This window comes from Micromonospora sp. NBC_00421, from assembly GCF_036017915.1.
Lineage (GTDB): Bacteria > Actinomycetota > Actinomycetes > Mycobacteriales > Micromonosporaceae > Micromonospora.
Map to the genome: position 1 here is coordinate 2,445,172 of NZ_CP107929.1, position 57,342 is coordinate 2,502,513.

Consider the following 57,342-nt stretch of genomic DNA (forward strand, 5'->3'; position numbering starts at 1 on the left):
GTCGGGACCCCGGACGCGACGATCGTCCACGGCCCGCCGGAGATCAGAGGAGAGGTACATGGCCAGGCCAATGCGGAAGAATTCCGTCCTCAAGCTCGGCGGAGTGGGCGCCCTGGCGGTGCTGCTCCTGGGTGGCGGTCTGCAGCTCGCCTCCGCTGCCGAGAACACCGGCAGCACCGCCGCGCAGACCGTGAACTGCCCCACCGTGCGGGACAAGTTGCCGGCGGTTCCGGCCGCGGCGGCCGCCGGGGTGGAGCGGGAACTGGCCAACCTGGACGAGGAGATCGCCCGGCAGAACGAGCGGCTGGCCAAGCAGGCGGCCAACCCGCAGGGCGGCGCGAACTTCATCAACAACGCCATCCTCGGCCCGCTGAAGAGCAAGCGCGTCGCGGTGCTCGACCGCATCGAGATCAACTTCAACCGGGTCGGCGCGCAGCGCCCCGACCTGGACAGCCTGGCCACCTGCGGGCTGAACGCCCCGGGCGTCGCCAGCGCGCTGAACAGCTCCGTCAAGGCCGGCAACGCCGGTAACGCCGGCACGGGCGCGAACACCACGGGCGGCGCGCAGACGGTGAACTGCCCGACGCCGCAGATCCCCGCCGTACCGGCCCAGGCCGCCGCGAACGTCCAGGCCGAACTGGCCAACCTGGACAAGCAGATCAGCGAGGCCAACGCCCGCCTCGCCCAACAGGCCGCCAGCCCCCAGGGCGGCGCCAACTTCATCAACAACGCCATCCTCGGCCCACTGAAGGACAAGCGCCAGGCCGCCCTCGACCGCATCGAGATCGCCTTCAACCGCGTCGGCGCACAACGCCCCGACCTCGACAACTTCGCCACCTGCGGCCTCAACGGCGCGGGTGCCGGAAACGCGGGCGCGGGCAACGCCGGTGCCGGCAATGCGGGCGCCGGAAACGCTGGCGCGGGCAACGCGGGTGCCGGAAACGCCGGTGCGGGTGCCGCCCGGACGGTGAACTGCCCGACGCCGCAGATCCCCGCCGTGCCCGCCCAGGCCGCCGCGAACGTCCAGGCCGAACTGGCCAACCTCGACAAGCAGATCAACGAGGCCAACGCCCGCCTCGCCCAACAGGCCGCCAACCCCCAGGGCGGCGCCAACTTCATCAACAACGCCATCCTCGGCCCCCTCAAGGACAAGCGCCAGGCCGCCCTCGACCGCATCGAGATCGCCTTCAACCGCGTCGGCGCACAACGCCCCAACCTCGACAACTTCGCCACCTGCGGCCTGAACTGACCCCCTCGCCCACGGACGGCCCGGCGGATGATCCGCCGGGCCGTCCGGCTTTCCGGCCCGCCCGGTGCCCCTCGGTGGGCCGTCGGCTCAGTGACCCTCGGTGGGCCCGGTCTCGGCCAGGTAGTCGTACAGCGCGGCGGAGGCCCGCAGCCGGCGCAGGCTGCGGCGGTGCAGGTCCTGCTCCCGCCGGGCCAGCTCCGCCCGGACCCGGTCCGGCCGGCCGGTGCTGCGCAGTTCGGCGAGGACCGCGGTGATGATGTCGAACGGGTAGCCGCCCCGGCGCAGCAGCGCCACGACCTGCGCCGCCCGCCACTCGGCCACGTCGTACACCCGGTAGCCGGTGCCGCGTTGCCGGTGCGGGCGGAGCAGGCCACGTTGCTCCCACAGGCGCAGCTGCGAGGTGCGCACGCCGACCTGGGCGGCCACCACACCGATCCGGGCGTCCCGGCGGGGCACGGCCGCCGCAGGGCTGGCCAGCACCGTGGTGAAGGCGCCCAGCACCCGGGCGATCTCGGCCCGTTCACGGTCCAGCTCGGCATGCCCGGCGTCGAGCGCGGCGAGCGCCGTCGGCAGCTCACCCCGGTGCACGGCGGCCAGCACCTCCCGGGTACGCGACCAACCGTGCCCCTCGGCCATCAGGCGGGCCACCGCGAGGGCCCGGACGTGCCGCCCGGTGAACATCCGGTAGCCGCTCGGGGTGCGGTCGGCCGGTGGCAGCACCCCGTCGGCCAGATAGTTGCGCACCTGCTGGGTGGAGATCCCCGCGCTGGCCGCGACGTCGATCATCCGCCACCGCCGCTCCCCCACCCGCTCAGCTTACCGGTTGTCATGTGGTTTGAGACTTTCCGCCCAGCTCTCTCCCCACCAGCGCGGCGGCTGCCGGCAGAAGTCTCAACAGGATCATGAATGAGAAAATCGAAGGTATGGAGCAATCAGCGAAGTCCGCCGACCACCACGACGTGATCGAGGTACGGGGAGCCCGGGAGAACAACCTGACCGGGGTGTCCGTCGACATACCCAAGCGGCGGCTCACCGTCTTCACCGGGGTCTCCGGTTCGGGGAAGTCGTCCCTGGTGTTCGGCACCGTCGCCGCCGAGTCCCGCCGTCTGATCAACGAGACGTACAGTGCCTTCCTCCAGTCGTTCATGCCGAACCTGTCCCGGCCCGACGTCGACTCACTGCGGAACCTGACCCCGGCGATCGTGGTCGACCAGGAACGGATGGGGGCGAACTCCCGCTCCACAGTGGGCACCGCGACCGACGCGTACGCGATGCTGCGGATCCTGTTCAGCCGGCTCGGCGAGCCGCACGTCGGCGGGGCCGGGGCGTTCAGCTTCAACCTCGCCGAGGGCATGTGCCCGACCTGTGAGGGGCTGGGCCGGGTCTCCGACCTGGACGTGTCGGCGATGGTGGACGTGGAGCGCTCGCTCAACGACGGGGCGATCCTGGTGCCGAACTTCGCCGTGGACTCCTGGTACTGGCAGACCATCGTCGGGTCCGGCCTGTTCGACCCGGACGTCAAGCTCCAGGACTTCACCGCACAGCAGTGGGCGGACTTCCTGCACAAGCCGGCCACGAAGATCAAGGTGGGTGCCAACAACTGGACGTACGAGGGCCTGATGGTGAAGGTCCGCCGGCTCTACCTGACCAAGGACCGGGAGTCGATGCAGGCGCACATCCGCGCCTTCGTGGACCGGGCGGTCACCTTCACGACCTGCGCCGCCTGCGGCGGGGCCCGCCTCAACGAGGCGGCGTTGTCCTCGCGGATCGCCGGGCGCAGCATCGCGGAGTGCGCGGCCCTGCAGATCAGCGACCTGGCGCAGTTCGTCGGCGGGATCGACGCCCCGTCGGTGGCGCCGCTGGTGGCCGACCTGCGCGAGACCCTGGACTCGCTTGTGGAGATCGGGTTGGGCTATCTCAGCCTGGACCGGGAGTCCGGCACCCTCTCCGGCGGCGAGGCGCAGCGGGTCAAGATGGTCCGTCACCTCGGGTCCAGCCTCTCCGACGTGACGTACGTCTTCGACGAGCCGACGGTGGGGCTGCACCCGCACGACATCGCCCGGATGAACGACCTGCTGCTGCGCCTGCGCGACAAGGGCAACACGGTGCTGGTCGTGGAGCACAAACCGGAGACCGTCGCGATCGCCGACCACGTGGTCGACCTCGGCCCGGGTGCCGGGTCGGCCGGCGGCCGGATCTGCTACACCGGAGACGTGGCCGGGCTGCGCCGCTCCGACACGCTCACCGGTCGGCACCTCGACCACCGGGTCACCCTGCGGACAGCCGTCCGCCGGCCCACCGGTCACCTGTCGATCCGCGGTGCCGACCTGCACAACCTGCGCGACGTCGACGTCGACCTGCCGCTGGGGGTGCTGACCGTGGTCACCGGGGTGGCGGGCTCGGGCAAGAGTTCGCTAATCCACGGCTCGCTGCCCCGTCGGGACGGGGTCGTGGTGGTCGACCAGGCCGCCATCCGGGGCTCCCGGCGCAGCAACCCGGCGACCTGGACCGGCCTGCTCGACCCGATCCGTACCGCGTTCGCCCGCGCCAACGGGGTGAAGGCGGCGCTGTTCAGCGCCAACTCCGAGGGCGCCTGCCCGACCTGCAAGGGGATCGGGCTGGTCTACACCGACCTGGCGACGATGGCCGCCGTCGCCACCGTCTGCGAGGCGTGCGAGGGGCGGCGCTACACCCCCGAGGTGCTGAGGTACACGCTGCGCGGCCGGAACATCAGCGAGGTGCTCGGCATGTCGGTCACCGAAGCCCGGGACTTCTTCCCGTCCGGGCCGCCCCGGGTGGTGCTGGACCGGCTGGCCGAGGTCGGTCTCGGCTACCTGACCCTGGGGCAGCCACTCACCACGCTCTCCGGCGGGGAACGCCAACGGCTCAAACTCGCCGTACACATGGCCGAGAAGGCCGCCACCTACGTGCTGGACGAGCCGACCACCGGCCTGCACCTGGCCGACGTGGACCAACTGCTGGCGCTGCTGGACCGGCTGGTCGACGCGGGCAACACGGTGGTCGTCATCGAGCACCACCAGGCGGTGATGGCGCACGCGGACTGGATCGTCGACCTGGGCCCCGGCGCCGGGCACGACGGTGGCCGGGTCGTCTTCACCGGCACCCCCGCCGACCTGGTCGCGCACGCCGACACAGTGACCGCCCGCCACCTGCGCGAGTACGTCGCACCCCGGTAACCGACAGGTCGCGCAGCTCGGCCCGGCATGGCGGCGGCGTCGGTCGTCATCGCCCCGGCCGGCAGGCGGGACCGGTCGCGCGGGACCGGCAGGCGGGACCGGTCGCGCGGGACCGGCAGGCGGGACCGGTCGCGCGGGACCGGCAGGCGGGACCGGTCGCGCGGGTCTGGGCGAGAGCGGTCAGCGGTCCGGGAGCCGCCGCAGCCAGACGCGCTGCCAGGGGGTCTCCACGGCCTTCGGGTGGTAGCGGTCGCGGACCCAGCCCACCGCCTGCCGGGCCGGCAGCCCGTCGAGGATCGCCAGGGCGGCGAGGGCGGTGCCGGTCCGGCCGATCCCGCCCCGGCAGGCCACCTCCACCCGACCACCGTCGTGCGCGCGGCGCAGTGCCTCGCGGAGCGCGTCCAGGGCGTCCGCGCGGTCGAGGGGCAGCCAGAAGTCGGGCCACCGGATCTGCCGGTAGGGCCAGGCCGGGGCCGGGCCGGGTGCCAGGATCAGGGCGAAGTCGGCGGGCGACACCACGTCGGCCACCCGTCGCCCGCGCACGGTCGCACCGCTGGGCAGGGTGACCACGCCGGTCGAACTGGACCAGTCCACACCCTGAATTCTGCCCGGTACGGACACAGCGCGCCGCCCCCGACCCTGGTGGGTCGGGGGCGGCGCGTGTCGATGTGCGGGTCGCCTCTCGGCGCGTGGCGCGACGCGGCTCCAGCCGAACGGAACTCCGCGACGGCATTTCAGGTGAGGCCCGGGGACACCGAACACACCGACACCCTGCACAACGCGGGGCCCCTCGCGCTCCTTCCCCGCCCTGCAGTGACCCCCGTCACTCTCCTCTGTCCGCCTGGCCCGCCGGCATCGGGTTGGCCGAGACAGCCGCCCGCGCCGGCTACGACCACGGGGCTGTGGATGAGGATCACCGAGGCGACGCGGGCCTGTGTGGAGAGTTGTGGTGCCGGGGGCAGGCCGGGGGCAGCAACAACTCTCCACGATCCCTTGCCGCTCCCGCCGGCCTGCCGGTCAGCCGGCGCGGCGACCTGCCGATCTGCCGGCGGTCGGTGCACATACCGTTGGCCGGCACCCCGGGCGGGGTGCCGGCCAACGGCGTCATGTGCGGGTGGGTCAGCTGTTCCAGTGCTCGGCGACGAGGTCGGCGGCCTGCTGCTCCCACTGGGCGTAGTGGTCGGGGTAGGCCGAGACCTGGACGGTCTGGGCGGCCTTGGTCAGCGGCATGTCCTGCCAGCCGTCGACCTGCTTGAGGCCCTTGAGGAACGCGGTGGTGGCGTACTCGGGGTCGGTGATCTGCTCGACCGTGCCCCAGCCGGACGACGGGCGCTGCTGGAACAGGCCCTGCGAGTCGTGGTCGTTGCGGTCGCCCAGGTGGCCCAGGTTCTCCAGCTTGGACTCCTGGAGGGCGGTGGCGATGGAGATGACCGCGGCCCGCTCGTCCAGGCCCGACTTCTTGGTCGCGGCGATGATCGCCCTGACGTTGGCGGTCTGCTCGTCGTCCAGGTCGATGCGGGACTGGTCGCCCTGCACACCGTGCGGGATCAGCCTGCCCTTGTCCACCGCCGGCTTGTCGGCCTGGACGGTCACGGCGACCGGGCGGGTGTCGGTGGTGGCGTGGGCGTGGGTGGCGGGGCCGGCGAGGATGCCGCCGGTGAAGGCGAGGCCGGCGATACCGAGAGCGGTCTTGCGCAGGATGGTGGTGTTCATGGGGGTAGCTCCTTCGGAGGGTTGACGCCCTGGCCGACCAGGGGGTCGGGTGCCCGTCGGGGGACGGCTCGCAGGGCGTGGGCACCACGTCGGGCGCTCATGCGGGGAAAGAAACTCAGGGGTCTCCGGCGGGGCTTGCCGCTGGCGGGACTCGCCGCTGGGCGGGGGTGCCACTCGGGCCGGGGTCAGGTGTAACGACCGGCGTCCCGGGGCCATTCCCCGGAGGTGCAGACCGCGTCCCGGGCGCGCGAGCGGGGGCTCGCGGCACCGGACGCCGGGGCACCGGACCAGGTGTAACGACTGACGGGGGCAGAACGGACGCGGCGGACGATCGACGCGCGCCCACCGACACCGCACCCACCCATCGGGTGCCGAAGGCGTCACGGGGTGATCCGGGACTCGACCTTCGCCGCGCAGGCGGTCACCACCGACCGGGCGTCCAGGCCCAGACTCTCGATGGCGACCAAGGCGGTGAAGACCACGTCGGCCAGCTCGGCCGCCACCTCTTCGTGACTGTGCGTCACGCCCTTGCGGGGGTTCTGGCCCAGCACACCGATCCACGCACCGGCCGCCTCGCCGGCCTCCTCGGTGAGCTTCAGGATTCGGCAGGTAAGCTCGCCCTGGTCGGTGCCGTTGGCGGCGTCCAGCCAGGCGCGGGCGGACCGGGCAGCGCTCCAGATCAACTCGTCCACTCCTCCAGTGAACCGGACAGGGGTGACGATCCGTATCCGGGGGCGGTCGGTGGCGCACACCAACGACGGTGTGGCGCCGAGGCCGCACCGCGACGGGAAGGGACGTGACCGCAATGGCGGAGGCCGCCGAGTCGGTGTTCACCCGCGTGGTCGGTCGGAACCCGGGTGAGCCGGAGTTCCACCAGGCGGTACGGGAGGTGCTGGAGAGCATCGGCCCGGCCCTCGCCCGCCACCCCGAGTACGGGCACGCCCACATCCTCGAACGGATCTGCGAGCCGGAACGGCAGATCATCTTCCGGGTGCCCTGGGAGGACGACCACGGGCGGGTCCGGGTCAACCGGGGTTTCCGGGTGGAGTTCAACAGCGCGCTCGGCCCGTTCAAGGGCGGCCTGCGCTTCCACCCGTCGGTCTATCTGGGGATCGTCAAGTTCCTCGGTTTCGAGCAGATCTTCAAGAACGCGCTGACCGGGCTGCCGATCGGCGGTGGCAAGGGTGGCGCGGACTTCGACCCGAAGGGCCGCTCGGACCGCGAGGTGATGCGGTTCTGCCAGAGTTTCATGACCGAGTTGTACCGGCACATCGGCGAACAGACCGACGTGCCGGCCGGCGACATCGGCGTCGGCAGCCGGGAGATCGGCTACCTGTTCGGCCAGTACAAACGAATCACCAACCGGTACGAGTCGGGCGTGCTGACCGGCAAGGGCCTGTCGTACGGGGGTGCACAGGCGCGCACCGAGGCGACCGGGTACGGGGCGGTGTTCTTCGCCGAGGAGATGCTGAAGCAGGCCGGGGCCACCCTGGACGGCAAGCGGGTGGTGGTCTCCGGTTCCGGCAACGTGGCGACGTACGCGATCGAGAAGGTGCACCAGCTCGGTGGCACGGTGGTGGCCTGCTCCGACTCCGCCGGGTACGTGCTCGACGAGAAGGGCATCAACCTGGAGCTGCTTCGGGAGCTGAAGGAGACCCGCCGGGCCCGCCTCGACGACTACGTGCGGCACGTGCCGCACGCGGTGGCGGTCAGCGACCGTACCGTCTGGGAGGTGCCCTGTGACCTGGCCCTGCCGTGTGCGACGCAGAACGAGATCGGCGGCGCGGAGGCCGCGGCGCTGGTCGCCGGCGGCTGTGTCGCGGTGGTCGAGGGGGCGAACATGCCGACCACCCCGGAGGCGGTCCGCATCCTCGGCAGGGCCGGGGTGAAGTTCGCGCCGGGCAAGGCGGCCAACGCCGGTGGGGTGGCGGTGAGCGCGTTGGAGATGCAGCAGAACGCCAGCCGGGACTCGTGGACGTTCGCCCATTCGGAGCAGCGGCTGCGGGAGACGATGCGGGACATCCACGCCCGCTGCTGGTCCACCGCCGAGGAGTACGGCCTACCGGGCGACTACGTGGCGGGGGCGAACATCAACGGCTTCCGCCGGGTGGCCGAGGCGATGCTGGCGCACGGGTTGGTGTGACCGACCGGACCACTGCGGCCCGCCGACGGCGGGCACCCACCGGCCTGGGCGCACGGCAGGTGCCCGCCGGACCGATGGTCCGACGGGCACCTGTGCGTACCGGTGTGATCCGGATCAGCGGGTCATGCCGAACCGGTGGCGACGCCGCCAGCCGAAGGCGGTGAGCATCAGCACCACACCGGCGCCGACCAGCCCGCCGCCGACCTTCAGCGGCGTGCCCAGGTTGTCACCGGTCACCGGCAGGTGCGGGTGCGGCTTCTTCTTCGGCAGCACTGTGATCGTCGTGCTGGCCGTACGGCCCGAGGTGCGCCCGGTCGCGGTGAAGGTGAGCCGCCCGATGTCGCTCGGCCGGTAGCTCACGGTGAAGTTACCGTTCGCGTCGGTCTGCGCCGTGAAGTGCCGCGGCGCGGGCTGCGGCTGCGAATAGTCGACCTTCACCATGGCGACGGTGGTGCCGTCGCTGCGCCGGGCCGGCGCCTGCCCCGGAACGGCCGCGGCGAGGGGCGCCACGGTGACGTCGATGTCGACGATCTCGTTCGGTCCGAAGCCGGTGCCGGTGAGGACCACCGTCTCGCCGATGACGATCGTCGTCGGGTTGGCCGTCAGCGACGGCGTGGTGGGTGGATAGTCCGGTGGCGGCTGCGGGGTGCTGGTGGTGGCGGGTGGCTGCGGCTGAGCAGCCCCCGCGGCGGTCGGCACGGCCACGATGGCCAGACCGACCGTCAGCGCCGTGAGAATGCGGGATAGCCGCATGATGGTCTCCTCCTACTGTTTGCAGCTAGGTGCGGGAACTACTTGGGTGGTCCATGGGGTGGCGGTCGGTGTGTGCCAGAGTTCGGGGGTGCCGGTGGTGTTCCTGCCGGTCAGCAGGTCCACGTCGAGGGTTCGGGTGGCACCGGGGGCGACGTCGACGGTGGCGATGACGACCTGCCGACGACGCTCGACCCCGCTGCCCAGCGGGGTCGGTTTCCCGTCCAGCCGGGCACCGAGCACCGTCCCGCCGGCCGGGCTGTAGATGGAGATCAGGGTCCGGGCGGTGTACGGATCGCCCGCCTTGCCGAGGCCGAGCACCGACTTGGTGAGACCCGAGTCGGGGGCCGAGGAGTGCAGGGTGAACCGCAGCCGGAGCTGCCGCCGCCCCTCGTCGGCGCAGTCGCCGACGGTGAGGGCCGCCGTCGGCCGCAGGTAGTAGCCGAGCTTGGCGCCGCTGCCGTCGTTGAGGAAGACCCCGACGGTCGGTGCGGACTCCTGTTCAGGGAGCGCACCGGCGAGCCGGGTGTCGGCGAACGTCCGCTGTTCCGTGGATCGGGCACTCCAGAACAGTATCCGCCTTTCCGTGATGGAGCGGTCTAAAGCCGACAAAAGCACTCTTGGGTTGACCTTCTTCGTGAGGAAGGCGTCGAAGACGGCGGACGCGGACGCGGCGAAGAAGGCGTCCTGCCCGTTGTCGTCCCGCCCCTGGTAGGCGTCGCTGAGCAGGGTGCGCACCACCTGGCTGCTGACCAGGGTGGCGTCGCCCGGCACCGGCACCGGCCCGGTGGCCTGGAGCAGATAGGACAGCATCACCGGGTCGACCGTCAGGACCCCGTCGACGGTCACGCCGCTGTGCCGTCGGTACATCTCCCGGTAGAGCTTCGCCGCGGTCGGGAAGTTCGGCGTGAGGTTGACGTCGGCCGGATAGATGCCCGGCAGGTCGGTGTAGATCCGGCGCACCTCGTCGTCCACCCGCAGCGCCGGGGTGAAGCGGCCGAACTGGGCGCTGGTGCCCTGCTCGCGCATCCGGATCCGCCCGTCGTCGGCGTGGATCACCGCGTACGCGCCGAACATGCCACCGGTGGCGCGCAGTTCGGCGAGGTTCTGCGACAGCAGCAGGTAACTGCGCGGCCCGTCCGCCCCGAGCAGGGCGGGCAGCACCCGGGCGCCCCGGTCGGCCGCCCCGGTCAGTCCGGCCAGCCGGTCGATCTCCGTACGCAGCTCCGCCAACGCCGTGCCGAGCTGACTGACCAGGTCGTCGGCGGGCACCGCGTCGAGGCCGGCCCGGGACCTGCGGACGGCGGCGTCCGCCGCGGTCAGGTCCGCCGAGGCGGCCCGCAACCGGGCCAGGTCCAGCCGCCCCTCGGTCGGCACCAGCGTGGTCAGGTCGGTGCGCAGCAACGCCGGGAACGCCTGTCGGGCCAGGTCGTCGATGGCCACCGCGATGGTGCGTACGGCCGCCACGTCGTCGCCGGCGTACGGGGCGTGGCGGGCGAGCCCCCAACCGGGATCACTGGTGGCGGTCCGGGCCGCACCGGCCTGTTCCTGCAACGCCGCCAGCGTGCGCTGGGCACGGTCGAGGTCACCGCCGAGCACCTGGGTGCTCAGCTCCCGGGCGAGCCCGGCCGCGTTGACCAGGTGGGCATGCGCCTGCCAACCGCGGAACCCCACCCAGCCGACCGCGCCGAACAGCACCGCACCGACGACCAACCCGATCAACAGGGCCCGCCGGATTCGCCGCCGGGTCCGCCGCCGCAGTCTTCGTCGGCCGCTGCGCGATCCACCGCTCTCCGCCACGCCGTACTCCGCTCTCGCCTCGGGCGATATGACCATTAGTGGGTTTTGTAGCATGATTGACGGCACTCTGATCTCATTATGGCCTTTTAAGGAGTCAGTGCGCGGGCACCCACTCGTCAGCGGCCAGCCGCGATCTCCCCCAGCAGCGCCTCGATCCGGTCCACCCCGGCCCGCAGCGACATCTCCCGCAGGTACGTCTCCCGTCCTCGCCGACCCATCTCGGCCCGTGCCGGCGGCGGGATCGTGGTGGCCAGCCAGAACCGGTCGGCCAGCGCGGCCCAGTCCTCGGGCGGACAGGAGAGCCCGGCCCGGGCCCGCTCCACCAGGGCCGCGGTGTCGCCGCCGGCGGAGGCCACCATCGGGGCGGCGCAGGCCAGCGCGGACTGCACCTTGCTCGGCACCGTCCCGTGCAGCTCGGGAAGGTCGCGCAGGGTCACCAGCTGGTAGTCGGCGGCGGCGTACAGCTCGGGCATGTCCAGCGGCGACCGCCGCGCGAGGAAGCGGACGTTGTCGGCACCCAGCTCGGTGGCGAGCCCCCGGACCCGCCGTTCCTGCGCCCCGGAGCCGACCAGCACCAGATCCATCCGGTCGTCGAGCGCCGCCGCCGCCCGTACCGCGGTCTCCAGGCCCTGGCGTACGCCGATCGTGCCGGCGTGCATGACCACGCAGCGGGCGTCCCGGCGCACCAGCGCCCAGGCTTCCCGGCCAGGGCGCACCGGTTGGAAGATCCGCTCGTCGGTCCAGTTGAGCACCGTGCGCACCCGCGCCTCGGCCACCCCGCCGGCGACCACCAGGTCCCGCATGGACGGGGCGGTCACCGCCACCGCGTCGGCCTCGCGCAGCACCCGTCGCATGGTGCTGGCGATCCGGCCGGGCCGGTCCGGCGCGGCCTCCCCCGGAGCGACCTCCCCGGTCCAGAGATCCTGCACGTGCAGGACGGTGGGCACCCGGCCGAGCAGCCGCAGCAACCCGGCGGTGGCGAAGGTGGTCGCGGGGAACTGGAAGACGTACAGCACGTCGACGTCGGCCAGGTAGCGCCGGCCCGCCAGCGCGGCACTGCCGGCGAAGGAGAGATAGCCGGCCATCCGGGCGGCGGGCGAGGCGTCCCCGCCGGCATAGCGGGGCACCCGGCGCACCGTCAACCGCTCGCTGTGGGTCAGGTGCCGCCAACGCTGCCGCCAGCCCGGATAGACCTGGCCACCGGGATAGTCCGGAAAGCCGGTCAGCACCCGCACCTCGTGTCCGCGCCGGGCCAGCTCCTCGGCGAGGCTGCCGGGGATGAACGCCGGTTCCGGCGGGAAGTGGTACGACAGGATCCCGACCTTCATCGTCGCGCTCCCCCGCCCGACGTCGTCCCCACCAATGCCGGGCGGGAACCGCGCCGCATCCTGCGCGTACCGCCGACGCCGGGTCGTCCGCCGGCCGGCCCGCGCACGCGATCGTCGGCCCGCGCCGGGGGGCGGCGGCGAACCGCCGCCCCCGACGCGGAGGATCCGCGTGCTGCCGTCGCCGGCCCGCCCGAGGGCGGCACGGCCGGACCCGGAGCTGCGCTCATAGTGGCAGCCGGGTGAGTTCCTGCGTACGGTCGCCGACGGGGGGCAGCCCCTGGTCGCCGCGCTGGGCGGCGGTGGCGCGGTCGGCCGGGACCGACGGCCCCGCAGTGGTGGCGATCCGGTACGCCTCGTACTGGTAGGCGTCCGCGCGGGCCACCTTGGCCATGTTGAGCACGCAACCGAGCAGCCGCACCGACACGGAGTGCAGCGAGCGGGCCGCCGCGGCGGCCTGGGCGCGTGAGGTGCGCCCCTGCTGGGTGACCAGCAACGCGCCGTCGGCCTGCACGGCGACCACCACGCCGTCGGTGACGGCCAGCAGTGGCGCGGTGTCGATCACCACGATGTCGGCGGACTCGCGGAGTGCGAGCAGCAGGTCCGCCATCGCCTTCGAGCCCAGCAGTTCGCTGGGGTTCGGCGGGGTCGACCCGCTGGGCAGCACCAGCAGCGACTTGTCGCCCCAGCGCTGCACCACGTCGCCGACCTGGACGTCGCCGACGAGCACGTCGGTGAGGCCCACGCCGCCGTCGACCCCGAGGTAGTCGGCGATCTTCGGGCGACGCAGGTCGGCGTCGACCAGCAACACCCGCCAACCCGCCTCGGCCAGCGCGATAGCCAGGTTGCAGGACAGGGTCGTCTTCCCCTCCCCCTGCAACGCGCTGGTCACCGCGATCACCCGGGCGGGCTCGTGCACGTCCACGAAACGCAGGTTGGTCCGCAACTTCCGGACCGCCTCCGCGCGGGCAGAGGTCGCCGCCTCTCCGACGATCAACGGCGCCGCCTTGGCACCCGGATCGAAGGGGATGTCGCCGAGCAGCGGGCTACCGGTGGCCCGTTGCAGGCCGGCGGCGTCGCGCAGCCGCACGTCGACCATGCCCCGCAGCACGGCGAGCGCCACGCCGAGCAGGAGTCCGACCAGGACCCCGAGGGCGAGATTGCGATTGGGCTGCGGGGAGACCGGGCTGGCACTGACCCGGGGGCCACCGACCACCTCGATCCGGGTGGGCCCGGCCTTGCCGTCCGAGGTGGTCTCGATCTTCTTGACCAGCTCGACGAACTTCGCCGACAGGGCCTCGGTGACCTTCATGGCCCGGGCCTGGTCGGTGTCGGTGACGGTGGCGCGGAGCAGCACGGTGCCCGGTTCGGTCGAGGTGGCGACCAGCCGCTGGACGTCGTCGGCGGTCAGGCCGAGGGAGGTCTCAGCGACCATGGCCTGCGCCAGGCGGTCACTGCGCAGCAGGTCGGCGTAGGACTTCACGCGCTGCTGGAGGAAGAGTTCGCCTTGGTAGGCGTTGCTGACGCCCTGGTTGGGGGCGGTGACGAAGAAGGTCACCGAGGCCACGTAGCGGGGTGCCGTACGGACCGTGACCAACGCCGCCGAGCCGACCGTGAGCATCAGCGTGACCAGGACGATCCACCAGTGTCGGCGGACCAGGCGCAGGCAGGTGCGGACGTCCATCACACCCTCCGTTCCGGCGGAACGACCAGCTGGTGAAAAAGCACGAAATCTCCCTAGGTTCCTATAAGCGCATGAGAGTATCTAAACCCACCAAGTAGCCCGTTAGGCAGTAAAAACAACGTATACGATGCAAACCTCTCCACAGTGCCGAATCCTCGCAATAACGAAACAAAACGCAGAGGACGCCAATGAACCACGTAGACCCCCTGCCCGACGACGACCCCATCCAGCGGCGCGATTGGGTCACCCGACGCGCGAAGGCCCTCTCCTTGCTAACGCTCGACACCGCTTCCTGGTGCGCGGGCTTCCTGATCGCCTCCTGGGCCCGCTACGAGTTCGGCATCACGCCCCGGCAGTGCGCGCTCACCCTCGGGGCTGCCGGCGTGTGCGCGGTCATCCACGCGGCGTTCGAACAGGTACGGTTCACCGCCCGTGGCCGGCATCCGGTCGGCAGCGTCGGCGAGGCCCGCGACCTGGGTGGGACGGTGGTGCTGGCCGCCGCCGTGGCGCTGGCCGCGCTGCTACCGATGACCGAACGACCGATCCCGGCCAGCGTGCCGGTCCTCGGTGCCGCCGTCGCGCTGCTGATGATGGGGGCCGGCCGGGTCACCTACCGGTGGCGACGCGACCGGGACGCCCGACCGGCCCGCTCGGCCGACCGGACCCTCATCTACGGGGTCGACGCGGCCAGCGAACGCCTGGCCCGGGTGCTGCTCGGCGACCCGACCAGCGGGTACCTGCCGGTGGGACTGCTCGACGACGACCCCGACAAACAGGGGCTGCGGATGGCCGGGCTCCGCGTGCTCGGCGGCCGGAAACAGTTGGTCCAGGCGGTCCGGGACACCCGGGCCGGCACGGTGATCTTCTCGATCAACGGCTCGGACGCGGCGTTGATGCGCGACGTCCGCAGTCGCACCCTGCAGGCCGGCGCCGCGTTCAAGGTCCTACCGCCCGTACGGGAACTGCTGGACCGCCCGGTCACCGCCGACGCCGTACGCGACCTGCAACTCACCGACCTGCTCGGCCGGGCCCAACGGGTGGCCGAACTGACCGTGGAGCGCAACGGACTGGCCGGACGCCGGGTCCTGGTCACCGGGGCCGGTGGCTCGATCGGCTCGGAGCTGTGCCGGCAGATCGCCCGCTGTGACCCCGGTGAGCTGATGATGCTGGACCGGGACGAGTCCGCGCTGCACGCGCTGCAGATGTCCCTGCACGGCCGGGCGCTGCTGGACGGGCCGGAGCTGATCCTCGCCGACATCCGCGACGGTGACGGCATCGCCCGGGTGATCGCCGACCGACGGCCCGACATCGTCTTCCACGCCGCCGCCCTCAAGCACCTCACACTGCTGCAACGGCATCCGGGCGAGGCGGTCAAGACCAACGTCCAGGGCACCCTGAACGTGCTGGAGGCATGCCGCGACGTCGCCGAGTTCGTGAACATCTCCACCGACAAGGCGGCCAACCCGATCAGCGTGCTCGGCTACTCGAAGCGGATCACCGAGCGGCTGATGGCGCACTACGCCGACCGGTACGGCGCGGCGTTCCTCAGCGTCCGCTTCGGTAACGTGCTCAGCAGCCGCGGTTCGGTGCTCACCGCCTTCCAGGCCCAGGTCCGGGCCGGACTCCCGATCACCGTGACCCACCCGGACGTGACCCGGTACTTCATGACCGTGCAGGAGGCGGTGCACCTGGTGCTCCAGGCCGCCGTGCTGGGCCGGGGCGGCGAGGCGTTGGTGCTGGACATGGGCGAGCCGGTCCGCATCGCCGAGGTGGCCCAGCGGTTGGCCGCCGAGGCGTCCCCATCACCCGAGATCGTCTACACCGGTCTGCGCCCCGGGGAGAAGTTGCACGAGGACCTGTTCGGCGTCGACGAGATCGACAGCCGTCCGCTGCACCCGCTCATCTCCCACGTACGGGTGCCCGCGCTGGCCCCCGCGGAGCTGGCCGGACTCGACCCGTACGGCGACCCGGACGAGTTGATCAAGCGGTTGGCGGCGTGCTGCGACGACGACCTCGCCCGGCTCGGCGACTCCGCCCGGCTCTCGTCCCTGCCCTCACCCCGCTGAGCCCACCGTCCGCCTGAGCCCACCGTTCGTCTGAGCCCACCGTTCGTCTGAGCCCACCGTTCGTCTGAGCCCACCGTCCGTCTGAGCCCACCGTCCGCCCGGTGCCGTCCCGCAGGTGGGGCCACCGGGCGGACGGTGGTGGTCGGTCAGCGACGTCGGTGCGCCGGGCGGTCCCGCTCGTCCGGCTCGGTCTCCTCCAGCGCCTCGGCGACCGGCTCGGTCAGGTCGTCGCCCGGCACCGCGACCACCTCGGCCAGGTCCTGTTCGTCGGGGCGACCGCCCGCCGGGGGCTGCGGGGCGGTGGCCCCGCCCGCGAAGGCGTACTCGTTCGGCTCGTCGTGCCGGCTCATAGGGGAATCCTTCCCGTCACATCCGGTTCGTGCCCTGCTGACCCCCGGTCGGGGTGTGATCGGCTTACCCACCCCCGGGGGTCGGTAGTCAGCGACGGGTCGGTGGTCGGTGGTGGCGGGGATGACGGCGGGCCCAGGCCGGCCCAGAGCAGCCGGCGCAGCGCGATGATCGCCGCCGCCGTCGCCAGCGCCGGCCAGCTCCGCCCGCCCAGCAGCCGGAGCAGACCGGCGGCGACCAGCAGTTCGAGCAGCACCCGCAGGGCGGTCCGCCAGGACCGGACGGTCAGCAGCACCACACCACCGACACCGAGGGCGAGCGCGCTCACCACTGTGGCGAGGAAGACCGCGACGCCGCTCATCCGGGCGGCCCGCCGTGCCCGCCCCCGGTCGGCGGGCCCGGGGGTGCTCGACCACCGGCGTCCGCGTCGGCGCGCACCTGCCGCTGCTCCTGGGCGATCTCCCGGCGGAGGACGATGTTCAGCGCGGTCCGGATGGTGGCGATCGCGGCCAACTGACCGAGCTGGGCGAAGCTCGGCGACACCGCGGTACGCAGGATGTCCGCCGCCAACTGGAACTCCAGGCCGAGGGTGAGGAACCGGCCGAGGGAGAGTCGGATCGGGGTGAACACGGCGGCGCTGCGGTGTCGCAGCCCCTCGACCACGAACCGCAGCGCCGCCCAGAGCGCACCGACGACGATGACCGTCGCGCCGAGGGTCTCCACCACCCCCACCACGACCATGTCGCCGTGGCGCAGCAACTCGTCCGCCCTCACCGGGAGGCGTTACCCGCCCCCGGATCAGCTAGTCGGCCGTCAGGACAGCTCCCGCACCGCCTCCAGGATCAGCCACAGGCCGCAGATGGCGAAGAGCACCGCCGCGCCGTACCGGATGGTCCGCTCCGGCAGATGGCGGCCGAGCATCCGGCCGACCAGGATGGCCAGGGCGTCGGCGGCCACCATGCCGAGGGTCGAGCCGAGCCAGGTGCCGAACCAGCCGTACTTGGTGGCCAGGGTGATGGTGGCGAGCATCGTCTTGTCGCCCAGCTCGGCCAGGAAGAACGCGACACCGACGGCGAAGACGGCGGACTTGCCGGTCTTCTCCGCCTTGCGCTTCTCCTCCTCGGTGAGCTTGTCCCCGCGCAGCGTCCAGGCGCCGAAGCCGAGGAACGCCAGGCCGGCGACCAGGGAGATCCATTCGGTGGGCAACGCGGCGTTCAGGCCGACCCCGATGGCCACCGACGCCAGGTGCACGATCGCGGTGGCGACGGTGATGCCGATCAGCACCGGTACGGTCTTGAACCGGGTGGCGAACGTGAGCGCCATGAGCTGGGATTTGTCCCCCAGCTCGGCGACGAAGATGACGCCGAAGCTGACCACCAGCGCGACGAGGAAACCGTCCATGAGAACCTTCCCGATCAGGCCGGGAGGAGGTATGGGGCGCCCTCGACCCGGCTGTGACAGCCTGAGTCGAAGGTCTCGCCCGCCTCACCGTGAGGTGGGGCCGCGTGGCCGGGTGCGGTGCACACCAGTATGTCGACCACGACATTGGGGGCTACTCCCCTTCGCGTCCGCCAGCCTAGCCGACCGTCCCGCCCGCCGGGGTGTCCGGGTGCACCTCGTCACCCGGACCCTCCGTCGGCGGCGCGGGCCGGGCTGCTCCGGACGGGCGTCACCCGGAACAGCCGGCACGGGTCAGGCCGCCTGGGCCAGCGTCACCCCGAACAGGCCGTCCGGGTCGGTCCAGAACTGCGCCGGACGGAAGCCGGCCGCCGTCAGCTCCGCCGCGATTCCCGCTGGCCGGAACTTCGCCGACACCTCCGTGCGCAACTCCTCGTCGGCGGCGAAGTCGACAGTCAGGTCGAGCGCACCGACCCGTGCCCGCATGGGCCGGCGGGCCCGCAGCCGCATCTCGATCCACTCCTGTTCGGGGTCCCAGCGGGCCACATGGGCGAACGCGTCCGGATCGAAGTCGGCGTCCAACTCCCGGTTGATCACCCGGAGCACGTTGCGGTTGAACTCGGCGGTCACCCCGGCCGCGTCGTCGTAGGCCGGCACGATCACCGCCGGGTCCTTGACCAGGTCGGTGCCGATCAGCAGGTGATCGCCCGGCTCCAGGGCCGCCCGCATGGCGGCCAGGAAGCCGGCCCGCTCGGCCGGCAGCAGATTGCCGATGGTGCCGCCCAGGAAGACCACCAGCCGCCCGCCACCGGTCGGCAGCCGGTCCAGGTGACGGGTGAAGTCACCGACGATGCCGCGTACCCGCAGCGCCGGGTAGTCGGTGGCGATCTGCGCGGTGGACTGCCGCAGCGCGCTCACCGACACGTCCAGCGGCACGAAGGTGCCCAGCCCGCCGTGCCGGGTGAACGCGTCCAGCAGCAGCCGGGTCTTCTCCGACGAACCCGAGCCCAGCTCGATCAGCGTCTTCGCCCCGGTCGACCCGGCCACCTCGGCCGCCCGCTCGGCGAGCACTGCCCGTTCCGCCCGGGTCGGGTAGTACTCCGGCATCCGGGTGATCTCCTCGAACAACTCGCTGCCCCGGGCGTCGTAGAACCACTTCGGTGGCAGCCACTTCGGGTCGGCGGCCAGGCCGGTCCGCACATCGGACCGCAGGGCCCGGTCGAGGTCCCGCTCCTCCAGATAGATCTCCAGCGGTTCCGCGCTCATCAGATGTCCTCTCCTGCACCACAATCGTCCAGTTCCGCACGGTCACCCCAGCTCGCCGAGGTGCACCCCGCCCGGCCCCGCCCGCACCCACTGCCGGTCGGGCACCTGCTGCCAGTCGGGTGTGTCGTCCACCGGCTCGGAGGCCAACAGCACCGCGTCGCCGGTGACGCGCACCGACAACGCGTGGTCCCACACGCTCGCCACCACCGACACCCCGTCGGTGAGCAGCAGGTTCAACCGTGATCCCGGGGCCACGGCGGCGACCTCCCGCACCGTCGCGGTGACCGCCTCCGTCACTGACGCGCCGGCCCGCAACCGGTGCCGCACCAGTGCCCACAGCAATGCCGAGTCGGTCGGCGCGTCGAGGGTGACCAGGTCCCGCACCGGCAGCCCGCCGGCCAGCGCGAGGATCGAGTCCGGCCAGCCGCGCACCACCCCGTTGTGGCTGAACAGCCACCGCCCCTCGGCGAAGGGCGCGGCGGCGCTCTCCTGCACCGGCATGCCGACCGTCGCGGAGCGCACCGCCGCCAGCACCGCGCCGGAGAGGGTCACCCCGGCCAGCTCGGGCAGGGTCGGATCAGACCAGATCGGCCCGGCCCGCCGGTACCGCACCGGGCTCCCGGTGCCGGGATACCAGCCGACGCCGAAGCCGTCCGCGTTGACCGTCCCGCCGCCGCGCATGTCCCGCGGCGCCCAGGACTGCCGCACCAGCGAATGCGGCGGGTCGTACAGCAGCGTCCGCAGGGTCACCGGGGGGCCGAGGTACGCCAGGTGCCGGCACATCAGGCGACGCCGCCGATCACCCGTGGACCTCCTCGGGCCGGGCGTCACGGGCACAGCGGAAGCCGCTGAAGATCTGCCGCCGGATCGGGTGGTCCCAGTTGCGGAAGGTGCCCCGGCAGGCCGACCGGTCGGTGCCGAACGAGCCACCGCGCAGCACCCGGTAGTCGCCGCCGAAGAACACCTCCGAATACTCCCGATAGGGGAACACCGCGAATCCGGGATGGCCGTGGAAGGGGCTGGCCGTCCACTCCCAGACGTCGCCGATCAACTGGTGCACACCGAGCGGCGAGGCACCTGCCGGGTAGGCACCGACCGGCGCCGGCCACAGGTGCCGCTGCCCCAGGTTGGCGTGCTCGGCGGTCGGCTCCTCGTCGCCCCACGGCCAACGCCGGGAGCGGCCGGTCGCCGGATCCCAGCGGGCCGCCTTCTCCCACTCGGCCTCGGTGGGCAGCCGCTTGCCGGCCCACGTCGCGTACGCCTGCGCCTCGTGCCAGCAGACGTGCACCACCGGCTCGTCGTCGCGTACCGGTGACCACCGCCCGAACCGCTGACAGGCCCAGCTGTCGCCGTCTCGTCGCCAGTGCATCGGCGCGGTCAGCCCGGCCTCGGTGCGGTGTCGCCAGCCGGCCGCGCTCCACCAGCGCGGGTCGTCGTACCCGCCGTCGGCGAGGAACTCCCGGTACGCGCCGTTGGTCACCGGCGCGGCGTCGATGACGTACGCGGGCAGGTCGACGGTGTGCGCCGGCCGTTCGTTGTCCAGCGCCCACGGGTCGGTCGAGGTGCCCATGGTGAACGCTCCCGCCGGCACCAGCACCTCGCCGGCGACCCGCGCCCGGGGCTCCGGTGGCGGGGGCGCGTCGAGCACCGGTGGGCCGGACCGTAGCTGGTGGGTGGCGAGCATGGTCTCGTCGTGCTGCTGCTCGTGCTGCACGATCATGCCGAAGACGAACCCGTCGGCGACCAGCGCCCGGTCGGTGAACCGAATCCCGTCGAGCAGGTCGTGGACCTTGTCGCGGACGGTCGCCACGTACGCCCGCGCCTCGGCCGGTGGCAGCAGCGGCAACGCGGGCCGGTCCTTGCGGGGCTGCTTGAAGGCGTCGTACAGGTCGTCGATGTCCTGCCGGACGGGCGCCCGGCCGCCGACGTCACGGACCAGCCAGAGTTCCTCCTGGTTGCCCACGTGGGCGAGGTCCCAGACCAGGGGGGACATCAGCGTCGAGTGCTGCCGGACCAGGTCGTCGTCGTCGACGGCGGTGGTGAGCGCGTCGGTGCGGGCCCGGGTCCGGGCCAGTTCGGCGGCGATCCGGCTGCGCAGTGGTTCGGCCTCGGTGCCCGGTTCTTCGGTGGTGGTCACCGGTTCCCCCTCTCCGCGGTGGCGATCCGTCGCCGGATCCTGCGGTCGATCTCGTCGTGGGTCTCGGTCGGCAGGTCCAGGACCGGCAACGTCTGCCGGGCCAGGTCGAGCAGGGCAGCGGCGGCCGTGGCCAGTGACGGGTCGGCCAGGCCCTGCCGGGCGGCGGTGTGCCAGCGGTCGGCCACCGGCGTGGCGATGGTCCGGGCCGCCCGGACCGTCCGCTCGTCGTGCAGCAGCGCGGCCAGCACGGCCAGCGGGACGGTCCAGTCCCGGCCGGGCTGGGTGTCGAGGTAGCGGACCTCCAGGTAGCCGCGCGGGCGGACCGGCGGGAAGAGCGTGCTGACGTGGTATTCCAGGTCGTCGGTGGTGGGTGGGAACGGCAGCGCCCCGGCTATCCAGTCGGCGAAGGTGATCCCCGGCGGTGGCGTCCAGTCCGGGCCGTCGTGCCGTAGGCAGAGCAGCGGCGCGGCGAGGACGTACTCGGTCCAGGCGGCGACCGGGTCCCGGTCCGGGTGGTGTGCCGACCAGACCGGGCCGGTGCGGGTCGGGTCGATGTCCATCCAGGCGGCCATCCGGGCGGACGCCAAGCCGGTACGCCGGCCGGCGTGCCGGTCGGCCGTGGCGAAGGCCGCCACCAGCGGTGGCCCCATCGCGTGCACCGCCGCCCAGCGGTCGGGCAGCCCGGCCGGCTCACCGATGTCGAGGCAGACCTGGAGGCCTGCGGTGCTGTACATCATGGTCCGCCCGGCCGGGCCACGGCGGTCGAAGACGCAGCGCATGGCGCGGTAGCGCGGGGTGTCGACCACCGCTCGCGGGGCCCGCCACGGGTCGATGCCCGTCCGCCCGAGCACCAGGCCGGCGCGGGCGAGCAGGGCGTCGAGTTCGTCGATGTCGGCCTGGGTCGCCGAGACCAGCGCGGCGACCGAGGTTCGCGGCGCGGTGGACACCTCCACCTGGCCGCCCGGCTCGACGGTCACGGTGCTGCCGTGCCGCAGGGGGCGGGCCGGGCTGGTGTCGTCCAGGGTGGGTGGGCTGTGCGGCCCGAGTGCCGTCCGTAGCCGCGCCCGGTCCAGTGGCCGGGCGGGATCGGCGGCGTCGTGGACTGTCCATTCCAGTTCGACGCCGGTGAGGGTGGGTGGCCCGGTCTTGAAGCAGATCCGGGCGAGGTATCCGGCCGCGCCGGCCACCTCCCCGAGCACGGTCGACCGGTCCAGCTCCGGCGACGTCACCACGAGATGGTCTCCTCCCCACGCTGGGATCCGGCCGTACTGGCCGGGCGGGGCAGGGCCGTCGGCTGGCCGCCCCGTTCCTCCATCCTCCGTCCAACGGACCGATCGCGCAGACCCGATGGAAGAAACTCCCGGTGTCGCCCCGTCGACCAGTCGGCTAGTTCTTCGCGCCGGGCCCCCGGCTGGCACCCGGGCCGGTACCCCCGCCGCCGGGGCCGCTGCCGGCACCGGGGCCGGGGCCCGCCGGGTCATCGTCCTTCGGGCCACCGTCCCCGTCGTCGTCGGGATCGTCGGGCCCGGTCGAGGGGTGGCCCGGGACCAGTTCCCGGCAGTACGCCTCCACCCGGTCGGCTCCACCGGCGGCGGCCACCAGGTCGGCGAAACCGGGCCGGGTCACCGCCTTCAGCCGCTGCTCGGACGACTTGGCCAGGTATGCCCGGCACTGCCCGACCAACTTGCCGCTGCCGGCCGGCTTGCCGTCGTGCGGAGTCGCGGGCGGGACGGCGGTGACCGAGGGGGTACCCCCCGGTGCGGCGGTGGACCGCCGGGACGGGCCCTGCCGGTGCGGGGTAGGCCGGGTAGACCCGGTCTCGGAGGCGGACGGGCCGGGCCCGGGCGTCCGCTCGGGGGGTCGGTCGTCGAGGGTGACGGCGGCGAAGGCCACCCCGGCGGTGGCGGTGGCGGCCACTCCGGCGATCCAGGCCACCACGCCGGTGGTCAGCCGCCGTCGCCGCCGGCCGGCCACTGCGGGCCCGGGGGTGGCGGCGGTCCGCGCGGCCCGGAAGGCCGCCACCGCCTCGTGCTCGCCAGCGAGTTCGTCCGGGCGGGCCGGTGCGGCGGCAGCGGCGAGCAGCCGGGCGAGCGGGTCGTCCGTGGACGGCGTGCCGGTGCCGGTCGGATCGAGCAACCGCTCGGCCTCGGCCCGGTCCACCGTCCGGCCGGACCGGGCCGGCCGGTGGAAGTTCATCCAGTTTCCCCTCACGTCAGCCGTCCGCCGGCTCGGCCCGGGACGCGTGTGGCGTCGGCCGGGGTCGGGGCGGGACGACCCGCTCGTCGTCGGACGGCTGCGACGCGTCGCCGCGATCCAACAGTGCCGCCAGTCGACGCAGCCCCCGGTGTGCGGCCGTACGGACCGCACCCGGTCGCCGGCCGAGCACCCGCCCGGCGGTCTCGGCGTCCAGCCCGATCACCGCCCGCAGCAGCACCGCCTCCGCCTCCCGGGGTGGCAGGGTGGCGATCAGCGCCAGCGCCGACTCCGTGCCGATCGTCTCGCCGGCCCGCTCGGCGGTGTCGGCGTCACCGGCGAGGTCGTTGAGCGCCTGCACCGGCACCGGCAGCGACGGGCGACGACGCTGCCGACGCAGGTGGTCCATGGCGCGGTTGCGGGCGATCGTCACCGCCCAGGCACGGAACTCACCGCCGGTGAACCGGGCCAGGTCGCGGGAGATCTGCAACCAGGTCTCGGAGGCGACGTCCTCGGCGTCGGGGCCGACGAGCGCGGTGAGGTACCGCAACAGGCCCGGCTGGAGGCTGCGGTAGAGAAGTCGGAACGACTCCTCGTCTCCGGCCTGCGCCGCTACGACCGCCCCGGTCAGGTCATCGGTCATGGTCGCACCGTTCCCGCCGCACGATCCGGACCGACGACGGGCGACGCGTCGCAGCCACGGCCCGACCGGCGGTTACTCTCGTGCACCCTCAGCCCCCCGCTGGCCCTTCCACACCCCGGCACCGGAGGCCGGGTGACCCGTCTGAACACCGCCGCGAGAGTACGGTGGCGGCGGCGCGGGCACCGGGGCGGGCCAACACTAGGAGCCGCCCGGCGGTGGAGGCAAGCGGTCACCGGTGCGGCCGGCGTGAGATGGATCAAGCGAGCCGGCGGCGCGTCGCCGTAACACGGATCACCTTCGGGACGCCCCTGCGACAACGGCCGACGTCGCACGGCAGGTCGACCGGGACCGGCGGTGACAGTCAGTCGCCCACCGGACACCACTCGTCAGGTGGGCGGTGCCCGGACCTGGACGGACCGCCCCACGGATGCCCGGAAGGGATATCGGCGTCTGCCGGACGGGAGGACCCTGGGTACGGTATGGGGGTGTTGTCATCCGAGCTCGTGCTCAGCGGTCGCTACCGCCTGGACGAACGTGTCGCCACCGGCGGCATGGGCGACGTGTGGCGTGCCACCGACCTGGTGCTGGGCCGCCAGGTCGCGGTGAAGGTGCTGCTGCCGGCACTCGTCTCGGACCCTGACTTCATCGCCCGGTTCCGCTCCGAGGCGCGGATCATGGCCGCACTGCGCAACCCCGGCATCGTGCAGGTGTTCGACTGCGGCGAGGACCGTCTCGCCGACGACAGCAGGGCCGACTACCTCGTCATGGAGTTCGTCGAGGGCGAGCCGCTGTCCCGGCGGATCGAGTCGGCCGGCCACCTGGACGTGACCGAGACGATGTCGATCGTGGCGCAGGCCGCCCAGGCCCTGCATGCCGCGCATGCGGGCGGCATCGTGCACCGCGACGTCAAGCCGAGCAACCTGCTGGTGCAGGAGGACGGCACGGTGGTGCTCGTCGACTTCGGGGTCGCCCGCTCCACGAATGTGACAAGCATCACCAGCACCAACGCGGTGCCGGGAACCGCCCTCTACATGGCGCCGGAGCAGGCGTCCGGTAGGCCGGTCTCGGCCGCCACCGACATCTACGCCCTCGGCGCGGTGGCGCACTGCTGCCTGACCGGGCAACCACCGTTCACCGGTGACAACCCGCTCCAGGTGGCCGTGCGGCACCTCGACGACGAGCCCCCGGAGTTGCCGGCGGACATTCCGGCACCGGTCCGCGCCCTGGTGGCGCGGGCACTGGCGAAGGACCCGGCGGACCGGTTCGCCACCGGTGCCGAGATGGCCACCGCCGCCCGCGCCGCGACCGGTGACGGCACCGCCGCCATGACCGCCCTGGTCGCCTCGCCGCTGCGCGCCCCGTCCGGGGCGGACGGCCCACGCGTCGGCCCGCCCGGAACGCCGACGACGGTGGTCGGCCCCGAAACGCGGCGCACCCGCCGAGGGTCCCTGGTCGGCGCGTTGGCAGTGGTGCTGGTGGCGTTGACCGCGCTCGGGGCCGCGCTCGGCGCCACGAAGTCGCTCGACAACGGCGTGCCGAACATCCGCAACACCGGCCCGGCGGTCGCGCCCACGGACCAGACCGAGGTGCCGGCGGTCACCGAGGAGACCGAGTCCGAGGAACCGGAACGACCGAACCGGCCGGAGAACCAGAATCCGAAGCCGTCGCCGTCGGTGTCGGTCAGCCCGACGCCACCGCCGAACGGCTCCTCCGTGCCGGTACCGACCAAGTCGGTGCCGGCCACCCCGGTGAATCCGCCGCCGACCACGGCGTCCACTCCCGCCGACCCGCCGCCCACCACGGCGTCCACCCCTGCGGACCCGCCGCCCACCACTGCCGACACGGGCGGCGGGGGCGGTAACAATCCGCCGCCGGCCGGCACCTGAGCCGGTCCGACGCCCGACACGCCATCAGCACCAAAACGGACTAATCTGCTATATCGCCAGCTAAGCTCCCTCGTGGGATACATCTGCCACAGGAGCCCTGTTGAACACAGAGAAGCTTGTCGTCATCGGCCAGGGATACGTCGGACTACCGCTGGCCATACGCGCCGTCGAGGCCGGGCTGGACGTGGTCGGGCTGGACGTCGATGCCGACCGGGTGAAACGGCTCGCCTCCGGTGAGTCCTTCGTCGAGGACATTCCGGCTACCCGGCTCGGCCGCGCCCTGGCCAGCGGTCGGTACCGGCCGAGCACCGAGTACCCGGATGCCGAGGGCTTCGACATCTGCGTGATCACGGTACCCACCCCGCTGCGCGATGGCGCCCCCGATCTGAGCTACGTCGAACAGGCCGGCACCGCCGTCGGCCCGTACGTCCGGCGCGGCTGCACTGTGGTGCTGGAGTCGACCACCTATCCGGGGACCACCGAGGACCTGCTCCGGCCGCTGCTCGAGGCGGCGAGCGGCCTGCGCACCCCCGGTGACTTCCACCTCGGCTACAGCCCGGAGCGGATCGACCCGGGCAACCCCACCTGGCGGTTGGAGAACACCCCGAAGGTGGTCTCCGGGGTGGACGAGGCGTCGCTGGCCCGGGTGGACGGCTTCTACCGCCAGCTGGTCGAGCGGACCGTGCCGGTCGACTCCACCCGGGTCGCGGAGCTGACCAAGCTGATCGAGAACACCTTTCGCCAGGTCAACATCGCGCTGATCAACGAGCTGGCGATGGCCTCCCACCACCTCGGTATCGACGCCTGGCAGGCCATCGAGGCCGCCTCGTCCAAGCCGTTCGGGTTCATGCCGTTCCGTCCCGGGCCGGGCGTCGGCGGGCACTGCCTGCCGATCGATCCGTGCTACCTGTCCTGGCAGGTCAAGCGCACCATGGGCCGACCGTTCCGGTTCATCGAGCTGGCCGACGACATAAACCACCAGATGCCCGAGCACGTGACCCAGCGGGTGATGGCCGGGTTGAACCGGATCGGCCGACCGGTGAACGGCGCCCGGCTGCTGCTGCTCGGCCTGGCGTACAAGAAGAACACCGGCGACATGCGCGACTCGCCGGCGGTGGACGTGGCCCGACGGTTGCAGGCGCTCGGCGCGGACGTGCACGCGGTGGAGCCGTACGCCGAACCGCAGCACATCCCGGGCGGGGTGGCGGTGGTCGACCTCACCGCGCGCGAGATCGCGGCGGCCGACGCGGTGGTGCTGGTGACCGACCACGACAGCTTCGACTACGACCTGGTCACCCGGCACGCCCGGTACGTCTTCGACACCCGGGACCGGTGCCGGGGCGAGATGGTGGAACGGCTCTGAGCGGGTGCCGGCCGGCCCGTGCCACCACCGGGCCGGCCGGCCCCGGGGCCGGACCGGGTCAGTCCGCGCCGAGCGCCTCCACCACCGGGCGGGCCAACGCCCGGCGGGCCGGCAGGACCGAGGCGGCCAACGCGGCGAGCACCGCCACGGCCAGGATCAGCCCGAGCCGTCCCCAGGGCAGCACCAGGGTGAAGTCCCCACCGACCCGGGCCACGAAGGCCACCGCCCCGGCGCTGACGCCGATGCCCAGCGCGGTGCCGAGCAGCGCGCCGACCAGGGCGGTCAGCACCGCCTCCACGGCCAGCAACGCGCGCATCCGCCCCCGGGACAGCCCGACGGCGCGTAGCACGGCGTTCTCCCGGGTCCGCTCCAGCACCGAAAGGCTGAGCGTGTTCGCGACACCGACCAGGGCGATCACCACCGCCAGGCCGAGCAGCGCGGTGACGAAGGCGAGCAGCATGTCCACCGTGCCGGTGAGCATCTTCTTGTAGGCCGCCTGGTCCATCAGGTTCACCGTCGGATACCGGTCGACCACCGCCTCGACGGCGGCGCGGGCCCGCTCGGCGGATACCCCGGCGGCCGGTTCGACCTCGGCCAGGGAGCCCCGTTCGGTCGGGAAGAGCCTGGTGAAGTCGGCGTCGGTCAGGTCGACGACGTGCCCGGCGGAGACCTGGGCCGGCAGCGGGCCGTCGGCGGTGACCACGGCGGCCACCCGGAACGGACGCCCGGCGACGGTGACCGTCGACCCCACCCGCCACCCCCGGGCGGCGGCCAGTTCCCGGTGCACCAGCACCGCCCCCGGCCCCAGGTCGGCGACGTCCCCGGTGTCGACCCCGGCGAGGGTACGACGAACCAGCGCCGGATGGGCCGACCGCAGCTGGACGCCGTCGACGACCCGGCTGCGGTGCTCGTGCACCGTGCCCACCTCGGGGCGGGCAGCCAGTTCACCGGCGAGTGTGGCAGGCAGGTCACTGCCGATGCCGGTGACCACGTAGTCGACGCCGATCTGGGCGTCGACCGCACGCTCGACGCCCACCTTGACACTGCCGGCGCCCACCACGAACGCCGAGACCAGCCCGATGCCGATCACCAGGGCGGTGGCGGTCGCGGAGACCCGGCGCGGGTTGCGGGCGGCGTTGGCGACGGCGAGCGCGGCGGTGGCCCTCAGCAGGGGGCGCAACGGCCGGCCGAGCACCCGCACCAGCAGCGGCACCAGCACCGGGCCGAACAGCACGATGCCGAAGAAGGCCAGCACTCCGCCGAGGGCGACCAGGACGATCTGGCCGACGGCGGCAGCCCCGGCCAGCGCGGCGATGCCGGCGGCCCCGACCAGCGCGCCGACGGTCAGCCGGACCCGTCCGGCACTCCGGGCCGGCTGTCCGGCAGCGTCGGTGAGGGCGGCCACCGGCGGTACCCGGGTGCCCTGCCAGGCGGGCACCAACGCGGATCCGACGGTGACCACCGTGCCGAGCAGCACGCTGAGCAGGACGGTGCGGGTGGTGAGCGTGAAGCCGCCGGAGACCGGCAGGTCGAAGCGCGGCACCAGGGCCGACGCTCCGGCGGCCAGGCCGACGCCGAGCACCACCCCGAGGGCCGAGCCGACCAGGCCGAGCACCACCGACTCCAGGAGAGCGGCCCGGAAGATCTGCCCCCGTCCCGCCCCCACCAGCCGCAGCAACGCGGTCCGCCGGGCCCGCTGGGCGAGCACGATGGCGAAGGTGTTGGCGATGACGAACCCGGCCACCACCACCGCCACCCCGGCGAAGGTGAGCAGCACCATCCGGAACTGGTCCAGGTCACGGACCGCGTCCTCGACTGCCTCGTCGAGGATGCGCTGCCGTGACTTCACCGTGGCGTCGCCGCCCACCACCGCGGCCACCCGTTCGGCCAGTGTCTGCGCCGACGTGCCCGGCGCGGCGGCCACCATGATCCGGCCGTAGCCCCGTTCCCCGCTGGCCGCCAGGGCGTCCGGGCCGACCAGGCCGATGAACGGGCCACCGACGTCCCGGGTGGTGTCGGCCACGTCCACAGTGCCGACCAGGGTGTACGGGCGGGCCGGGCCGGTGGACCCGCCGACGGAGACCGGGGCGCCGAGGACAAAACCCTCCTGTGCCACCGTGGGCGCGTCGAGGACCACCTCGCCGGGGCGGTCGGGCAGCCGGCCGGCGACCACGTCGTACGAGCGCAGCGCCGGTTCGGTGGGGATCGCGGCGAGCACCCCGAAGCCGAGCACCGGACGGCCGTCGGCACCGACCACCCCGGCGAGGGCGGTCAGCTCACCGGCGGCGGCGGCCACCCCGTCGACCGCGCGCACCCGGTCGACCAGGGACGGCGGCAGGGCGCTCCGGTCGGCGTAGACACCGAGGTCGGTGTGCCGGTCGAAGGCGGCGGCCCGCTCGTACGCCCCGGCCTGCATGCCGTCGGTGAGCATCAGCGTACCGGCGACGAAGGCGACACCGAGCACGATCGCCACCGAGGAGAGCAGCAGGCGCAGCGCGTCGGCGCGCAGCGTGCGCAGGGTCAGGCGCAGCATCCCGGTCACCGCCGGCGGTGGGCGACGGCCACGACCGTGGCGGGCCGGACGGAGTCGGAGCAGCCGGCTGCGAACCGGACGGGCCCCGGGCAACCGGTAGCGGGATGGACGGACGTGGGGACGGACATGGGGACTCCCGGTCGGCGTGTGCAGGTCTCCTCCGACGCTAGGCAGCACCGGACCGGCCGGCGTCCACCCGGCCGCTCGGACCGGCTCCGCCGCAGGTCGCCCCTGACCGGGGCGACCCGTACGACCCAGGTCGTACCCGGCTCAGCCGCCCGGGGTGACCAGGCCGCTCTCGTACGCCAGGACCACCACCTGGACCCGGTCGCGGAGCTGGAGCTTGGCCAGGATCCGGCCGACGTGGGTCTTCACGGTCGCCTCGGCGACGTGCACCCGGGCGGCGATCTCGGCATTGGCCAGCCCCTGGGCGACAAGCAGCAGGATCTCCCGTTCCCGGTCGGTGAGCTGGGCCAGCCGTGGGTCCTCGGCGGGGGCCGGGCCGAGCCGGTCGGCGAACCGGTCGAGCAGCCGGCGGGTGATCGACGGGGCGACCACCGAGTCACCCTCGGCGACCACCCGGATGGCCGCCAGCAGGTCCTCCGGCGGCACGTTCTTGAGCAGGAAACCGCTGGCCCCGGCGCGCAGCGCGGCGAACGCGTCCGCCTCGGTGTCGAAGGTGGTGAGCACCAGCACCCGGGGCCGGCCGTCGGCGGAACCGGCACAGATCCGGCGGGTCGCCTCCACCCCGTCCATGGTCGGCATCCGCAGGTCCATCACCACCACGTCGGCCTCGACCCGGGCCAGCACCCGTAGCGCGTCCGCCCCGTCGATCGCCTCACCGACGACCGCCAGGTCGGGTTGGGAGTCGAGCACCATCCGGAAGCCGGCCCGGACCAGCGCCTGGTCGTCCACGATCACCACTCGCACCGTCATACCGCGATCACCTCCGGGTCCGGGGTCGACGGTAGCGGCAGCCGTACCTCGACCTCCCACCCGCCGCCGGTGCGGGGGCCGGCGCTGAGCCGACCGTCGTAGATACCGACCCGTTCCCGCATCCCGACCAGGCCATGACCGCCGGAGGGGGCCGGGCGGACCGGCGGACGGCCGCGCCCGTCGTCGGTCACCCGGACCACCAGGTCGTCGTCGACGCCGAGCACGACCTTCACGTCCGCACCGACCCCGGCATGCTTGAGGGCGTTGGTGAGCGCCTCCTGCACCACCCGGTAGACAGTCAGGTCGAGCCCGGGTGGCAGCGCCGCCGGCACGCCCTCGGCGCGGAGCCGGACCCGCAGGCCGGCGTCGCGGAACCGGCCGACCAGGGCGGGCACCTCCCCGACGGTGGCGCGGCGGCGTTCCGGGTCGGTGGTGGGGGTGGTGGCGTCAGGGCCGGTCGTCGCCTCCGGCGTGCCCGGTTCCCGCAACACGTCGACCAGCCGACGCATCTCCTCCAGGGCCTGCCGACCGGTGTCGGCCACCACCTTCACCGCGTGCCGGGCGGTCTCCGGATCCCGGTCGAACAGCAGGCGGGCCCCATCGGCCTGCACGATCATCACCGCCATGCTGTGCGCCACCACGTCGTGCAGTTCGCGGGCGATCCGGGCCCGCTCGCCGGCCACCGCCGCACGGGCCTCCGCCTCCCGCTCCCGCTCCAGGGTGACGGCCCGCTCCTCCAGGCTGAGCACGTAGAGCCGGCGGGTGCGCACGTTCAACGCGGCCAGCCACACTCCGCCGGTGACCAGGCCGAAGTAGATCGCGGTGGCCCACCAGACGAGGTTGGACTCGGACTGCGTGGCGGCCAGCAGCACCCCGATGGCGGCGACGACCCCGGCCAGCACGCCGTCGCGCAGCCGGTCGGCGTACTTGACCACGCTGTAGAGGGCGATCAGCACCGCGATGTCGTAGGCCAGCACACCCCAACCGGCGACCACCTGGGTCAGCGCCAGCGCGGCCACCACCGCGGCGACCAGCGCCGGGTGCACCCGGCGGAACAGCAGGGCCAGCGTCATCGCGAGGCCGACCAGGACGGCCGGCCAGCCCCCGGGCTGGGCTTCCGCCCCGGTCACGGCGAAGAGCGCCACCAGGCCGCAGACGCCGACGTCGAAGGCGACGCTGCGCAGCGGGCGACCGAAGAGGGTACGACTCACGGTGACCGAGCGTAGTGCCCCGACCTGGGTCGATGCCCCCCGCTCGGGCGGACCGGCCGGTCGGCGGGGTCAGACCAGCTCGCGCAGCCGGGCGATCTCCACTGTCTGTTCGGTCGCCACCGCGTTGGCGAACTCGTTGAGCTGCTGGTCGGCACCGGCGGAGAGCAGTTCGGTCGCCATCGTCACCGCGCCCTCGTGGTGGGCGGTCATGAGTTGGACGAAGAGCCGGTCGAAGGCGGCGCCCCGGGCGGCGGTGAGTTGCCGGATCGCCTCGGGCGACTGCATGCCGCGCATCCCGCCGTGGTCGTGGCCGGGTTCCTCGGCGGCCAGGCCCCGGGTGTCGAGCCAGCCGCGTAGCAGCCCGATCTCCGGCCCCTGCGCACCGCGAATCCGGGCGGCGATCGCCTTGACCTGTGCGCTGGCGGCCCGATCGGGGGCGAGCTCGGCCATCTGGAGGGCCTGCCGGTGGTGCGGGATCATCATCCGGACGAACCAGACGTCGGGGGTGTTGTACCGGGGTGAGCTGGTGTCCCGGACCTCCTGCGCGGGCCGGGTGGCGGCGGACTCCCCCGGCCGGCCGGGCACGATCACCCCGGGGGCGTCGACCGGGAGGGTAGGCGTCGGGGCGGCCGTGGGGTCGGCTGCCGGCGTCGGTCGGCCGTCGGGGCGCAGAGCCAGCCCGATCGACAGCAGGACGGCGACGGCAACTGTGACGGCGAGCAGGATCCGTCCACGGCGGCCGGTCATGCGACTCCCCCTCCGATCGAGGTCGTCGCGATAGTATCCATCCACCATCGCACTTAGATGTGACGCAGGTCACATCGACTGCCTTCGTTGACCGGTAACGTATCTGGCACGCATCGTCCCTTTCGAAGGGTTCTGCCGATGACCAGATTCCTCCTGCCCCGACCGCGACAGCTGAAGGTCGTCAGCGTGGTCGCCGCCGGTCTGCTGGTGGCCAGCGTCGCCGCCAGCCCGGCGAGCAACGCCGCGCCGGTCACCGCGACCGAGGTCCCGCCCGCGTCGGCCCCGGGCCTCGCCGTCGACGAGATCTCCAGCAGCCCCAACCTGCGCCAGGTCGCCAACCTGCCCAAGCAGGCCCCCTTCGACACCACGAGCGCGCTCGGCACCGACATGGCCTTCCAGGGCCGCTACGCCTTCGTCGGCAACTACAACGGCTTCGTCGTCTACGACATCGGCCGCCCCAGCACCCCGAAGATCGTGTCGCAGGTGCTCTGCCCCGGCTCACAGAACGACATCTCGGTCTACGGCAACCTGCTCTTCCTCTCCACCGACTCGTCACGCACCGACGACTCCTGCGCCAGCACGACGCAACCGGCGACGGTCAAGGAGTCCTGGGAGGGCATCAAGGTCTTCGACATCAGCGACAAGGCCAACCCGCGTTACGTCAAGTCGGTGGAGACCGCCTGCGGTTCGCACACCCACACCCTCGTCCCGGGCAAGGACCCCAGGACGGTCTACCTGTACGTGTCGTCGTACAGCCCCCGGGCGGACTACCCCGACTGCCAGCCGCCGCACGACTCGATCTCGATCGTCAAGGTCCCGGTCAAGAGGCCCACCGAGGCGGCCGTGGTGGCCACCCCGAACCTCTTCCCGGACGGCGGCTACGAGGGCGTCCCGGGTCAGACCTCGGCCACCTCCGGCTGCCACGACATCACCGCCTACCCGGCCAAGGACCTTGCCGCCGGCGCCTGCATGGGCGACGGGGTCCTGCTGGACATCCGCGACCGCGAGGCACCACGGGTGATCAACCGGGTCCGGGACACGGTCAACTTCGCGTTCTGGCACTCGGCGACGTTCAACAACGCCGGCACCAAGGTCGTGTTCACCGACGAGCTCGGTGGCGGCGGCGCGGCCACCTGCAACGAGGTCGTCGGCCCGAACCGTGGCGCGGACGCCATCTACGACGTCACCGGCCGGGGTGACGCCCGGAAGATGGTCTTCCGCAGCTACTACAAGATCCCCCGGACCAATGCCGACACCGAGAACTGCGTGGCCCACAACGGCTCGCTGATCCCGGTGCTCGGCCGGGACGTCCTGGTGCAGGCGTGGTATCAGGGCGGGGTCTCGGTCTGGGACTTCACCGACTCGACCAGGCCGAAGGAGATCGGCTTCTGGGAGCGGGGGCCGTTGTCGGACACCCAGCTCACCACCGGTGGCGCCTGGTCGACGTACTACTACAACGGGCACATCTACTCCAGCGACATCCAGAAGGGCCTGGACGTGCTGAAGCTCAGCGACTGGCGGACCTGGACGGCGGATCTGGTCCGGGTCCCCGAGTTGAACGTGCAGACCCAGGCCGGCTACCTGAGCTGGTAGCTCCGCCGCCCGCCCCCGGCCCGGTCCGCCGGGTCGGGGGCGGGCGGACACCCCGGGGCCAGCGGCCGGACTCCCCGGCCCGGTCCGCCAGGTCGCGGGTCCGGGCGGTCCGGCGTCGGCCCCGGGCCGGCTGTGCGAGGATCAGGCGCCGTGGCACCTGCCGGCGGCGTACCGCCCGTACCTACCGACCGCTCCCGTCGTCCGCGGCTGCACCCGCTGGACCAGGTGGCGATCGGGCTGGCCGTGCTCGGCGTCGGCGCGGTGGTCACCGGCCTGCTCCCCCGGGCCGACGCCGAAGCGACGCTGCACCGCATCCTGCCGCTGCTGCTCTTCCTCGGCGCGGTGGTGGTGCTCGCCGAGCTGACCGCCGTCGCCGGGGTGTTCGACGTGCTGGCCACCCGGCTGGCGGTCGCCGCCCGGGGCAGCTTCGCCGCCCTGTTCCTGCTCTGCGTCGGCTTCGCCTCGGTCACCACCATCGCCCTCAACCTGGACACCACCGCGGTCCTGCTCACCCCGGTGATGATCGCGCTGGCCCGCAAGCTGGGCACCGCCCCGGGCCCGCTGGCGATGACCACGGTCTGGCTGGCGAACACCGCCAGCCTGCTGCTGCCGGTGTCGAACCTGACCAACCTGCTCGCCGCCGACCGGATCGACCTGGCCCCCCTCGCGTACGCGACCAGGATGGCGTTGCCGCAGGTCGCGGCGATCATGGTGACCATGGCGGGGTTGTGGTTCTGGTACTGGCGGCGGGGCCGACGCGACGCCGACCGGTTCACCCCACCCCCGCCGTACCGACCGGCGGACCGGTTGCTGTTCGGCACGGCGGTCGCCGGTTGCCTGCTGCTCGTCGGCGGCATCCTGGCCGGGGTGGAGATCGGCGTCGCCGCCGCCGTCGCCGCCGGGCTGGTGGTGCTCGGCTTCGCGGTCCGGTCCCGGCGGACCCTACGGCCGGCGCTGCTGCCCTGGCGGCTGCTGGTCTTCGTGACAGGCCTGTTCCTGGTGGTGCAGACCCTCGGCCGGCACGGGCTGGACGACCTGGTGTCGGTGCTGCTCGGGGACGCCGGAGGCGCGGTGGGGGCACTGCGGGCCGGCGGCACCGGCGCGTTCCTGGCCAACCTGGTCAACAACCTGCCCGCCTACCTGGCCGGCGAGGCGGTGCTCCCACCCGGTGACGAGACCCGGCTGCTGGCGCTGCTGATCGGCACCAACGTCGGCCCGCTGGCGGTGCCGTGGGCGTCGCTTGCCACCCTGCTGTGGTACGAGCGCTGCCGGGCCGCCGGGGTGACCGTGCCGCTGGGCCGGTTCGTGGCCACCAGCGCGGTGGTCGCGGTACTCGCCACGCTGGCCGCGGTGCTCGCCCTGCTGGTGGTCGGCTGACGGCACACCCGGCCTGCGGCGCCCGAGCGGCCAGCCATCCGGGTCGCCGGGACCGGACTCAGATCCCCATCTCGGCCTCGTACGCCGAGCGCAGCCGGGCCCGGGCGGCGGGGGCCAGGCAGACGTGCCAGACGGTCCCCTCGTCGACGACGTTCACCTCACCGGCGGCCTGCCGGGCCAGCAGGATCTCGGCCAGCACGTCGCGCGCGCCGAACCGGGCGTACCAGGCCAACTCCACGTCGGCCGCCCAGCCGAGGCAGTGCCCGCTGGGGAGCATGGCCGGATACCCGAGCCGCCGCAACCGGTACCGGTGTTCGGCGCTGTGGGCCAGGCCGGTCACCCACAGCGGCGGGGTGCCCGCCGGGGCGGACCGGGCGAACTCCCGGGCCAGGTCGTTGAGGAGCGCGACGATCTCCCGCCGGGTCCGCCGGAACGGCACCCCGACGGTGGGCGGGGCGGCCTCCGGCAACAGCCGGCGACGCACGGCGTGGGCACCACGGCCGAGGAGACCCGCCGGTTGTTCCCGGTAGCGGAAGCCGAGCAGGCCGCGTCGGCGCAACCACTCCAGGTCGATCAGGTCGGGGTGCGTGTCGACCTGTTCGTCGGTGCGCAGGAGCAAGGCGTCCCGCCACCACATGAGGTCGATGCGGGAGAGCAGGTAGCTGCGGACCAGCGCGGTCAGGTCGGCGGCCGAGGTGCGGCCGGCGGGCTGGTGGCGGGCCAGCTCCAGCAGCAGCGTCTCGCGGGCGCCGAGCACGCCCTGCTCGGTGGCGTCGAGCACGTCGGCGATGGCCGGTTCGCGCAACCGCTGGTCGAGCAGCACCTGACGGGCGGCGGTGGCGGCCGTGCCGGCCAGCGCGCCGACCTCGACCAGCAGCTCCGCCACCGCCTCCCGGTAGGCGTCGAGGTCGGGGGCGACCGGGAGGGCGGCGCGCGTAGAAACGGGCGTCCGCCGGGCCGGGGCGGGCGGGGTCACGCCGGCCTGTGGGCCGGGGCTTCGGCTGGGCACGCGCATGGTCGGTCCTCTCCCGGTACGACACGGTGCGGATGAACCTGAAAGCACCGTAAACGCTGTGAACCGGCAGAGAACCAGCATTCCGCCCATGCCCCTCGAAGGGCGACGTGCATCCCGGGAGGCGGGCTCCAGTAGCGACGGCCGGCACTGGACCTGGGGCGGGGTGTGGACCTTCCCGGCCGGCACCACGCCCCGGATCGGCCCGGTGGCCACCGTGGGCCGCCCGCCGGTTGCGACACGGCGGCCCACGGTGGGGGCGGTCAGCGCACCGTGCAGGCCGTCCCGTTCACGGCGAACCCGGTCGGGGTCGGGTTCGCGCCACTGTAGGAGGCGTTGAAGCCGAGGTTGACCGAACCGTTCGGGGCGACCGCGCCGTTGTAGCTCTCGTTGGTCACCGTCACCTCGCTGCCGGTCTGGCTGAACCGGCCCGACCAGCCCTGGCTGATCTGCTGGTTGCCGGTGAACCGGAAGGTCAACCGCCACGACGACCAGGCCGCGGTGCCGGTGTTGGTCATCGTGACGCTGCCGGTGAACCCGGTGCTCCAACTGTTCGCCGAGTAGGTCACCGCGCACCCGCCGCCCGCCGGGGGCGTGGTGGTCGGCGGCGGCAGGGTCGGCGTCGGCTGCCCGGTGGGCGTGCCGGTCGGCGTCGGGGTCGGCGTCACCGTCGGGGACACCGTCGGCGTCGGCGTCGGGTTCGGCGTGGTGCCGGTGCCGGCCTGCTCGGCCGCCCAGTGCACCAGCCAGGCAAACGCCGAGTTCCAGTTGATCGCCACCTCGTTGACCGAATACGCGCCGATGTCGTCGACGAAGCACTTCTGCGGCTTGCAGCCGCCGAGCTGGGCCTGGACGACCGGGTCCTGCAACTCGCTGTTCGGGCCGCCGGAGAGCGAACCGGGCGGTGCGATCGGCAGCGAGCCGTCGTTCTGGTTGGCCCAGAACCGGTGGTGCACGTTGCGCACCGGCTTGTCCCCGTAGCCGGCCACGTAGGACTGGTTCAGCGGGTTGCGACCGAGCAGGTAGTCGTAGGCGGCGTAGGCCCCGTTGCGGTACCGCGCCGTGCCGGTCAGGTCGAAGGCCACCGCGAGCACGTTGGCGTTGTTGGCTACCGCGCCGTTGGAACCCCAGTAGTACCGGCCGTCGCCGCTGCCCGGGGCCGGGTAGCCCTGGTTGGCGGTCTGGGCCAGCATCCGGTCGGCGAAGGAGACGATCGCCGAGCGGATCGCGCTCACGTCACCGGTGGGCAGGCCGGTCGGCACGAGTGCCAGGGTGGTGTCACCCAGCCCGGCGGTCCAACCCCAGTCGTACGCCCCACGGGTGAAACTGGCGCCGCGGGCGTGCGGGGAGCCGCTCAGGTCGGTGCGGTAGCCGGCCGTTCCGGTGGTCGCGTACAGCTCGGCCGCCGCCCAGTAGAACTCGTCGCTGACGGTGGCGTCCTCGTACGCGCCGCCGCCGGTGTTGTCCGTGGCGGGGGCCAGCCGGTTCGGGTTGGCCTTCGCCGCCGCGTACGCCTTCTCGGCGGCCACGAGGGCCCGGGCGGCGAAGGCGGAGTCGAACGGCTTCCACAGCCGGGACGCCTGGGCGGCCACCGCCGCCATGTTGAGGGTCGCGGCGGTGCTCACCGGGGAGAGCAGCCGGGGCTCGCTGTCCAGCTCGGGACGGGTGGGCAGCGCGGTCCAGTTCTGGTCGTGGATCTTGTGGTGCACCATGCCGGCGTTGCTCCGACCGTCCGGCACCTGCATCTTGAGCAGGAACTCCAGCTCCCAGCGGGCCTCGTCGAGCACGTCCGGCACACCGTTGGCGCGCTCCGGGATGGCCAGCGTGCCGTCGGCCACCGCCGACCGGTCCGCCCCGGTGACGTACAGCGTCCGCTCGTAGATGTTCTGTAGCTGCCAGGTGGCCACGCCGCCGTTGACCACGTACTTGCCCTGGTCACCGGCGTCGTACCAGCCACCGCGCACGTTCAGGGTGTAACCGCAGGAGGTGCGGCACGGCACGTTGTCGTCGCCCCGGTTCGGGGCGACGTTGACGTGCCCGGCCGGGCGGGCGTAGCGGGCACCGACGTACTGGGCGTCGATCGGGGTGCCGCTGCGCTGGTGGTAGAAGAAGGCGAGCGAGTCGCCACGCAGCCGGCGCACCGGGTCGGCGGAGATGTCGAACGGGTAGCTGCTGCTCCCGCCGACCGACAACACGTAGCCCGTGCCCGGGGTGTCGTAGGCGGAGAAGTCCGCGACGTGCACCGAGTCGCCGGAGAGCGTGTCGGCACCCCGTACCGTGGTCTGCCCGGAGGCGACCGTGGCGCCGGCGGCGTTGCGCAGCGTCCAGCCGAGCGGAGCGGTCGCGGTGTTCACGACGGTGGCCTGCTTGGGCAGCCCCGGGACATAGGCGACCTGGTTGACCTTGACCGGTGAGCCGGGGTCGGGGGCGGCGGAGGCGAGCTGCGGCACGGCCGCGAGCCCACCGAGGGCGAGCAGGGCGGCGGCCGCGAGCGCGACCGGACGCCGTCGGGGATGCTGGGGCATGGGGCCTCTTCCGGGTGGTGATGGCAGTGACCACCCGACCGGGCCGGCGCAGCGGCGATCTGTCGGGCGGTCGGACAGACCGTCGACGGGAGCGCTCCGACCACCATAGACCAGCATCAGTCCGGGTGGAAGTGGTCGCCGGTGCAGGCCGGCCCTGACGGGGACGGTTCAGGTGCCGTCACCCGGCAGCCGGGCCGTCCGGATGCCGCCGCCCAGCGGATGGACGGTGCGGGTGTCGCCGTCGTAGCTGCGCGCCGCCACGAACCGGCCCTCGGGCCGGTCGCCGTCGGTAAGCGCACGGGCCAACCGTCGGTCGTGATCGCGGAAGCGCAGCGCGAGACTCAGATGCGGAACCCACCGGCCCGGGGCGTGCCAGGGCCGGTGGCCGTCCGCCCCGTCGAGCGCCGCCCAGACCGCCTCGTGCAGGGCGGTCAACGCGGCGGTGGGCCGGACCAGCCAGACCAGCGGGGTGCTGCCGTCGAGCACCGTCACCCGCTCCAGCCGGACCGGCAGGGGCAGCGCGGCGTCGAGGAGCCCGGCGAGCCGGTCGACCGCGCCGGGCGGGAACGCCTCGACGGCCGCCAGCGTCAGGTGCGGCCGGTTGGTCGGGTGGCCGTGCCGGGCCAGGCTGGGCAGCCCCGCCCCGGCCAGCCGGCCCCAGGCGGCGCGCACCGTCTCCTCCAGCGTCGGGCAGCAGAGCAGTTCGACCGTACGCACGCCCGCCAGGCTAACCGGCGGACGGTGACCCGGGCGGACGGTCACCGGCACGGGCCGCTCCGGTCGGCGGGCGGTGACCGGGACGGCCATCCCGGCGGGCGGGCCTGCTCCGGCGATGGGCTGGCCGGTCGGGCCGACCCGGGCGGGGAGGCAGGGCGGGGGCACGGGTTGTGCCGACCGGCACGGTTGTGCCGGTCGGCGGAACGGCCCGACCGGGGTGATGGAAAACTTTGCCCCATGAGTTCCGCACCTACACCGACCGACCTCTCCGCCCCCGGCGACTCCGACACGGTGCCCGCCTTCGTGGATCTCGGGCTGCGCGCCGAACTGCTGGGCGCCCTCTCCGCGCTCGGCTACGAGGAGCCGACCCCGATCCAACGGGAGGCCATCCCGCTGCTGCTGGCCGGCCGGGACCTGCTCGGGCAGGCGGCGACCGGTACGGGCAAGACCGCCGCGTTCGCCCTGCCGCTGTTGCAGCGGATGCCGGACGACCGCAGCGGCGGCGACCCGGTGTCGCTGGTGCTGGTGCCCACCCGGGAGCTGGCGGTGCAGGTCTCCGAGGCGTTCCACCGATACGGCAAGGACCTCGGTGCCCGGGTGCTGCCCATCTACGGTGGCCAGCCGATCGGCCGCCAGCTCCGCGCCCTGGACCTGGGCGTGGACGTGGTGGTGGCGACCCCGGGCCGGGCACTGGACCACATCGCCCGGGGCACCCTGCGGCTGGGTTCGCTGGCCACGGTGGTGCTGGACGAGGCCGACGAGATGCTCGACATGGGCTTCGCCGAGGACATCGAGGCGATCCTGGAGCACGCGCCCGCCCAGCGCCAGACGGTGCTCTTCTCGGCCACCATGCCGGCCCGGATCGACGGACTGGCCCGTAAGCACCTGACCGACCCGGAACGGATCCAGATCGGGCGCGAGCAGCCGGTGGCCGGCGAGGCACCCCGGGTACGGCAGAGCGCGTACATCGTCACCCGGGCGCACAAGCCGGCGGTGTTGGGTCGGGTGCTGGACGTGGAGTCCCCGACGGCGGCGATCGTGTTCTGCCGCAGCCGGGAGGAGGTGGACCGGCTCACCGAGACGATGAACGGGCGCGGCTACCGGGCCGAGGCGCTGCACGGCGGGATGAGCCAGGAGCAGCGGGACCGGGTGATGGGACGGCTGCGTGCCGGCACCGCCGACCTGCTGGTGGCCACCGACGTGGCGGCCCGCGGGCTGGACGTCGAGCAGCTCACCCACGTGGTCAACTACGACGTGCCGTCGGCTCCTGAGTCGTACGTGCACCGGATCGGCCGGGTGGGCCGGGCCGGTCGGGAGGGGGTGGCGATCACCCTCGCCGAGCCCCGGGAGCACCGGATGCTCAAGACCATCGAGCGGGTCACCGGCCAACGGATCGACATCGACAAGATCCCGACGGTGGCCGACCTGCGGACCCGACGGATGGCACTGACCCAGGCGGCGCTGCGGGAGAGCCTGCTGGAGGACGACCTGGACCCGTTCCGGGTGATCGTCGAGTCGCTGTCCGACGAGTTCGACCTGATGGAGGTGGCGCTGGCGGCCGTCAAGCTGGCCCACGAGGCGGCCCTGCCGGGCTCCGACGACGAGGAGGAGATCCCACAGGTGGCGGTCCGGGCGCCCCGGGAGTCCCGACCGGGGTTCGAGGGTCGGGGTGGGGAGCGGCGCGGTGGCGGCCGGTCCCGCACGGGCGGCACCGCGCAGGTCTTCATCGGCCTGGGCCGCCGCGCCGGGGTCCGCCCGCAGGACCTGGTCGGTGCGATCACCGGGGAGACCAACGTCAGCGGCCGGGACATCGGCTCGATCGAGATCGCCGACCGGTTCTCCCTGGTGGAGGTGCCGCAGGGCGTCGCCGACGAGGTGATCGCGGGCCTGCGCAACAGCACCATCAAGGGCCGCAAGGCGACCGTACGGCGCGACCGCGGCGGCGAGGGGCACTGAACCACCACGCGACACCGGCCCGCATCCCCACCGGGGGCGCGGGCCGGTCGCGCTTGCGCGGAGCGGACCGGTCCCTCAGACCGGGTGTCTGCTCAGCGCGGTGTGGTCCCTCACAGCGGGTACGGCCCGAAGCGACCCCAGGCGACGATCGCCGCCAGGACCAGCAGCACCGCGGTCAGCGCCGTGCCCGGGTGCTCCTTGGCCCGGGCGTGCACCACGACCGCGCCGGCCATCACGATCACCAGCCCGACGGCGGCCAGCGGGGTGAGCACCGTGGCGATGCCGGTGAGGCCGGGCAGGATCAGCCCGATCGCGGCCAGCACCTCGACCGCGCCGAGCGCCTTGACCTGGGTGGGCGGCACGTTCTCCACCCAGCTCATCCGGTCGCGCAGCTTCTCCTTGGGTTGGGTCAGCTTGGTCAGTCCCGCGCCGGCGAAGAGCGCGGCGAGCAGGATCTGCAGTATCCACAGGAACACGTTCACGGGCGGTCGCCTCCGGGGGTGCCACCGTACGGTGGCGGATGCGGGGAACGGGACGGGTTCAGGCTACGGGGCCGGGCGGCCCCCGACGCCCGGTGGACGTCGGGAGCCGGCGGGGATGACCGTCAGGCGGCGCCGACCGGCCGACCGCCGAGCGTCTCCGCGTCGATGTCGGCCGGGCGCAACGCCAGGGCGAGCACGTCGGCGACGTCGGCCAGGGTGTGCACGGTCAATGCCTGGCGTACCTCGGTGGGCAGGTCGTCGAGGTCCGGCTCGTTGCGGGCCGGGATGATCACCTCGGTGAGGCCGGCCCGGTGCGCGGCGAGCAGCTTCTGCTTCACCCCGCCGATCGGCAGCACCCGGCCGGAGAGCGTCACCTCACCGGTCATCCCGAACTCGGGCCGCACCGGTCGGCCGGTCACCAGCGAGGCCAGCGCGGTGACCATGGTGATGCCGGCGCTCGGGCCGTCCTTGGGCACCGCGCCCGCCGGGACGTGCAGGTGGATCCGGTGTCCGGCGAGGACGTTCGGGTCGAGGCCGTACCGCCTCCCGTGGGAGCGCAGGTACGACCACGCGATGTGGGCGGACTCCTTCATCACGTCGCCGAGCTGCCCGGTCAGGGTCAACCCGGGCTCGCCCTCCATGCTGGTGGCCTCGATGAAGAGCACGTCGCCACCCGCACCGGTGACGGCCAGGCCGGTGGCCACGCCGGGCACCGCCGTCCGCTCGGCCGACTCCGGGGTGAACTTCGGCCGGCCCAGGTAGCGGGCCAGGTTGCCGATGTCGACCCGGACCGGGGCCGGGTCGGTGGCCAGGCCGACGGCGACCTTGCGCAGGATCTTCGCCAGGGCCCGTTCGAGCTGCCGGACGCCGGCCTCCCGGGTGTGCTCCCCGGCGATCCGGGCGAGGGCCTCGTCGGCCACGGTGACCTCCTCGGCGGTCAGCCCGGCCCGCTGGAGCTGCCGGGGCAGCAGGTGGTCGCGGGCGATGGCCACCTTCTCGTCCTCGGTGTACCCGTCCAGGGTGACCAGTTCCATCCGGTCCAGCAGCGGGCCGGGGATGCTCTCCACCACGTTGGCGGTGGCCAGGAAAAGCACGTCGGACAGGTCGAGGTCGACCTCCAGGTAGTGGTCCCGGAAGGTGTGGTTCTGCGCCGGGTCGAGCACCTCCAGCAGGGCGGCGGCCGGATCACCGGCGTACCCGACTGCCAGCTTGTCGACCTCGTCGAGGAGCACCACCGGATTCATCGAGCCGGCCTCGCGCAGTGCGCGGACGATCCGACCGGGCAGTGCCCCGACGTAGGTGCGCCGGTGGCCGCGGATCTCGGCCTCGTCGCGGACGCCGCCGAGCGACACCCGGACGAAGTTGCGGCCCAGCGCGCGGGCCACCGACTCGCCGAGGCTGGTCTTGCCGACGCCGGGCGGGCCGGCGAGGGCGAGCACCGCGCCGGAACCGCGCCCGCCGACCACGCCGAGGTTGCGCTCGGCGCGGCGGTTGCGCACCGCGAGGTACTCCAGGATGCGGTCCTTCACGTCGGCCAGGCCGGCGTGGTCGGCGTCGAGCACCGCACGGGCCGCCGCCAGGTCGGTGTCGTCCTCGGTCCGGGTGCTCCACGGCATCTCCAGCACCGTGTCCAGCCAGGTCCGGATCCAGCCCGCCTCCGGAGAGGCGTCGCTGGCCCGTTCCAGCTTGCCGACCTCGCGCAGGGCCGCCTCGCGGACCTTCTCCGGCAGGTCGGCCGCCTCGACCCGGGCGCGGTAGTCGGCAGAGCCGTCCGGCTCGTCCTCGCCCAGTTCCTTGCGGATCGCGGCGAGCTGCTGGCGGAGCAGGAACTCCCGCTGGGACTTCTCCAGCCCGTCCCGGACGTCGCTGTTGATCTGCTCGGTGACCTCCTGCTCGGCCAGGTGCTCCCTGACCCAGCCGACCAGCAGTTCCAGCCGGGCGTTGACGTCCGGCGCGGCGAGCAGTTCGGTCTTCTGGCCCAGGCTGAGCCAGGGCGCGTAGCCGGCCGCGTCGGCCAGTTCGGACAGGTCGGTCATCCGCTCCATCGCATCGATGACCTGCCAGGCGCCCCGCTGTTGAAGGACGGAGGTCATCAGGGCCCGGTACTCCCGGGCCAGCTCACGGGCGCGACCGGCGGGTGCGGGTTCGTCGAGTCGGGTGGCCTCCACCCAGAGGGCGGCGCCGGGCCCGGGGACCCCGGAGCCGATCCGGGCGCGGGCCAGGCCGCGCACCACGGCGGCGGGTTCACCGTCGGGGAGCCGGCCCACCTTCTCGATGGTGGCGATCGTGCCGACGGGGCCGTACTCGCCGTCGATGCGCGGCACGGCGAGCAGGGTCTTGTCACCGCTGGCCCGGGCCGCGTCGACCGCGGCCTGGGTGGTCGGGTCGAGGGTCACCGGGATGACCATGCCGGGCAGCAGGACGACGTCGGTCAGGGGAAGTACCGGAAGGGTTGCCATCGGACACCTGCCATCGGTTGAGTTGAGCGTGTCTCACTCAAGTCACAAACCGTTCCCCATGTTCCGGGATGTGACCCAGGACACATCCCGGGGGCACCATCACCCTCGGCCAGCATTGCCCGGACCCGGATTTCCCAGGATTCACGCGCCCCGCCAAATGAAAGGGAGGCGTATTGTTGCGGATTTGGCGTCAGATAGGTCAAACTCTTAGCACACCCCGCTCAACACAGGGAGTAATGGCGATGGCAAGGAAAGTAATCACCGTTCTGACCGACGACCTCGACGGCGGAAAGGCCGATCGGACCGTCGAGTTCAGCCTGGACGGGGCGGCGTACACCATCGATCTCTCCGACGAGAACGCGGGGGTGCTGCGCAAGACGCTCGACGCATACATCACCGCTGGCCGCCGAATGGGTCGGGGCGTGGTCGACGCCGGTCGCCCGGCTCGCCGCCCCGCGCGGGCCGGGGTCTCGGGAATGGATCGCGAGCAGAACCGCGCCATCCGGGAATGGGCGACCAAGAACGGCCACGAGATTTCCGAGCGTGGTCGCATCCCGGTGTCGGTCGTGGAGGCGTGGAAGAACCGCTGACCGGCAGGTCGGGTCACGATCGGATGCGCCGGGGTCACGCTGAGATATCAGCGTGACCCCGGCGCTTTTCGTGCTGTCCACAATTTCCAACCGTCGGCCCGCCGCCGAAAACCGTTGCCGGCCCGGTCAGCCGCGACCAGTTACGGCCCGGAGTCGGCACAGGTGGCCCGCACCACGGCCCGGGGTCGGCAGGTGGCCGGCACCACAGGCGGGTCGGCACGGGCCGGCCCGCACCACAGGGCGGGCGGCTTCGGGCCGACCGGGTGGAGTCCCACGAAAACCACGGGCCGCCCCGGGATCACCCGGGGCGGCCCGTCGCCGTCGTCGTCCGTCCGGTCAGTTGACCTGGATACGCACCACGTCGAAGGCGGGGGTCTGGTTGGCCCGCTCCATCATCGGCACCCGGTGCGAGCCGTCGCCGGCCCAGACCGCGCACTGCGCCGTACCCGACTGCGGCAGGCCCGGGATCTGGATGGTCACGTCGTCGGCCTGGTTGCCGCCCTTGCCGTCCTCGGTGGCCACGAAGAACGCCGGAACGTCCTGCGGGTTGGACGGGGCCTGGTTGGTGCTCTGGAGCATCCGGCAGGCGGTGTGGAAGTGGCCGCGGGTGAGACCCTGGCCGTTGAGCACCGAGCTCTCCACGTAGTAGCCACCCTGGCCGGCCGCCAGGAACCGGTCCCGGACCAGGTTACGGGTGGAGACCTTCAGGCTGAACGCCTGGTTGCGTCGCACCTGGTTCGGGAACTGCGTGATCAGCAGCGACGGGTTGCTGGCCGCCGCGCCGACCTCACCGAAGGCGGTGCTGACGCAGCGGTTGCCGTTCTGGAAGCCGTCGTGCGGCTGCAGCTTGCTGTTGCCGCAGTCCTTCGCGAGCACGCCCAGGGCGTTGCCGTTGTTGCCGTTCTGACCGCCGTTGTTCTGGCCGCCGTTGTTGTTGCCGTTCTGGCCGCCGTTGTTGCCGTTCTGGCCGCCGTTGTTCTGGCCGCCGTTGTTGTTGCCACCGTTCTGGCCGCCGTTGTTGGCGGCCACCTGGCAGCCGGCGAGCTGATCCAGGCCCTGCGGGCGCTGGGCGAACCGGCCGATCGCGGTGGCGATCCGGTTCAGCGCGGACCGTCGCTTGTCGGCCAGTGGGCCGAGGATGGCGTTGTTGATGAACGCCTGCCCGTTGCGCCCCTCGGCGGCCAACCGCTTGTTGGCGTCGTCGATCTGGGTCTTGAGCAGGGCGAGTTCCTTGTCCACCTCGGCCTTGGCCTGGGCCGGAATCTGCGGCAGCCGGGGGGTGACCTCCGGGCAGGCCACCGTCGAGGCGAGCGTGGTCACCGGCGCGTTGCCGGCCTTGACGGCTTGGCACTCGGCGACGGACATCTGCCCGTCACCCCAGTGGTTACGGACCCAGCGGCCGTTCTGCCACGTCTGGGTGGTGCTGCCGCGCCCGCTCGGCGAGGTGGCACCGGGGCTCGGTGCGACGCAGGCCGACGAGACGTTACGGGTCTGCTGCCTCGGCTTGTCCCCGGCCGAGGAGATCTGGGTGACGGCGGCGATGCCGCCGAAGACGACGAGCGCACCGACCGCCGCCAGCAGCCGCTTGCTCCGCGCGTTACCGGATGACCGGCGTGCCCCTGTGGACCTGCGCATCGAATTGCTCTCCTTCTCGATCCGGTACCTGACTCGTGTCCCCGACGAGGAGACGCCCTTTCGGGTCCGTCGCCCCCGCCCGGGGCACTGCGACGTTCCGGTCGCACGTCGATGGCCGACGATGCCTTCCCGCACCGTCCGCCGCGTCGGGTGGCGCGGCTGGGGAAATCCTGCCCATTCCCGCTTAGGTACGGGCCGGCGCGGACGAAGGTTCAACGCGGATCGAAGGATCCGGGACTGTTTTCCGGTCGGGCCGGAATGTCACCAACCGTCGCCGGAAAATGACGGCCGGTCGTGTGCCGGATCAGTCCACGCAGAGGTGGTCGAAGGCGAACGGCGCGGTCAACTCGTCCCGCCGGTCCCGCAGTGTGCGGATCTGCCGCCGCAACTCTTCCCGGTCGAGCAGGGTGGATTCGTCGAACTCCGCCCCGGCCAGCCGGTCGCCGACCGCCACCGCCGCCAGATCCTCGGCCAGTCGACCGGGGTCGATCCCGCAGTGCAGCCGGGCCTCGTGCACGGTGACCCGCTCCACCAGACTCCGGCCGGGCCGCACCTCGACCCAGCTCCAGCCCTCGGCCACCCCACCCTGCCAATGCACGTGCAGCCCCCGCACGATCGGGTCGCTGAGCCGCCGGGACACGTACGCCTCGACGGCCGCCACCCGGGACAACGCGCCGAGGTCGTTTACCGGCCCGGTGCGCCCGTCCGGCAGCCGGCCGACGATGTCGCGGAAGCCGACCGGCGCGTCGTCCGGGTCGTCCGAGGCGGCACCGGCGGCGTAGGCGCGCGCATCCACGACGTACGTGACGATCCGTCGGCCGTGTCGCGCGGCCCGCAGGGTCGGCGACCCGATCCGCAGCACCGGCAGGCCCACGGCGGTGCACACCGCCGCACCCATCCGTTCGGCCCGCTGCCCGGCCGAACCCGCCGGCGCGGTGGGGCCGACGGTCAGGGCGAACAGCGGGACACCGGTGTCGGCCGCGCAGACGACGTGGTCGAACTCCTCCCGCAGGGCCGAGCTCCACTGGTGCCCGGTGACCCCGGCCGGTCGCCGCGACACCAGGTCGCCGAGCCGGCGGGCGGCGTACACCGCATGGCCGGCACGGACGAACAGCGGCGCCGCACCGGCCGGGACCGGCCGCAGCCGGGCGCCGTCGTCGGTGGCGGTACGCGTCATCGTCGGGTCGGTCCGTCCATGGCGGGGAAGGTGACCGGACGAGTCTAGGACGTCGAGCACGGTTCCCGCCTCGTCGGTGCGGCCGGTCGGTGCGGCGTCGGTCGGTGCGCGTCGGTCGGTGCGGCGTCGGTCGGTGCGGTGTCGGTCGGTCCGTCGGTGCCGGCCGGTGCGGTGCCGGACGTTGGTGGCGGTCCCGGGCGGTTGGTGTGCCCCGACCGGTTTCTCTACGCTCACGGGGTGCTGCACGACGGACCGGCCCCGGAACTGTTGACCAAGCGGAGTCTCGTCACGGTCTCCCACGCCATCGAGCGGTCGGCGCTGGCCACCGCCGAGGACGGGCCACTGGTGGTGATCGCCCTGTTCCAGCGGATGCCCTACTTCCTGCGGGAACAGGCCCGCTACGGCCGGATCGCGGCCAGCGCGGCGGTCACCGTGGTCGGGCTGGTCGGGGAGACACCACCGGAGCTGCCACCCGGGGCGTACGCGGTGGCGCTTGACGAATCCGAGGAGCTTGCGCGGGAGTGGAGCGTGGTGGCGCTGACCCCTCGGTTCGGGGCCAGCCTGGTGGCCCGGGACCAGCGTGAGGTGGCGGCGGCCGGCACGCTGGAGGAGGGTCGGCTCTTCTCCGGCCGCTGGGGCTTCCGCCGGGACGAGGCCCTGCACGAGGTGATCCGGCTGCGGGCGCAGCTCGGCGACCGGCTCCCCCCGGCCGCACTGACCGCGATCGACCAGGTGCTACGCCGGGTCCGGGACCTGCCGGCGACCCCCGGCGAGAGCCGGGCCGAGGCGGCGTTGCGGCTGATGGCCGAGCGGGTAGACCGCGCCCACCGCAGCGGGTCGGATCGGGTCGGCGAGCCGGTGGAGGGCCCGCCGGGGCTGGTGGACGAGCCGACGCTGCACCGCTGGACCGGGATGGGCGGGGTGACCGCCGCAGGCACCCTGCCGGTGGCCCTGATCGGGGTACGGGTCAGTGAGCCCGCCGGCGCCCCCGAACGCTTCGGACGGCGCAGCGCCGCCCGGGAGGCGCAGGCCGTGATCGCCGCGCTGACCGCGCCACTGCGGCCGGTGGACCGGGCGGTCCGCCTCGCCCCCGACGAGTACCTGCTGGTCCTGCCGGCGTTGACCCGGGAGGAGGCGCTGGCGGTGGCCGGTCAGGTGCACGCCTCGGTGGCCGGGCTCGCCCGGTCGTACCCCTTCGTGTCCTTCGCGGTGCACGCGGCGGTCACCGTGACCGACCGGCGGCCGATGCCGGTGGCCGAGGTCCGGCATGCCGTCGGGTGGGCGGCCCGGGAGGGCGTTCCGGTGGCCACTGTCGCCCGGGAGGCCGTCGCGAGCGCCGCCCAGCACTGAGAACGGGGGGACACGGAATGCGGGTGGTCTCGTTGGTGCCGTCGCTGACCGAGGCGGTGGCGGCGACCGTACCGGAGATGCTGGTCGGCGCGACCGACTGGTGCGTCCACCCGGCGGGGCTGGACGTCGCCCGGGTCGGCGGCAGCAAGTACCCCGACCTGGACCGCATCCGGGAGCTGCGGCCGGACCTGGTGCTGCTCAACGTGGAGGAGAACCGGCGGGCCGACGCGGACGCGCTCACCGCGGCCGGGGTGCCGGTGCTGGTCACCTACCCGCGGACCGTACCGCAGGCGCTTGACGAGCTGGCCGGGATGCTCGCCGCGCTGGGGGTCACCGGGGAACCCCGCTGGCTGACCGACGCCCGCCGGGCCTGGGCCGATCCCACCGTCGGGGCCGGGGTCCGCCGGGCCGTGGTGCCGGTGTGGCGTCGTCCTTGGGTGGTCCTCGGCGGGGACACCTTCGCCGGGGACGTGCTGCGCCGACTCGGGGTGGTCAACCTGTACGACGACGACCCGGAGCGCTATCCGCGTCCCGGCCTCGACGCGCTGCGGGCCCGCCGGCCCGACCTGGTGGTGCTCCCCGACGAGCCGTACGCGTTCACCGCCGAGGACGGGCCGGACGCCTTCCCCGGCGTCCCCTGCGCGCTGGTCTCCGGCCGCCATCTCACCTGGTACGGCCCGTCCCTGGCCGAGGCACCCGCCCTGCTCACCGCCCAGCTCGCGGTCTGCGGGGAGTGAGCCCGGGGCGGTGACGCCCGACCGTCCCGCCCCGGTGACCGACCCACGGTGGTGCTCAGGCCACCGGGGTGACCCCGCCCGGCGTCCGCTGCGCCACGGTGGCGTCGTCCAGGTCGTACCCGATGGTGCTGGTCACCTGGACCACCCCGCTGACCTGGCCGGCGAGCTTCACCGCCAGCTCGGCGGCGGTCCGCCGGTCCAGCCGGCCGTCCAGCGTCACCGCGCCGTCGCGGACCTGCACGGTGACCAGACCGTCCCGGACGGCCAGCACCCGCCGCAACACCTCCTGCACCACGTCCTCGCGGATCTCGGCGTCGCTGCGCAGGTGCACCTTCAGCAGGTCGCTGCGGGTGACGATGCCCACCAGCCGGCCCAGGTCGTCGAGGACGGGCAGCCGCTTGACCGCCTCCCGGTCCATCAGCCGCGCCGCCGCCGGCAGCGACGCCCCCGGACGGGTGGTGACGGCCGGCGCTGTCATCAGCTCCCCCGCCAGCAGCGCCTCGGCCTTCTCCAGGGACTCCCGACGCCGCCGGCCCACGAAGACCCGCCGCTCCTCCTGCGCCCCGGAATGCTCCACCTTGTGCAGCAGGTCCGCCTCGGACACCACACCCAGCACCCGACGGAACCCGTCCACCACCGGCACCGCGCTGATGCCCCGCCGGATCAGCACGTCGACGATCGCCCGGTAGGGGGTCTCCTCCCCCACCGTGGCTACCTCCCGGGTCATCACGTCGTCCACCTGCCACGTCCTCATCACGACCTCCTCGGGGGCTCTCCCGACCGACGTTAGGGCCGGCCCGACCGGCCGGGGCAGAGGCGGACGGACCGGTGCCGCCGGGGTCGAAGGTCCCGTCCGGACGCCCCCGTCAGGGGACTTAGGTCCCGCCGCGGCACGGACCGGTCGGCCCTGCCGCGAGCAGCCCGACGGGCGTGGAATGGAACTGCCACCGGGAAGTGCGGTGCCAGGCAGAGAAGGGACGTGGAGACCATGACCGCGACGATCGAGCGGAACACCACCGCCGGGAGCATCGCACCGGTGGCGGGGACCGAGACCACCCGCCAGCGCGCCGCCCGGTACGTCTGGGCCGGTACCCGGCTCGCCCTCGGCTGGATCTTCCTCTGGGCGTTCCTGGACAAGCTCTTCGGCCTCGGTCACGAGACCGCGACGAAGAACGCCTGGATCCACGGCGGCAGCCCGACCAAGGGTTTCCTCGCCTTCGGCGCGAAGGGCCCGTTCCAGGGGCTCTACCAGGACATCGCCGGGGCGGCCTGGGCCGACTGGCTGTTCATGATCGGCCTCGCCGGGATCGGGGTGGCCCTGCTGCTCGGCATCGGGATGCGGCTCGCCGCGGTCACCGGTGGCCTGCTCATGGTGCTGATGTGGACCGCCGTCCTGCCTCCGGAGAACAACCTCTTCATGGACCACCACCTGATCTACGCCGCGGTGCTGGCCGGTCTCGCCCTGGTCGGCGCGGGGAACACCCTCGGCCTCGGCCGGGTCTGGGCCACCCTCCCACTGGTTCGCCGGTTCGGCTGGCTCAGGTAGCCGGTTCGGCTGGCCCGGCCAGCCGACCGAGTGGCAGGGGCGTCACCTCGACGGTGACGCCCCTGCCGGGCGTCCACCCCCGGTCGGCGGTCCGCGCAGGGACGTGGGCATCGCGGCGGGTGGTGTCGGCATCGGCGGCGTCGGCACGGCGGCGGACCCGGCTCCGGGACCGCCGCCGATCGGTGCGTCGCGATCGGGCAGGATCGACACCGACCGGACGATCGTGCGACGACGGAGGAGATCAGCAATGAACACGCCCCAGGCAGGCAAGCCGGAGATCGGCCCGATCGAGGGTGCCGCGCCGGCCGACCTCGTCATCGAGGACATCACCGTCGGCGACGGCCCCGAGGCCCAGCCGGGCCAGCTGGCCAACGTGCACTACGTCGGGGTGTCCCACTCCACCGGCCGCGAGTTCGACGCTTCCTGGAACCGCGGCGAGGCCTTCGAGTTCCCCCTGGGCGGCGGCCAGGTCATCGCCGGCTGGGACCAGGGTGTGGTGGGCATGAAGGTCGGCGGCCGTCGCCGGCTCACCATCCCGCCGCACCTGGGCTACGGCAGCCGGGGCGCGGGCGGCGTCATCAAGCCCAACGAGACCCTGGTCTTCGTCGTCGACCTGCTCGGCGTCCGCTGAACTCCGGTGGGCCGCCGGCACCGTCCGGCGGCCCACCGCCGGGTCTCGCGGCCGACCGACGAACCTGCCGACCCGATCCGGGCGACGGGCGGTGGACCCGACGGACGCGACCTGGACCGGGGCGCCCGGTGATCGGTCAGGCGCAGGCCGCCAGGCGTCGGGGAGTGACCTCGGCCGGGGCGTCGCCGTGCCGGACCGCGATGATCCGGTGCAGGCCGGTGGCCCGCAGCACCCGGGCGACCACCGGATCGGGGTCGACCACGACCAGCTCGCCGCCCCGGGCCCGGGCCCTCAGGTGGGCGGCGACCAGCGCCCGCACCCCGGCGGCGGAGAGCACCTGGACCCCGGAGAGGTCGAGCCGGAGCAGCGGGCGGGCCGGCGCGGCCCAGAGGGCGGCCCGGAACGCGCCGACGGTGGCGATGTCGATCTCGCCCACGGCGCGCACCTCGACCACGTCGTCGGCCACCCGGAGCCGCACGTGGAAGCGGTCCTCTCCCTGTGTCATGCCCCGAATCTAGCCCCCACCCCCGACGTTTCCGCCCTGCCCGAGGTGGGTTTCCGGGTAGTCCCAGGGTCGCCCCGGAGCCGACCCCGACTCCTCCTCAGGGTGGAGCACCGCCGGTCACGCGAGGCGGCACCCGCAGCGCCCGTAAGACGCGCGGAACCCCTGGCAGGACGCGGTACGACCGGCCGCCCGCAAGGGCGGACCGGTCGTACCCGGTCGTTCCTCCCCCGGCGGGTGGTCAGCCGCCGCTGGCCGACGGCGCGGGTGCGGGTGACGAGCCCCCGGCGACCGCGCCCGGGTGCGCCGGGCTGGTGGTCGGCGCCGGCTTCAGGCCCGGCGGTACGGGCAGCGCGCTGCCCCTGGCGAACTCGGCCCAGCTGGTGTTCCAGGCCGTCCAGCCGTTGCCCGGTCGCAACGGCACCTCGGTGCCCTTGACGGTGACCAGGTCGCCGACCTGGGTGACGCCCATCAGCCAGTCGGCGGCGGTGGACGAGACGTTGGCGCAGCCGTGCGAGACGTTGGTGTAGCCCTGGTCGCCCTCCGACCAGGGGGCGGCATGGATGAACTCGCCGCCCCAGGTGAGGCGCTGGGCGTCCTCGACGTCGACCACGTAACCCCCGTCGGGCTCGCCCCGGGTGTCGAAGCGGGTCTGCTGGTGCTTCTCCATGATCACCATCTTGCCGCTGGAGCTCGGCGTGCTCGGCTTGCCGAGACTGACCGGGATCCTGCGGATCAGCCTGCCGTCCTGGAAGACCGACATCTGCTTGGTGGCGTTGTCGATGTCCAAGGCGACCTGCCGACCGATCTTCGAGGTGGACCGCCGGTCATCGTCACCGACGTACTCCTTGCCGATCGGCAGGCCCGCCAGCGCGGACCGGACGCTGATCGTCGTACCGGTACGCCAGAAGTCAGGTGCCCGGTAGTAGACCTGGCTGCCGTCCTCCAGCCACGACCAGGTGCCCGGCTGCGGCGGGTCGGTCTTCACGAACAATCGTCGTTGCACGGCCGCCCTGGCCTCTTTGGGAATTGCCGGCTCGAATGCCACAGTCACCGGCATGGCGGTGCCGTACGTCTGGTTACCGGCGAAATAGAGCACGCTGGTCAACGCTTGCCGGTGCGTATTCGTCACCGTGGTGAACGTGGTGCGCCCGACCGTCGTCCGGCCCGAGTCGCCGGTTGCGGTCACCTCTGCGGTGTACCTGCGGCCGCTGCCCAGCGGGACCGCAGGCACCCAGCTCGACCCGTCCTCCCTCGGCTCACCGGCAACTGCCTTCCCCTTGTCGTCGGTGAGTTTCACGCTGCTCACCCGACCGTTCTTCACGGTGGTGCCGACCTCCGCGCTGATCGGCACGTCCTTCGCCCGATCGGCGGGACTCACCGACACCGTGGGGCCGGCCGCCCCGCCGGGTGCCGCCCCGGCCGCCGGCTTCCGCTCGGCGGTGCACCCGCCGAGGGCCAACGGTGCGGCTGCGATGGTTACCGCCAAAAGCGTCAATCGCCGCCTCACGTCCATATTCCGTCCCCCATTCCCAGTCCCCTTGACCACATTCTGTACGGCGTTTCTCGGGCCGGGTCGTGCTTTTCGGGGAACCGGGCGGGGAACGCCTGGCTTATGGACCCGGGCGGTGCCGGACGGGGCCGGGAGGCACCGATGTCCGGGATCGTCCGCGCCGGCATGACACGGGTCGTCAGTCCCAGTCCTGGTCGCCGTGGTTGCGGTCCCAGCGCCCCCCGACCGGCGGGGTGTCCAACCGGATCGCCGCCACCGCGTTGCCGGCCAGGTCGTTGTCCTCCACCCGGCAGCCGACACAACTGCCTCCCGCCGTGATCCAGAGCCCATGGGTCTGGGTGCGTTCGTCGTGGTTGTCCCAGATCCGGTTGCCCCGCACGGTCGCCGAGTCGAACGCCGCGGCGATCGCGATGCCGGCCCGGACCGGTGGCGCGGCCGGCAGCTCGTACGGGGTGCCCGGCAGCGGGGTGTCCCCGCTCCAGCCGGAGTAGGCGTCCGGGCGTACCGGGGCGAGGTGCAGCTCGGTGGCGGTGTTGGCGGCCACCACGGCGACCCGCCGGCCGACCCGCAGCACCTTGCCCCGGTGGCTGTCCTGCGCCCAGGTCGCCGACCGGTCGACCAGGGACCGTTCGCTGTAGCGGACCGACTCGCCGCCACCGCAGGACGCCTCGGCGCACTGCCGGCCGTTGTTGCGGATCCGGTTGTCGAGCAGCATCGCGTCGGTCATCGGGCGGTCCACCCGGATGGCGTCCAGGCCGTTGCCCCAGAACTCGTTGCTCTCCACCACCACGTCCTGCGCCGGGCGCGGGTAGCCACGGCCCAGGTCGTGCTGGTGGTAGCCGTACCCGCCGTTGCTGCTGATCCGGTTGCCGCGCACCGTGTACGGCCCCGGGGTGTTACCCACGCTGATCCCGTCGCGCACGTTGCCGTCGATGACGCAGTCGGTGAGCAGACCGCCCCGGCCTGCGACTCCGGCGGTGCCGTTGCCGGACACGTCGTAGCCGGCCTCCAGGTTGCCCGTCATCGTGCAGCCGGTGACGATCAGCCCGTCGGCCCCCCAGTCGGAGATGCCGAACCGGTTGCCCTGGCTGTGGCAGCCGATGATCCGGTAGCCGCGCGGCGGCGTCCAGTAGTCCTTCTGGAGTTCGAGGAAGATGCCGTTGGTGCCGTTGGCCAGGGCTGTGCAGTTGGCGATGGTGAGCCGTTCCATGTCGCCCCAGCCGCCGATGCCGATGCCGATGCCCGCGCCGCCCATCTGCTCGCCGTTGTCCAGCCGGCCGCAGCCGACCACCACCACCCCGTCGACCAGGGTGTCCTGGAGGAAGTCGCAGCCCAGTCCGCTCGCTCCGGTGTGGTGGATGTAGAGGTTGCGGAACACCCCGCGCACCACGTACTGCAACCCGAGGCCCTTGGCCAGGTAGTTGTACTCGGCGAGGGCCACCCCGGAGCCATCGATCTCGAAGTCGGCGAAGGTGCAGTCGGCGATGTGCCGGTCCCGGTCCGCGCCGTGCTGGAGCACCGTCCAGAACGCCAGTGGCGTCGGGTCGCTGCGATTGCCCTCGTTGCTGAGCAAAAACCGGGTGGCGGCCGGGCCGGCGCCGATCAGCGACACCCCGCTGCGCCACACCGTGCCGGCGTCCCGGATGGAGTAGATGCCCGGCGGGCACCAGATCACCCTGGCCCGCCCGTCGGCCGCGTAGCCGTCACCGAGCCGGTCCACCAGGGCGGCCAGCGCCGGCTGGTCGTTGGTCACCCCGTCACCGGTCAGGCCGTAGTCGTGGGCGTTGCACCACAGCGGCGCACCGGCCACGGGCGGACGGCGGTCCCGCAGGGCGACGGGCAGACCCTGGTACGGCACGGGAGACTCCTCTCGGCGGTGCGTCCACGACCGGTGCGGCGGGTTCTCGACCGCCGCCGGTTTCCCGGCCCGTCGACCGGAAAACCCCGCCCCGCTGCCGGCGGGCCCCGACGAAGCGGACGAACGCCCCGACATGCCGACGGAGCCGGTCACCCCGCCCAGGGTGACCGGCTCCGCGGCGTACCGCTCAGACGTTCGCGACCAGCAACGCCGGCTGTTCGACGCAGTCGGCGACGTGCCGCAGGAAACCACCTGCCACCCCGCCGTCGCAGACCCGGTGGTCGAAGGTGAGGCTGAGCTGGGTCACCTTGCGGACCGCCAACTGCCCGTCGACCACCCACGGCTTGTCCACGATCCGCCCCACCCCGAGCAGCGCCGCCTCCGGGTGGTTGATGATCGGGGTGGAACCGTCCACCCCGAACACGCCGTAGTTGTTGAGGGTGAAGGTGCCACCGGTGAGCCGGGCCGGCGGCAGGGTGCCGGCGCGGGCGGCGGCGGTGGTCTCCGCCAGCGCGGCGGCCAGCTCCCGGGTGGTGAGCCGCTGGGCGTCGCGCAGCACCGGGACGAGTAGGCCCCGGTCGGTCTGCGCGGCGATGCCCAGGTGCACCCCGGCCGACTGGACGATCCGCTGCCCCTCGGTGTCGACGTGCGCGTTGAGCTGCGGGAACCGTCGCAGCCCGCTGAGGCAGATCCGGGCCAGCAGGGCCAGCACGCTGACCGGGGCGTCCGGGGTGGCCGCGTTGATCGCCGCCCGGGTCGCCAGCAGCGCGGTGGCGTCCGCGTCGACCCAGATGGTCACCTCGGGGATCTCCCGGCGACTGCGGGAGAGCTTGTCGGCGATCACCCGGCGGATGCCGGTCAGCGGGATGACGACGTCCTGCGCATCGGCCGGGGCCAGCCCGACGTGCCCGGCCGTTGCCGGCCGGTCCGCGCCGGCGGTCTGCCGGTCCGGGACGACACCGTGCTGCGCCGAGGCGACGACGGGCCGGCCCGGTGGGGTGTCCAGCGCTGCCTCCACGTCGGAGCGACGGATCACGCCGCCGGGGCCGGTGCCGCGCAGCGCGGCCAGGTCCACCCCGTGCTCCCGGGCGAGC

Annotated in this window: 48 protein-coding genes (1 of these 48 only partly in view); 14 read left to right on the top strand and 34 right to left on the bottom strand. The window is 73.1% G+C overall.

Annotated elements, in window-relative coordinates:
* Positions 1-58: 58 nt before the first annotated feature.
* Positions 59-1,249, top strand: coding sequence for a hypothetical protein (locus OHQ87_RS10590; RefSeq protein ID WP_328347361.1), 1,191 nt, complete (start codon positions 59-61; stop codon positions 1,247-1,249).
* Positions 1,250-1,336: 87 nt separating this feature from the next.
* Here the strand turns inward: OHQ87_RS10590 and OHQ87_RS10595 are convergent, their stop codons facing one another.
* On the bottom strand, positions 1,337-2,056 hold the full coding sequence (locus OHQ87_RS10595) for a MerR family transcriptional regulator (protein WP_328347363.1): 720 nt from the start codon (positions 2,054-2,056) through the stop codon (positions 1,337-1,339).
* Positions 2,057-2,172: 116 nt separating this feature from the next.
* Here OHQ87_RS10595 and OHQ87_RS10600 point away from each other — a divergent pair, with 116 nt between their 5' ends.
* A complete protein-coding gene (locus OHQ87_RS10600; protein ID WP_328347365.1) occupies positions 2,173-4,446 on the top strand; it encodes an excinuclease ABC subunit UvrA in 2,274 nt (757 codons plus the stop codon).
* A 180-nt stretch (positions 4,447-4,626) separates the two neighbouring features.
* Here the strand turns inward: OHQ87_RS10600 and OHQ87_RS10605 are convergent, their stop codons facing one another.
* The 3 genes from OHQ87_RS10605 to OHQ87_RS10615 all read right to left on the bottom strand — a co-directional run bounded on the left by OHQ87_RS10605 (position 4,627) and on the right by OHQ87_RS10615 (position 6,851).
* Complete coding sequence (locus tag OHQ87_RS10605) at positions 4,627-5,040, bottom strand: protein-tyrosine phosphatase family protein (protein ID WP_328347367.1); 414 nt, start codon at positions 5,038-5,040, stop codon at positions 4,627-4,629.
* A 525-nt stretch (positions 5,041-5,565) separates the two neighbouring features.
* Complete coding sequence (locus tag OHQ87_RS10610; RefSeq protein ID WP_328347369.1) at positions 5,566-6,159, bottom strand: hypothetical protein; 594 nt, start codon at positions 6,157-6,159, stop codon at positions 5,566-5,568.
* 380 nt (positions 6,160-6,539) lie between these two features.
* A complete protein-coding gene (locus OHQ87_RS10615; protein WP_328347371.1) occupies positions 6,540-6,851 on the bottom strand; it encodes a MazG-like family protein in 312 nt (103 codons plus the stop codon).
* A gap of 113 nt (positions 6,852-6,964) precedes the next feature.
* On the opposite strand from OHQ87_RS10615, the gene gdhA reads away from it, so the two are divergent.
* Positions 6,965-8,302, top strand: a complete 1,338-nt coding sequence (gene gdhA, locus OHQ87_RS10620; RefSeq protein WP_328348800.1) for an NADP-specific glutamate dehydrogenase — start codon at positions 6,965-6,967, stop codon at positions 8,300-8,302.
* Between the two features lie 114 nt (positions 8,303-8,416).
* On the opposite strand, the gene OHQ87_RS10625 is transcribed toward gdhA, so the two are convergent.
* The 4 genes from OHQ87_RS10625 to OHQ87_RS10640 all read right to left on the bottom strand — a co-directional run bounded on the left by OHQ87_RS10625 (position 8,417) and on the right by OHQ87_RS10640 (position 13,861).
* Positions 8,417-9,055, bottom strand: coding sequence for a hypothetical protein (locus tag OHQ87_RS10625; RefSeq protein WP_328347373.1), 639 nt, complete (start codon positions 9,053-9,055; stop codon positions 8,417-8,419).
* A 12-nt stretch (positions 9,056-9,067) separates the two neighbouring features.
* Positions 9,068-10,852: a DUF4012 domain-containing protein gene (locus OHQ87_RS10630; RefSeq protein ID WP_328347375.1), complete on the bottom strand. Its 1,785-nt coding sequence runs from the start codon at positions 10,850-10,852 to the stop codon at positions 9,068-9,070.
* A 116-nt stretch (positions 10,853-10,968) separates the two neighbouring features.
* The gene (locus tag OHQ87_RS10635) at positions 10,969-12,180 is read right to left on the bottom strand and encodes a glycosyltransferase family 4 protein (RefSeq protein WP_328347377.1); all 1,212 of its coding nucleotides are present in this window, start codon (positions 12,178-12,180) and stop codon (positions 10,969-10,971) included.
* A 223-nt stretch (positions 12,181-12,403) separates the two neighbouring features.
* Positions 12,404-13,861, bottom strand: coding sequence for a polysaccharide biosynthesis tyrosine autokinase (locus OHQ87_RS10640; protein WP_328347379.1), 1,458 nt, complete (start codon positions 13,859-13,861; stop codon positions 12,404-12,406).
* A 188-nt stretch (positions 13,862-14,049) separates the two neighbouring features.
* Here OHQ87_RS10640 and OHQ87_RS10645 point away from each other — a divergent pair, with 188 nt between their 5' ends.
* Positions 14,050-15,927, top strand: coding sequence for a polysaccharide biosynthesis protein (locus OHQ87_RS10645; protein WP_442930743.1), 1,878 nt, complete (start codon positions 14,050-14,052; stop codon positions 15,925-15,927).
* Positions 15,928-16,073: 146 nt separating this feature from the next.
* On the opposite strand, the gene OHQ87_RS10650 is transcribed toward OHQ87_RS10645, so the two are convergent.
* From OHQ87_RS10650 to OHQ87_RS10695, 10 genes are all read right to left on the bottom strand, one after another.
* Positions 16,074-16,277 (bottom strand): hypothetical protein, encoded by a 204-nt coding sequence (locus OHQ87_RS10650; protein WP_328347381.1) that lies wholly within the window; start codon positions 16,275-16,277, stop codon positions 16,074-16,076.
* Positions 16,274-16,636, bottom strand: a complete 363-nt coding sequence (locus OHQ87_RS10655) for a hypothetical protein (RefSeq protein WP_328347382.1) — start codon at positions 16,634-16,636, stop codon at positions 16,274-16,276. Before OHQ87_RS10655 ends, OHQ87_RS10650 begins: the two co-directional genes overlap by 4 nt.
* Positions 16,633-17,016 carry a DUF1622 domain-containing protein gene (locus tag OHQ87_RS10660; protein WP_442930814.1) on the bottom strand — a complete coding sequence of 128 codons (384 nt, stop codon included), beginning with the start codon at positions 17,014-17,016 and terminating at the stop codon, positions 16,633-16,635. Before OHQ87_RS10660 ends, OHQ87_RS10655 begins: the two co-directional genes overlap by 4 nt.
* A gap of 72 nt (positions 17,017-17,088) precedes the next feature.
* Entirely contained in the window at positions 17,089-17,676 is a 588-nt protein-coding gene (locus tag OHQ87_RS10665; RefSeq protein ID WP_328347386.1) for a TMEM165/GDT1 family protein, read from the bottom strand.
* A 291-nt stretch (positions 17,677-17,967) separates the two neighbouring features.
* Complete coding sequence (gene egtD / locus OHQ87_RS10670; RefSeq protein WP_328347388.1) at positions 17,968-18,939, bottom strand: L-histidine N(alpha)-methyltransferase; 972 nt, start codon at positions 18,937-18,939, stop codon at positions 17,968-17,970.
* A 42-nt stretch (positions 18,940-18,981) separates the two neighbouring features.
* Positions 18,982-19,722 carry an ergothioneine biosynthesis protein EgtC gene (egtC, locus tag OHQ87_RS10675; protein ID WP_328347390.1) on the bottom strand — a complete coding sequence of 247 codons (741 nt, stop codon included), beginning with the start codon at positions 19,720-19,722 and terminating at the stop codon, positions 18,982-18,984.
* A 16-nt stretch (positions 19,723-19,738) separates the two neighbouring features.
* On the bottom strand, positions 19,739-21,076 hold the full coding sequence (gene egtB, locus OHQ87_RS10680) for an ergothioneine biosynthesis protein EgtB (RefSeq protein ID WP_328347392.1): 1,338 nt from the start codon (positions 21,074-21,076) through the stop codon (positions 19,739-19,741).
* Complete coding sequence (gene egtA, locus OHQ87_RS10685; RefSeq protein WP_328347394.1) at positions 21,073-22,308, bottom strand: ergothioneine biosynthesis glutamate--cysteine ligase EgtA; 1,236 nt, start codon at positions 22,306-22,308, stop codon at positions 21,073-21,075. The genes egtB and egtA overlap by 4 nt, the downstream gene beginning before the upstream one ends.
* Positions 22,309-22,462: 154 nt before the next feature.
* Entirely contained in the window at positions 22,463-23,272 is an 810-nt protein-coding gene (locus OHQ87_RS10690) for a hypothetical protein (RefSeq protein WP_328347396.1), read from the bottom strand.
* A 16-nt stretch (positions 23,273-23,288) separates the two neighbouring features.
* Entirely contained in the window at positions 23,289-23,912 is a 624-nt protein-coding gene (locus tag OHQ87_RS10695) for an RNA polymerase sigma factor (protein ID WP_328347397.1), read from the bottom strand.
* A 479-nt stretch (positions 23,913-24,391) separates the two neighbouring features.
* On the opposite strand from OHQ87_RS10695, the gene OHQ87_RS10700 reads away from it, so the two are divergent.
* Both OHQ87_RS10700 and OHQ87_RS10705 read left to right on the top strand, forming a co-directional pair.
* Entirely contained in the window at positions 24,392-25,798 is a 1,407-nt protein-coding gene (locus OHQ87_RS10700; RefSeq protein WP_328347398.1) for a serine/threonine-protein kinase, read from the top strand.
* Positions 25,799-25,898: 100 nt separating this feature from the next.
* Positions 25,899-27,161, top strand: a complete 1,263-nt coding sequence (locus tag OHQ87_RS10705; protein ID WP_328347400.1) for a nucleotide sugar dehydrogenase — start codon at positions 25,899-25,901, stop codon at positions 27,159-27,161.
* A gap of 58 nt (positions 27,162-27,219) precedes the next feature.
* On the opposite strand, the gene OHQ87_RS10710 is transcribed toward OHQ87_RS10705, so the two are convergent.
* From OHQ87_RS10710 to OHQ87_RS10725, 4 genes are all read right to left on the bottom strand, one after another.
* On the bottom strand, positions 27,220-29,694 hold the full coding sequence (locus OHQ87_RS10710) for an ABC transporter permease (protein ID WP_328347402.1): 2,475 nt from the start codon (positions 29,692-29,694) through the stop codon (positions 27,220-27,222).
* 270 nt (positions 29,695-29,964) lie between these two features.
* A complete protein-coding gene (locus tag OHQ87_RS10715) occupies positions 29,965-30,630 on the bottom strand; it encodes a response regulator transcription factor (RefSeq protein ID WP_328347403.1) in 666 nt (221 codons plus the stop codon).
* The gene (locus OHQ87_RS10720) at positions 30,627-31,841 is read right to left on the bottom strand and encodes a sensor histidine kinase (RefSeq protein WP_328347405.1); all 1,215 of its coding nucleotides are present in this window, start codon (positions 31,839-31,841) and stop codon (positions 30,627-30,629) included. Before OHQ87_RS10720 ends, OHQ87_RS10715 begins: the two co-directional genes overlap by 4 nt.
* A gap of 69 nt (positions 31,842-31,910) precedes the next feature.
* Positions 31,911-32,588 carry a DUF305 domain-containing protein gene (locus OHQ87_RS10725; RefSeq protein ID WP_328347407.1) on the bottom strand — a complete coding sequence of 226 codons (678 nt, stop codon included), beginning with the start codon at positions 32,586-32,588 and terminating at the stop codon, positions 31,911-31,913.
* A gap of 138 nt (positions 32,589-32,726) precedes the next feature.
* Between OHQ87_RS10725 and OHQ87_RS10730 the strand changes: the two genes are divergently transcribed.
* Both OHQ87_RS10730 and OHQ87_RS10735 read left to right on the top strand, forming a co-directional pair.
* On the top strand, positions 32,727-34,181 hold the full coding sequence (locus OHQ87_RS10730; RefSeq protein ID WP_328347409.1) for an LVIVD repeat-containing protein: 1,455 nt from the start codon (positions 32,727-32,729) through the stop codon (positions 34,179-34,181).
* 150 nt (positions 34,182-34,331) lie between these two features.
* A complete protein-coding gene (locus OHQ87_RS10735) occupies positions 34,332-35,558 on the top strand; it encodes an SLC13 family permease (protein WP_328347411.1) in 1,227 nt (408 codons plus the stop codon).
* Positions 35,559-35,616: 58 nt separating this feature from the next.
* Here OHQ87_RS10735 and OHQ87_RS10740 read toward each other — a convergent pair whose 3' ends face one another.
* From OHQ87_RS10740 to OHQ87_RS10750, 3 genes are all read right to left on the bottom strand, one after another.
* Entirely contained in the window at positions 35,617-36,573 is a 957-nt protein-coding gene (locus OHQ87_RS10740) for a hypothetical protein (RefSeq protein WP_328347413.1), read from the bottom strand.
* A gap of 260 nt (positions 36,574-36,833) precedes the next feature.
* Complete coding sequence (locus tag OHQ87_RS10745; RefSeq protein WP_328347415.1) at positions 36,834-39,095, bottom strand: glycoside hydrolase family 9 protein; 2,262 nt, start codon at positions 39,093-39,095, stop codon at positions 36,834-36,836.
* Between the two features lie 168 nt (positions 39,096-39,263).
* Entirely contained in the window at positions 39,264-39,812 is a 549-nt protein-coding gene (locus tag OHQ87_RS10750) for a 2'-5' RNA ligase family protein (protein ID WP_328347417.1), read from the bottom strand.
* Positions 39,813-40,049: 237 nt separating this feature from the next.
* Here OHQ87_RS10750 and OHQ87_RS10755 point away from each other — a divergent pair, with 237 nt between their 5' ends.
* Positions 40,050-41,768, top strand: a complete 1,719-nt coding sequence (locus OHQ87_RS10755; RefSeq protein ID WP_328347419.1) for a DEAD/DEAH box helicase — start codon at positions 40,050-40,052, stop codon at positions 41,766-41,768.
* Between the two features lie 110 nt (positions 41,769-41,878).
* Here the strand turns inward: OHQ87_RS10755 and OHQ87_RS10760 are convergent, their stop codons facing one another.
* Both OHQ87_RS10760 and lon read right to left on the bottom strand, forming a co-directional pair.
* A complete protein-coding gene (locus OHQ87_RS10760) occupies positions 41,879-42,250 on the bottom strand; it encodes a DoxX family protein (protein ID WP_328347421.1) in 372 nt (123 codons plus the stop codon).
* A 122-nt stretch (positions 42,251-42,372) separates the two neighbouring features.
* Positions 42,373-44,709 (bottom strand): endopeptidase La, encoded by a 2,337-nt coding sequence (gene lon / locus OHQ87_RS10765; protein ID WP_328347423.1) that lies wholly within the window; start codon positions 44,707-44,709, stop codon positions 42,373-42,375.
* 242 nt (positions 44,710-44,951) lie between these two features.
* On the opposite strand from lon, the gene OHQ87_RS10770 reads away from it, so the two are divergent.
* Positions 44,952-45,299, top strand: coding sequence for a histone-like nucleoid-structuring protein Lsr2 (locus OHQ87_RS10770; RefSeq protein ID WP_328348801.1), 348 nt, complete (start codon positions 44,952-44,954; stop codon positions 45,297-45,299).
* Between the two features lie 336 nt (positions 45,300-45,635).
* Here OHQ87_RS10770 and OHQ87_RS10775 read toward each other — a convergent pair whose 3' ends face one another.
* Both OHQ87_RS10775 and OHQ87_RS10780 read right to left on the bottom strand, forming a co-directional pair.
* Entirely contained in the window at positions 45,636-46,934 is a 1,299-nt protein-coding gene (locus OHQ87_RS10775) for a hypothetical protein (RefSeq protein ID WP_328347425.1), read from the bottom strand.
* 304 nt (positions 46,935-47,238) lie between these two features.
* Positions 47,239-48,111 carry a hypothetical protein gene (locus tag OHQ87_RS10780; protein ID WP_328347426.1) on the bottom strand — a complete coding sequence of 291 codons (873 nt, stop codon included), beginning with the start codon at positions 48,109-48,111 and terminating at the stop codon, positions 47,239-47,241.
* A gap of 237 nt (positions 48,112-48,348) precedes the next feature.
* Between OHQ87_RS10780 and OHQ87_RS10785 the strand changes: the two genes are divergently transcribed.
* Both OHQ87_RS10785 and OHQ87_RS10790 read left to right on the top strand, forming a co-directional pair.
* Complete coding sequence (locus OHQ87_RS10785; protein ID WP_328347428.1) at positions 48,349-49,461, top strand: DICT sensory domain-containing protein; 1,113 nt, start codon at positions 48,349-48,351, stop codon at positions 49,459-49,461.
* Positions 49,462-49,478: 17 nt separating this feature from the next.
* The gene (locus OHQ87_RS10790) at positions 49,479-50,198 is read left to right on the top strand and encodes a helical backbone metal receptor (RefSeq protein WP_328347431.1); all 720 of its coding nucleotides are present in this window, start codon (positions 49,479-49,481) and stop codon (positions 50,196-50,198) included.
* A gap of 55 nt (positions 50,199-50,253) precedes the next feature.
* Here the strand turns inward: OHQ87_RS10790 and OHQ87_RS10795 are convergent, their stop codons facing one another.
* A complete protein-coding gene (locus OHQ87_RS10795; protein ID WP_328347433.1) occupies positions 50,254-50,952 on the bottom strand; it encodes a CBS domain-containing protein in 699 nt (232 codons plus the stop codon).
* 225 nt (positions 50,953-51,177) lie between these two features.
* On the opposite strand from OHQ87_RS10795, the gene OHQ87_RS10800 reads away from it, so the two are divergent.
* Both OHQ87_RS10800 and OHQ87_RS10805 read left to right on the top strand, forming a co-directional pair.
* Entirely contained in the window at positions 51,178-51,744 is a 567-nt protein-coding gene (locus OHQ87_RS10800) for a hypothetical protein (RefSeq protein ID WP_328347435.1), read from the top strand.
* Between the two features lie 247 nt (positions 51,745-51,991).
* The gene (locus tag OHQ87_RS10805) at positions 51,992-52,375 is read left to right on the top strand and encodes an FKBP-type peptidyl-prolyl cis-trans isomerase (protein WP_328347437.1); all 384 of its coding nucleotides are present in this window, start codon (positions 51,992-51,994) and stop codon (positions 52,373-52,375) included.
* 136 nt (positions 52,376-52,511) lie between these two features.
* Here the strand turns inward: OHQ87_RS10805 and OHQ87_RS10810 are convergent, their stop codons facing one another.
* The 4 genes from OHQ87_RS10810 to OHQ87_RS10825 form a co-directional block, all read right to left on the bottom strand.
* Entirely contained in the window at positions 52,512-52,880 is a 369-nt protein-coding gene (locus OHQ87_RS10810; protein WP_328347439.1) for an STAS domain-containing protein, read from the bottom strand.
* A gap of 238 nt (positions 52,881-53,118) precedes the next feature.
* On the bottom strand, positions 53,119-54,393 hold the full coding sequence (locus tag OHQ87_RS10815) for a L,D-transpeptidase (protein ID WP_328347441.1): 1,275 nt from the start codon (positions 54,391-54,393) through the stop codon (positions 53,119-53,121).
* 175 nt (positions 54,394-54,568) lie between these two features.
* The gene (locus tag OHQ87_RS10820; RefSeq protein WP_328347443.1) at positions 54,569-56,248 is read right to left on the bottom strand and encodes a right-handed parallel beta-helix repeat-containing protein; all 1,680 of its coding nucleotides are present in this window, start codon (positions 56,246-56,248) and stop codon (positions 54,569-54,571) included.
* A gap of 187 nt (positions 56,249-56,435) precedes the next feature.
* Positions 56,436-57,342, bottom strand: partial view of a dihydrolipoamide acetyltransferase family protein gene (locus OHQ87_RS10825; protein WP_328347445.1) — the 3' portion only. The gene runs 509 nt beyond the window's last position; the window shows 907 of its 1,416 coding nt (coding positions 510-1,416); its start codon lies off the right edge, out of view; the stop codon is at positions 56,436-56,438.

Excerpts from the sequence above, each read along its gene's own strand:
- OHQ87_RS10590 (WP_328347361.1), top strand. The coding sequence starts at position 59 with ATGGCCAGGCCAATGCGGAAGAATTCCGTCCTCAAGCTCGGCGGAGTG.
- OHQ87_RS10600 (WP_328347365.1), top strand. The coding sequence starts at position 2,173 with ATGGAGCAATCAGCGAAGTCCGCCGACCACCACGACGTGATCGAGGTA.
- OHQ87_RS10610 (WP_328347369.1), bottom strand. The coding sequence starts at position 6,159 with ATGAACACCACCATCCTGCGCAAGACCGCTCTCGGTATCGCCGGCCTC.
- gdhA (WP_328348800.1), top strand. The coding sequence starts at position 6,965 with ATGGCGGAGGCCGCCGAGTCGGTGTTCACCCGCGTGGTCGGTCGGAAC.
- OHQ87_RS10625 (WP_328347373.1), bottom strand. The coding sequence starts at position 9,055 with ATGCGGCTATCCCGCATTCTCACGGCGCTGACGGTCGGTCTGGCCATC.
- OHQ87_RS10635 (WP_328347377.1), bottom strand. The coding sequence starts at position 12,180 with ATGAAGGTCGGGATCCTGTCGTACCACTTCCCGCCGGAACCGGCGTTC.
- OHQ87_RS10640 (WP_328347379.1), bottom strand. The coding sequence starts at position 13,861 with ATGGACGTCCGCACCTGCCTGCGCCTGGTCCGCCGACACTGGTGGATC.
- OHQ87_RS10645 (WP_442930743.1), top strand. The coding sequence starts at position 14,050 with ATGAACCACGTAGACCCCCTGCCCGACGACGACCCCATCCAGCGGCGC.
- OHQ87_RS10650 (WP_328347381.1), bottom strand. The coding sequence starts at position 16,277 with ATGAGCCGGCACGACGAGCCGAACGAGTACGCCTTCGCGGGCGGGGCC.
- OHQ87_RS10655 (WP_328347382.1), bottom strand. The coding sequence starts at position 16,636 with ATGAGCGGCGTCGCGGTCTTCCTCGCCACAGTGGTGAGCGCGCTCGCC.
- OHQ87_RS10660 (WP_442930814.1), bottom strand. The coding sequence starts at position 17,016 with ATGGTCGTGGTGGGGGTGGTGGAGACCCTCGGCGCGACGGTCATCGTC.
- OHQ87_RS10665 (WP_328347386.1), bottom strand. The coding sequence starts at position 17,676 with ATGGACGGTTTCCTCGTCGCGCTGGTGGTCAGCTTCGGCGTCATCTTC.
- egtD (WP_328347388.1), bottom strand. The coding sequence starts at position 18,939 with ATGAGCGCGGAACCGCTGGAGATCTATCTGGAGGAGCGGGACCTCGAC.
- egtC (WP_328347390.1), bottom strand. The coding sequence starts at position 19,722 with ATGTGCCGGCACCTGGCGTACCTCGGCCCCCCGGTGACCCTGCGGACG.
- OHQ87_RS10690 (WP_328347396.1), bottom strand. The coding sequence starts at position 23,272 with ATGAACTTCCACCGGCCGGCCCGGTCCGGCCGGACGGTGGACCGGGCC.
- OHQ87_RS10695 (WP_328347397.1), bottom strand. The coding sequence starts at position 23,912 with ATGACCGATGACCTGACCGGGGCGGTCGTAGCGGCGCAGGCCGGAGAC.
- OHQ87_RS10700 (WP_328347398.1), top strand. The coding sequence starts at position 24,392 with ATGGGGGTGTTGTCATCCGAGCTCGTGCTCAGCGGTCGCTACCGCCTG.
- OHQ87_RS10710 (WP_328347402.1), bottom strand. The coding sequence starts at position 29,694 with ATGCTGCGCCTGACCCTGCGCACGCTGCGCGCCGACGCGCTGCGCCTG.
- OHQ87_RS10715 (WP_328347403.1), bottom strand. The coding sequence starts at position 30,630 with ATGACGGTGCGAGTGGTGATCGTGGACGACCAGGCGCTGGTCCGGGCC.
- OHQ87_RS10725 (WP_328347407.1), bottom strand. The coding sequence starts at position 32,588 with ATGACCGGCCGCCGTGGACGGATCCTGCTCGCCGTCACAGTTGCCGTC.
- OHQ87_RS10730 (WP_328347409.1), top strand. The coding sequence starts at position 32,727 with ATGACCAGATTCCTCCTGCCCCGACCGCGACAGCTGAAGGTCGTCAGC.
- OHQ87_RS10740 (WP_328347413.1), bottom strand. The coding sequence starts at position 36,573 with ATGCGCGTGCCCAGCCGAAGCCCCGGCCCACAGGCCGGCGTGACCCCG.
- OHQ87_RS10745 (WP_328347415.1), bottom strand. The coding sequence starts at position 39,095 with ATGCCCCAGCATCCCCGACGGCGTCCGGTCGCGCTCGCGGCCGCCGCC.
- OHQ87_RS10755 (WP_328347419.1), top strand. The coding sequence starts at position 40,050 with ATGAGTTCCGCACCTACACCGACCGACCTCTCCGCCCCCGGCGACTCC.
- lon (WP_328347423.1), bottom strand. The coding sequence starts at position 44,709 with ATGGCAACCCTTCCGGTACTTCCCCTGACCGACGTCGTCCTGCTGCCC.
- OHQ87_RS10770 (WP_328348801.1), top strand. The coding sequence starts at position 44,952 with ATGGCAAGGAAAGTAATCACCGTTCTGACCGACGACCTCGACGGCGGA.
- OHQ87_RS10775 (WP_328347425.1), bottom strand. The coding sequence starts at position 46,934 with ATGCGCAGGTCCACAGGGGCACGCCGGTCATCCGGTAACGCGCGGAGC.
- OHQ87_RS10780 (WP_328347426.1), bottom strand. The coding sequence starts at position 48,111 with ATGACGCGTACCGCCACCGACGACGGCGCCCGGCTGCGGCCGGTCCCG.
- OHQ87_RS10790 (WP_328347431.1), top strand. The coding sequence starts at position 49,479 with ATGCGGGTGGTCTCGTTGGTGCCGTCGCTGACCGAGGCGGTGGCGGCG.
- OHQ87_RS10795 (WP_328347433.1), bottom strand. The coding sequence starts at position 50,952 with ATGAGGACGTGGCAGGTGGACGACGTGATGACCCGGGAGGTAGCCACG.
- OHQ87_RS10805 (WP_328347437.1), top strand. The coding sequence starts at position 51,992 with ATGAACACGCCCCAGGCAGGCAAGCCGGAGATCGGCCCGATCGAGGGT.
- OHQ87_RS10810 (WP_328347439.1), bottom strand. The coding sequence starts at position 52,880 with ATGACACAGGGAGAGGACCGCTTCCACGTGCGGCTCCGGGTGGCCGAC.
- OHQ87_RS10815 (WP_328347441.1), bottom strand. The coding sequence starts at position 54,393 with ATGGACGTGAGGCGGCGATTGACGCTTTTGGCGGTAACCATCGCAGCC.